Source organism: Weissella confusa, from assembly GCA_041871065.1.
In the GTDB taxonomy this organism is placed as follows: domain Bacteria; phylum Bacillota; class Bacilli; order Lactobacillales; family Lactobacillaceae; genus Weissella; species Weissella confusa_A.
Genome location: CP168942.1, coordinates 968,528 through 1,024,848, shown reverse-complemented (window position 1 = coordinate 1,024,848; position 56,321 = coordinate 968,528). Strand labels below are relative to the sequence as shown.

68 protein-coding genes (2 of these 68 running past the window's edge) are annotated in these 56,321 nt (G+C 43.7%); 15 read left to right on the top strand and 53 right to left on the bottom strand.

The genetic code is table 11. The features are described from left to right. The 16 genes from ACAW68_04625 to ACAW68_04550 form a co-directional block, all read right to left on the bottom strand. A protein-coding gene (locus ACAW68_04625; GenBank protein ID XGA16852.1) for an SAM-dependent methyltransferase crosses the window boundary here: on the bottom strand, positions 1–316 show its 5' portion. It extends 161 nt beyond the left edge of the window; only the first 316 of its 477 coding nucleotides appear in the window; it begins with the start codon at positions 314–316; the stop codon falls past the left edge of the window. Next, entirely contained in the window at positions 316–885 is a 570-nt protein-coding gene (locus tag ACAW68_04620) for a hypothetical protein (protein XGA16851.1), read from the bottom strand. Before ACAW68_04620 ends, ACAW68_04625 begins: the two co-directional genes overlap by 1 nt. Continuing rightward, entirely contained in the window at positions 885–1,031 is a 147-nt protein-coding gene (locus ACAW68_04615; GenBank protein XGA16850.1) for a hypothetical protein, read from the bottom strand. The genes ACAW68_04620 and ACAW68_04615 overlap by 1 nt, the downstream gene beginning before the upstream one ends. 51 nt (positions 1,032–1,082) lie before the next feature. Next, positions 1,083–1,595: a hypothetical protein gene (locus ACAW68_04610; protein ID XGA16849.1), complete on the bottom strand. Its 513-nt coding sequence runs from the start codon at positions 1,593–1,595 to the stop codon at positions 1,083–1,085. A 15-nt stretch (positions 1,596–1,610) separates the two neighbouring features. Next, positions 1,611–2,135 carry a hypothetical protein gene (locus ACAW68_04605; protein ID XGA16848.1) on the bottom strand — a complete coding sequence of 175 codons (525 nt, stop codon included), beginning with the start codon at positions 2,133–2,135 and terminating at the stop codon, positions 1,611–1,613. A gap of 163 nt (positions 2,136–2,298) precedes the next feature. Continuing rightward, complete coding sequence (locus ACAW68_04600; GenBank protein XGA16847.1) at positions 2,299–2,607, bottom strand: helix-turn-helix domain-containing protein; 309 nt, start codon at positions 2,605–2,607, stop codon at positions 2,299–2,301. 10 nt (positions 2,608–2,617) lie between these two features. After that, positions 2,618–3,109: a single-stranded DNA-binding protein gene (ssb, locus tag ACAW68_04595; protein XGA16846.1), complete on the bottom strand. Its 492-nt coding sequence runs from the start codon at positions 3,107–3,109 to the stop codon at positions 2,618–2,620. Continuing rightward, positions 3,075–3,785, bottom strand: coding sequence for a putative HNHc nuclease (locus ACAW68_04590; GenBank protein ID XGA16845.1), 711 nt, complete (start codon positions 3,783–3,785; stop codon positions 3,075–3,077). Before ACAW68_04590 ends, ssb begins: the two co-directional genes overlap by 35 nt. Beyond that, positions 3,785–4,408 carry an ERF family protein gene (locus ACAW68_04585; protein XGA16844.1) on the bottom strand — a complete coding sequence of 208 codons (624 nt, stop codon included), beginning with the start codon at positions 4,406–4,408 and terminating at the stop codon, positions 3,785–3,787. Before ACAW68_04585 ends, ACAW68_04590 begins: the two co-directional genes overlap by 1 nt. An 8-nt stretch (positions 4,409–4,416) precedes the next feature. Further along, positions 4,417–4,818: a hypothetical protein gene (locus ACAW68_04580; protein XGA16843.1), complete on the bottom strand. Its 402-nt coding sequence runs from the start codon at positions 4,816–4,818 to the stop codon at positions 4,417–4,419. 81 nt (positions 4,819–4,899) lie between these two features. After that, positions 4,900–5,046 (bottom strand): hypothetical protein, encoded by a 147-nt coding sequence (locus tag ACAW68_04575; GenBank protein XGA16842.1) that lies wholly within the window; start codon positions 5,044–5,046, stop codon positions 4,900–4,902. A gap of 81 nt (positions 5,047–5,127) precedes the next feature. Continuing rightward, positions 5,128–5,442, bottom strand: coding sequence for a hypothetical protein (locus ACAW68_04570; GenBank protein XGA16841.1), 315 nt, complete (start codon positions 5,440–5,442; stop codon positions 5,128–5,130). Beyond that, a complete protein-coding gene (locus tag ACAW68_04565; GenBank protein ID XGA16840.1) occupies positions 5,429–5,695 on the bottom strand; it encodes a hypothetical protein in 267 nt (88 codons plus the stop codon). The genes ACAW68_04570 and ACAW68_04565 overlap by 14 nt, the downstream gene beginning before the upstream one ends. Positions 5,696–5,826: 131 nt before the next feature. Next, positions 5,827–5,994, bottom strand: coding sequence for a hypothetical protein (locus ACAW68_04560; protein ID XGA16839.1), 168 nt, complete (start codon positions 5,992–5,994; stop codon positions 5,827–5,829). A 137-nt stretch (positions 5,995–6,131) separates the two neighbouring features. Next, the gene (locus ACAW68_04555) at positions 6,132–6,335 is read right to left on the bottom strand and encodes a hypothetical protein (protein XGA16838.1); all 204 of its coding nucleotides are present in this window, start codon (positions 6,333–6,335) and stop codon (positions 6,132–6,134) included. Further along, on the bottom strand, positions 6,325–6,564 hold the full coding sequence (locus ACAW68_04550) for a hypothetical protein (GenBank protein ID XGA16837.1): 240 nt from the start codon (positions 6,562–6,564) through the stop codon (positions 6,325–6,327). The genes ACAW68_04555 and ACAW68_04550 overlap by 11 nt, the downstream gene beginning before the upstream one ends. Positions 6,565–6,686: 122 nt before the next feature. Between ACAW68_04550 and ACAW68_04545 the strand changes: the two genes are divergently transcribed. After that, positions 6,687–6,965: a hypothetical protein gene (locus ACAW68_04545; protein ID XGA16836.1), complete on the top strand. Its 279-nt coding sequence runs from the start codon at positions 6,687–6,689 to the stop codon at positions 6,963–6,965. On the opposite strand, the gene ACAW68_04540 is transcribed toward ACAW68_04545, so the two are convergent. Genes ACAW68_04540 through ACAW68_04530 form a run of 3 tightly spaced genes read right to left on the bottom strand, consistent with a single transcriptional unit; the run spans position 6,949 to position 8,184 of the window. Further along, positions 6,949–7,188, bottom strand: a complete 240-nt coding sequence (locus tag ACAW68_04540; GenBank protein ID XGA16835.1) for a hypothetical protein — start codon at positions 7,186–7,188, stop codon at positions 6,949–6,951. The two genes, ACAW68_04545 and ACAW68_04540, sit on opposite strands and share 17 nt — an antisense overlap. A 3-nt stretch (positions 7,189–7,191) precedes the next feature. Next, on the bottom strand, positions 7,192–7,944 hold the full coding sequence (locus ACAW68_04535; GenBank protein XGA16834.1) for a phage antirepressor KilAC domain-containing protein: 753 nt from the start codon (positions 7,942–7,944) through the stop codon (positions 7,192–7,194). Between the two features lie 12 nt (positions 7,945–7,956). Then, positions 7,957–8,184 carry a hypothetical protein gene (locus ACAW68_04530; GenBank protein ID XGA16833.1) on the bottom strand — a complete coding sequence of 76 codons (228 nt, stop codon included), beginning with the start codon at positions 8,182–8,184 and terminating at the stop codon, positions 7,957–7,959. A gap of 64 nt (positions 8,185–8,248) precedes the next feature. Here ACAW68_04530 and ACAW68_04525 point away from each other — a divergent pair, with 64 nt between their 5' ends. The 7 genes from ACAW68_04525 (at position 8,249) to ACAW68_04495 (ending at position 13,962) form a co-directional block, all read left to right on the top strand. Further along, complete coding sequence (locus ACAW68_04525) at positions 8,249–8,602, top strand: hypothetical protein (GenBank protein ID XGA16832.1); 354 nt, start codon at positions 8,249–8,251, stop codon at positions 8,600–8,602. 657 nt (positions 8,603–9,259) lie between these two features. Then, positions 9,260–9,607: a helix-turn-helix domain-containing protein gene (locus ACAW68_04520; GenBank protein XGA16831.1), complete on the top strand. Its 348-nt coding sequence runs from the start codon at positions 9,260–9,262 to the stop codon at positions 9,605–9,607. Beyond that, entirely contained in the window at positions 9,604–10,011 is a 408-nt protein-coding gene (locus tag ACAW68_04515) for an ImmA/IrrE family metallo-endopeptidase (protein XGA16830.1), read from the top strand. The genes ACAW68_04520 and ACAW68_04515 overlap by 4 nt, the downstream gene beginning before the upstream one ends. Positions 10,012–10,255: 244 nt before the next feature. After that, entirely contained in the window at positions 10,256–10,597 is a 342-nt protein-coding gene (locus ACAW68_04510) for a TIGR02328 family protein (protein ID XGA17001.1), read from the top strand. Positions 10,598–10,670: 73 nt separating this feature from the next. Then, positions 10,671–11,348, top strand: a complete 678-nt coding sequence (locus ACAW68_04505; protein ID XGA16829.1) for an SHOCT domain-containing protein — start codon at positions 10,671–10,673, stop codon at positions 11,346–11,348. Between the two features lie 398 nt (positions 11,349–11,746). Further along, complete coding sequence (locus ACAW68_04500) at positions 11,747–12,721, top strand: Abi family protein (GenBank protein XGA16828.1); 975 nt, start codon at positions 11,747–11,749, stop codon at positions 12,719–12,721. A gap of 149 nt (positions 12,722–12,870) precedes the next feature. Next, positions 12,871–13,962, top strand: coding sequence for a tyrosine-type recombinase/integrase (locus tag ACAW68_04495; GenBank protein XGA16827.1), 1,092 nt, complete (start codon positions 12,871–12,873; stop codon positions 13,960–13,962). 173 nt (positions 13,963–14,135) lie between these two features. Here ACAW68_04495 and asnS read toward each other — a convergent pair whose 3' ends face one another. The 3 genes from asnS to ACAW68_04480 form a co-directional block, all read right to left on the bottom strand. After that, on the bottom strand, positions 14,136–15,431 hold the full coding sequence (gene asnS, locus ACAW68_04490; GenBank protein XGA16826.1) for an asparagine--tRNA ligase: 1,296 nt from the start codon (positions 15,429–15,431) through the stop codon (positions 14,136–14,138). Positions 15,432–15,460: 29 nt separating this feature from the next. Next, positions 15,461–15,973, bottom strand: coding sequence for a DUF5590 domain-containing protein (locus tag ACAW68_04485; GenBank protein XGA16825.1), 513 nt, complete (start codon positions 15,971–15,973; stop codon positions 15,461–15,463). A 91-nt stretch (positions 15,974–16,064) separates the two neighbouring features. Further along, positions 16,065–18,884, bottom strand: coding sequence for a helicase C-terminal domain-containing protein (locus tag ACAW68_04480; protein ID XGA16824.1), 2,820 nt, complete (start codon positions 18,882–18,884; stop codon positions 16,065–16,067). A gap of 138 nt (positions 18,885–19,022) precedes the next feature. On the opposite strand from ACAW68_04480, the gene mvk reads away from it, so the two are divergent. From mvk to ACAW68_04455, 5 genes are all read left to right on the top strand, one after another. Continuing rightward, complete coding sequence (gene mvk, locus ACAW68_04475; protein ID XGA16823.1) at positions 19,023–19,958, top strand: mevalonate kinase; 936 nt, start codon at positions 19,023–19,025, stop codon at positions 19,956–19,958. Between the two features lie 10 nt (positions 19,959–19,968). Then, a complete protein-coding gene (gene mvaD, locus ACAW68_04470) occupies positions 19,969–20,955 on the top strand; it encodes a diphosphomevalonate decarboxylase (protein ID XGA16822.1) in 987 nt (328 codons plus the stop codon). Next, positions 20,955–22,019: a phosphomevalonate kinase gene (locus tag ACAW68_04465; GenBank protein XGA16821.1), complete on the top strand. Its 1,065-nt coding sequence runs from the start codon at positions 20,955–20,957 to the stop codon at positions 22,017–22,019. The genes mvaD and ACAW68_04465 overlap by 1 nt, the downstream gene beginning before the upstream one ends. Positions 22,020–22,031: 12 nt before the next feature. Next, positions 22,032–23,069 carry a type 2 isopentenyl-diphosphate Delta-isomerase gene (gene fni, locus ACAW68_04460; GenBank protein XGA16820.1) on the top strand — a complete coding sequence of 346 codons (1,038 nt, stop codon included), beginning with the start codon at positions 22,032–22,034 and terminating at the stop codon, positions 23,067–23,069. Between the two features lie 163 nt (positions 23,070–23,232). Beyond that, positions 23,233–23,784 (top strand): TetR/AcrR family transcriptional regulator, encoded by a 552-nt coding sequence (locus ACAW68_04455; protein ID XGA16819.1) that lies wholly within the window; start codon positions 23,233–23,235, stop codon positions 23,782–23,784. Between the two features lie 45 nt (positions 23,785–23,829). Here the strand turns inward: ACAW68_04455 and ACAW68_04450 are convergent, their stop codons facing one another. From ACAW68_04450 to ACAW68_04440, 3 genes are all read right to left on the bottom strand, one after another. Beyond that, positions 23,830–24,378, bottom strand: coding sequence for a helix-turn-helix domain-containing protein (locus ACAW68_04450; GenBank protein XGA16818.1), 549 nt, complete (start codon positions 24,376–24,378; stop codon positions 23,830–23,832). Positions 24,379–24,533: 155 nt separating this feature from the next. Continuing rightward, positions 24,534–24,902: a VOC family protein gene (locus ACAW68_04445; protein XGA16817.1), complete on the bottom strand. Its 369-nt coding sequence runs from the start codon at positions 24,900–24,902 to the stop codon at positions 24,534–24,536. A gap of 59 nt (positions 24,903–24,961) precedes the next feature. After that, positions 24,962–25,513, bottom strand: a complete 552-nt coding sequence (locus ACAW68_04440; protein XGA16816.1) for a helix-turn-helix transcriptional regulator — start codon at positions 25,511–25,513, stop codon at positions 24,962–24,964. A 198-nt stretch (positions 25,514–25,711) separates the two neighbouring features. Here ACAW68_04440 and ACAW68_04435 point away from each other — a divergent pair, with 198 nt between their 5' ends. Next, complete coding sequence (locus tag ACAW68_04435) at positions 25,712–26,026, top strand: PadR family transcriptional regulator (protein XGA16815.1); 315 nt, start codon at positions 25,712–25,714, stop codon at positions 26,024–26,026. 34 nt (positions 26,027–26,060) lie between these two features. After that, positions 26,061–26,891, top strand: coding sequence for a hypothetical protein (locus tag ACAW68_04430; protein XGA16814.1), 831 nt, complete (start codon positions 26,061–26,063; stop codon positions 26,889–26,891). A gap of 32 nt (positions 26,892–26,923) precedes the next feature. On the opposite strand, the gene ACAW68_04425 is transcribed toward ACAW68_04430, so the two are convergent. The 28 genes from ACAW68_04425 to ACAW68_04290 form a co-directional block, all read right to left on the bottom strand. Next, positions 26,924–27,847: a beta-galactosidase small subunit gene (locus ACAW68_04425; protein ID XGA17000.1), complete on the bottom strand. Its 924-nt coding sequence runs from the start codon at positions 27,845–27,847 to the stop codon at positions 26,924–26,926. Beyond that, positions 27,834–29,732 (bottom strand): glycoside hydrolase family 2 protein, encoded by a 1,899-nt coding sequence (locus ACAW68_04420; protein XGA16813.1) that lies wholly within the window; start codon positions 29,730–29,732, stop codon positions 27,834–27,836. Before ACAW68_04420 ends, ACAW68_04425 begins: the two co-directional genes overlap by 14 nt. Before the next feature lie 80 nt (positions 29,733–29,812). Further along, positions 29,813–31,315: a UDP-glucose--hexose-1-phosphate uridylyltransferase gene (locus ACAW68_04415; GenBank protein XGA16812.1), complete on the bottom strand. Its 1,503-nt coding sequence runs from the start codon at positions 31,313–31,315 to the stop codon at positions 29,813–29,815. Positions 31,316–31,326: 11 nt separating this feature from the next. After that, the gene (locus ACAW68_04410; protein XGA16811.1) at positions 31,327–32,508 is read right to left on the bottom strand and encodes a galactokinase; all 1,182 of its coding nucleotides are present in this window, start codon (positions 32,506–32,508) and stop codon (positions 31,327–31,329) included. Between the two features lies 1 nt (position 32,509). Continuing rightward, positions 32,510–33,916, bottom strand: coding sequence for a glycoside-pentoside-hexuronide (GPH):cation symporter (locus ACAW68_04405; GenBank protein XGA16810.1), 1,407 nt, complete (start codon positions 33,914–33,916; stop codon positions 32,510–32,512). Between the two features lie 161 nt (positions 33,917–34,077). Then, positions 34,078–34,890, bottom strand: coding sequence for an AraC family transcriptional regulator (locus ACAW68_04400; GenBank protein ID XGA16809.1), 813 nt, complete (start codon positions 34,888–34,890; stop codon positions 34,078–34,080). 443 nt (positions 34,891–35,333) lie between these two features. Next, entirely contained in the window at positions 35,334–37,163 is a 1,830-nt protein-coding gene (gene spxB, locus ACAW68_04395; GenBank protein XGA16808.1) for a pyruvate oxidase, read from the bottom strand. Positions 37,164–37,411: 248 nt separating this feature from the next. After that, positions 37,412–37,651 (bottom strand): hypothetical protein, encoded by a 240-nt coding sequence (locus tag ACAW68_04390; GenBank protein ID XGA16807.1) that lies wholly within the window; start codon positions 37,649–37,651, stop codon positions 37,412–37,414. Positions 37,652–38,108: 457 nt separating this feature from the next. Beyond that, positions 38,109–38,378, bottom strand: a complete 270-nt coding sequence (gene rpsN / locus ACAW68_04385; protein ID XGA16806.1) for a 30S ribosomal protein S14 — start codon at positions 38,376–38,378, stop codon at positions 38,109–38,111. 2 nt (positions 38,379–38,380) lie between these two features. Next, positions 38,381–38,530, bottom strand: coding sequence for a 50S ribosomal protein L33 (gene rpmG, locus ACAW68_04380; GenBank protein XGA16805.1), 150 nt, complete (start codon positions 38,528–38,530; stop codon positions 38,381–38,383). Positions 38,531–38,758: 228 nt separating this feature from the next. After that, positions 38,759–39,439, bottom strand: coding sequence for a GTP pyrophosphokinase family protein (locus ACAW68_04375; protein XGA16804.1), 681 nt, complete (start codon positions 39,437–39,439; stop codon positions 38,759–38,761). Between the two features lie 89 nt (positions 39,440–39,528). After that, positions 39,529–40,131, bottom strand: coding sequence for an NAD-dependent epimerase/dehydratase family protein (locus ACAW68_04370; GenBank protein ID XGA16803.1), 603 nt, complete (start codon positions 40,129–40,131; stop codon positions 39,529–39,531). Between the two features lie 135 nt (positions 40,132–40,266). Beyond that, positions 40,267–40,632 (bottom strand): iron-sulfur cluster biosynthesis family protein, encoded by a 366-nt coding sequence (locus tag ACAW68_04365; GenBank protein ID XGA16802.1) that lies wholly within the window; start codon positions 40,630–40,632, stop codon positions 40,267–40,269. Between the two features lie 175 nt (positions 40,633–40,807). Continuing rightward, on the bottom strand, positions 40,808–42,016 hold the full coding sequence (locus ACAW68_04360) for an RNA-guided endonuclease InsQ/TnpB family protein (protein ID XGA16801.1): 1,209 nt from the start codon (positions 42,014–42,016) through the stop codon (positions 40,808–40,810). A 237-nt stretch (positions 42,017–42,253) separates the two neighbouring features. Further along, a complete protein-coding gene (locus ACAW68_04355; GenBank protein XGA16800.1) occupies positions 42,254–42,886 on the bottom strand; it encodes a hypothetical protein in 633 nt (210 codons plus the stop codon). A gap of 79 nt (positions 42,887–42,965) precedes the next feature. Further along, positions 42,966–43,289: a hypothetical protein gene (locus ACAW68_04350; GenBank protein ID XGA16799.1), complete on the bottom strand. Its 324-nt coding sequence runs from the start codon at positions 43,287–43,289 to the stop codon at positions 42,966–42,968. An 87-nt stretch (positions 43,290–43,376) separates the two neighbouring features. Next, a complete protein-coding gene (locus tag ACAW68_04345) occupies positions 43,377–46,814 on the bottom strand; it encodes a pyruvate carboxylase (GenBank protein XGA16798.1) in 3,438 nt (1,145 codons plus the stop codon). 152 nt (positions 46,815–46,966) lie between these two features. Continuing rightward, positions 46,967–47,146, bottom strand: a complete 180-nt coding sequence (locus ACAW68_04340) for a hypothetical protein (GenBank protein ID XGA16797.1) — start codon at positions 47,144–47,146, stop codon at positions 46,967–46,969. A gap of 57 nt (positions 47,147–47,203) precedes the next feature. After that, positions 47,204–48,397, bottom strand: coding sequence for an acetate/propionate family kinase (locus ACAW68_04335; GenBank protein XGA16796.1), 1,194 nt, complete (start codon positions 48,395–48,397; stop codon positions 47,204–47,206). Between the two features lie 137 nt (positions 48,398–48,534). After that, a complete protein-coding gene (pepT, locus tag ACAW68_04330; protein ID XGA16795.1) occupies positions 48,535–49,770 on the bottom strand; it encodes a peptidase T in 1,236 nt (411 codons plus the stop codon). 18 nt (positions 49,771–49,788) lie between these two features. After that, positions 49,789–50,586 carry a Nif3-like dinuclear metal center hexameric protein gene (locus tag ACAW68_04325; protein XGA16794.1) on the bottom strand — a complete coding sequence of 266 codons (798 nt, stop codon included), beginning with the start codon at positions 50,584–50,586 and terminating at the stop codon, positions 49,789–49,791. Beyond that, positions 50,583–51,275, bottom strand: a complete 693-nt coding sequence (locus ACAW68_04320; GenBank protein ID XGA16793.1) for a tRNA (adenine(22)-N(1))-methyltransferase TrmK — start codon at positions 51,273–51,275, stop codon at positions 50,583–50,585. The genes ACAW68_04325 and ACAW68_04320 overlap by 4 nt, the downstream gene beginning before the upstream one ends. 91 nt (positions 51,276–51,366) lie before the next feature. Next, a complete protein-coding gene (locus ACAW68_04315; protein ID XGA16792.1) occupies positions 51,367–51,783 on the bottom strand; it encodes an Hsp20/alpha crystallin family protein in 417 nt (138 codons plus the stop codon). A gap of 489 nt (positions 51,784–52,272) precedes the next feature. Next, on the bottom strand, positions 52,273–53,556 hold the full coding sequence (locus ACAW68_04310; GenBank protein XGA16791.1) for a tetratricopeptide repeat protein: 1,284 nt from the start codon (positions 53,554–53,556) through the stop codon (positions 52,273–52,275). Between the two features lie 92 nt (positions 53,557–53,648). Then, positions 53,649–53,798 carry a hypothetical protein gene (locus tag ACAW68_04305; protein XGA16790.1) on the bottom strand — a complete coding sequence of 50 codons (150 nt, stop codon included), beginning with the start codon at positions 53,796–53,798 and terminating at the stop codon, positions 53,649–53,651. 52 nt (positions 53,799–53,850) lie between these two features. After that, a complete protein-coding gene (locus tag ACAW68_04300; GenBank protein ID XGA16789.1) occupies positions 53,851–55,554 on the bottom strand; it encodes a hypothetical protein in 1,704 nt (567 codons plus the stop codon). A gap of 102 nt (positions 55,555–55,656) precedes the next feature. Further along, positions 55,657–56,292 (bottom strand): hypothetical protein, encoded by a 636-nt coding sequence (locus ACAW68_04295; protein XGA16788.1) that lies wholly within the window; start codon positions 56,290–56,292, stop codon positions 55,657–55,659. A gap of 15 nt (positions 56,293–56,307) precedes the next feature. Continuing rightward, positions 56,308–56,321 carry the end of a hypothetical protein gene (locus ACAW68_04290; GenBank protein ID XGA16787.1) on the bottom strand. Its footprint extends 373 nt past the window's final position, so the window shows 14 of its 387 coding nt (coding positions 374–387); the start codon falls outside the window, past its right edge — the gene reads right to left on this strand; its stop codon occupies positions 56,308–56,310.

The window sequence follows — 56,321 nt, the reverse complement described above, 5'->3', positions numbered from 1 at the left end:
CTTCGTAAAATCCATCTCGAATTATGAATGGCCAAGACACTTCATCAAGTACACCATACTTTTTAGCAAGCCAACTGTTGGCGCCAGCATGAATTAAATGTGGCGGATCGAATACCACCAGATGAAAAGACTCATCTGGAAATGGCAAGCCTTCAGACCAATCAGTAATCACGTCTGGTGCAACATCAATCACATGTCCGCTTGGTAATTCTTCAAACATTTGGCGCTTATCAGAAAATAGAGCATTTGGATTATCCTTGTCGAACCACATCATGCGGCTCCCTGATGTCATGTCTAGAATTGGTGGTAATGCCATTATTCTTCTACCTTTACCTTTCGTGGTTGTAAGAATCCGTTTTCGCCGCCGAGGCGTTCGATGACTTTGTCTGCTTCTGATTTTGAATACGTAATAGCTATTCCCTCATTGATGATGAGAATATCCCTATCATCAAGATCCATGTTGACGAATTGGTTGCCATTAATTGAGCAACCGGTAATTAACACTTTGTATCTCGGCTCTTTCTTCGGTACGAACTCGACGTGTTCTAACCACCATTCACCAAGAAGCGCATCGGTAGGCATTCCTGAAAAATTAATTTCTTCAACATCTTGCCGAAGTTCGTCATCGTCATTTACATCATTCATAAATCCTTGAAGATTGTCGTCGCCATTGTCTTCCTTAATCATTTTCAAGACATCAATCACATCAGCCGGCAACTCAATTACACGTTTCTCAACAGTTGCGTTTTCTGCAGCGCTTGGTTCAACATACATTTCAAGTTGACTAACCGGAATTCGCATCACATCGGTTTCATTTAGAAAATACGGCTTCTTAGCTACAACCGCTGTAGTTCCATCTGGCAAATCAATTACATACTTAGTCATTACTTCCCCTCCAACTCAATCCATGCATTAATCCCTTCGCTACGCTTACTGTTACGCAGTTGATTGGCCAGTTGCATGTTCACAACGTGTTGGTGAATATCCTTCTTCTTGCCATTGATCACTTCTTGCCACTTAACGATAATCATCTTATTTCCTCCATACGGGCTCGCAGTCTTTTCACCCTTGGCTGTTTACGTTTACTCGACTTCTTCTACTACGTCGTTCTTGAGAACAATCAGTTGATTCAATCCCTCGATATATTTAATTGACTCATCTGCCTTATGCCCCAAGTCTTGAATGCGTTCAACCGTCATTTTGTAGAAGTTGTCTGCATCTTCTTCGCTAGTGTTATAGGCTAGGTATGCAAATTTTGCACTATCGCGGTAGATGTCATGCGAAAACGCACTGATGTGATCCATTTTTAGACGTTGTGCAGCCTCTGCAAGGTCGGTTTTGAGTTCATCTGGAAAATCATTCGAGAAGACGTGATACACAGTCACGATAACCTTACTATGTGGGTTAATAACCATACCCACCTCGCCGCTTTGCCAAACTTGCGTGCCGTCCTTTTGCGTCCTAATCAATTCCGCATCCATGTTGAATTGATTAAGCCAATTCCTCCAATTGTTCTTCAACGTCTTGAAACGTTCTTTCATTTGATCCTCTGCGTGAATTGACAATTCATACTGTTCAATCTTCTTAATCCCCATCTTTTCCTCCTAATTTTAGAAACGCTGTAAAACACGCCTGCCGTTAGCTGTACGCCCATTTGCGGACTGGGCAGCTAATCGGTCAGCTCGTGTACTTCTAAGCTCTGACAGCTTCTCTGCTGTCCCCTTAGCCATATCTTCAACTAATGTATAGCCAAGCTCTTTAGCCATGCGTTGATTTTGTTGATCAATCTGTTCTGCAGTCGGTTTACTTGGTCCGGTTTCACGTTGAATCGGCTGGTTCCCGTACCGTGTTTGCTGAATCTTTTGAGCTTCACTTTCATATTCACCAACAGCCGTTGCATTAGTAGCGCCAGCATTTAGCCACTTATTTAAGTTATTCTCAACAGCCATCGCTGTCTTACCACCATTTTTTGCAGCTGCTCGAATTGCTAAGATGATTAGCTTATTTGCTTCTTCATCAGAATCAGCATTATGAACAGCTAGTTCATACAAGTTCGTGATGTCTTGAAACATAAAGCCGTTTTCTTTTAACCCAGCTTTTTGCCATTCAATAATGATTTGTTTTTGATTTAACATAGTTACTCCATTGGCTGGCTGGTTGCTATATATCGTTACGTATACTATGAAAGCGGCTAGCCAGCGGGCCACACTGTGTTATTAACTTGTGTTATTAATATGTGTTCTTCTCCTAGACTTTTTGTCCGGTAGGGTACCGACTTTTTGTCCGGTAGGGTATAGACTATTTATCCGGTAGGGGGTTCACCTTAATACTGCGTTTAATAACTTGCTTAGTGCCTTCCTTGTAATGCAATTCAATCGTGATGTATCCATATTTCACCAATTGACTGATGAGCCTAGAAGCAGCATCAACCGTTAATTCGTATCGTTGTGCAAGTGCTGCATTACTGATATAAACGTCACCGTACACATTAGCCAGTGAGTAAATTTCACCAAAGAATAGTTTTGCGTTTGGTTTCAATCGGTTGTCATGAGCTACTACTGCTGGCGTGTTTAGATAGTAATTAACACCTTTAAAATCTTCCGCCATATCTCACCGCCTAGAATGGTAGATCATCTTCGTTAAACGAAGTTGCATCGTTACCGTACATTTGATTAGGTGTGAATCCACCTTGCTGTGGTTTTTGACTGTTGAAGTTGTTTTGTTGAGCCGGTGAAGAATTGAAACCGCCATTGCCTTGTTGCATTGATTGCCTCTTGCGTTGCTCTGTCTGCTCTTTTGTTTCAACTAAAGTAAAGTTACTTACTGCTAGTTCAGAAACGTATACACGCTGTCCTTGTTGGTTCTCATAGCTTCGTGTTTGCCACGAGCCTTCCAAGCCAGCCTGTGACCCCTTAGCCGTCATATTGACAAAATTCTCGGCAGCCTTGCGCCAAATCACAAAGTTGATGAAGTCACTCTCACGCTCTCCGCTTGCATTAGTGAAATCTCGATTTACTGCGATGGTTCCTGACGCAACTGCTGTACCCGACGTTGTGTACTTAATTTCAGGCTCCTTAGTAAGCCGTCCGATTAGTGCGACGTGATTCATTGTCTATTTCCTCCATTCGCTTGAACGTCATAATTCTAAGACGTTGCAATGTTTCAGGGTCTAACTTGATACCCTTAACGTGATATTTCTGTTCAAATGCTGGCCACCCAATGTTGTGTGCTTCATTGTGGTGAACTCGGCATAATGCAATCAGGTTCTTTTCTCTGTGGTCTACCAGATTTCTGTCGTTACCCATTCCAACGGTGTCAATGTGGTGGACATCAGCAGGGCGTCCACACACCACACAGCTTCGGTGGCTCAATGATGAATACATATAGGCTTCTACATCGTCCATATACGCCAAACCACTCTTAGACATCGGTATGTGGTTCTTAACTGCGTAATCAAGCAGGTATGAAATAAATTTCCGTGCTGTCGTCATATCTGTATCAGCAAACGAAAAATGTTGATCACCTGTTTCTGCTTCATAATAGAATTTCATCCACCACTTAGTTTCTTCTGGTGTATATCCTGACCACTTCGCTATCTCACCGATAATTGCATATGCTTTTTTTCGTTGTACACGACTAATACTGCGTTCATCAGCAATGCTAATAACTGCCTGTGGTCGTTCTTCTGAGGTGTAGAGTGACAACATAGCCAGCTCTTGCGCATCTTCCACCGACATTGTTACTTTATTGCCGCTGATGTTAGTGATACGCCCCCAAATATCCATTAATTAATCCCCTGATTTAGCCAATCGATTATTTGATTCTTCTGCGTATCATTTAGCTTGTTGAATGCGTAGAAGTTAGCAATGTTTGTTTGGAACGCATTACTGATTTGTGAATAAATCTCTTCTTCAGTGAGTGAGTGCTTATTTTGGTATTGCTTTGCCACTGCACCAAACTTCGAGTTAAGCGGGTTCTTCGCTTGCGTTTGTTGCTGGTTATTACCTTGTTGCTTAGCTCCAGTTTGCCTGTTATCCATGCTGTCAGCGTCCTTAGTATCATCAATACCAAACAACCCGCCCAAAGCGTATTTATGCGCATACGATTCTGCACTACCCGTAATCTGGGAAGGATCCATACCTTTCTTTGCATCCGGTTCACGACTGAATGCCGTGACTGACTCGATTTCACCATTCTCGTTCCTAATGGTAGAGGTTGCTTTGATGTAGTACCTATCACCAATCAAAACAACATCGTATGTAGTCGTGACAGATACGTTATGCTTCTTCTTAAGTGGTTTCAGCGCCGCCTCAATGTCTTCTGCATTGCGATACGAATACTTACTGAAGTCGTTATACTGCCCTTTTCCGACTTCTAATTCACTTTGAATTTCAATAAGTTCTTTCATCAATAAGCCTACTTCCACATTAATGTCTTGGTTGGTGTCTGGATTGTGTGTCCATCAAGCAACTCATCAACAACTTCGCCATACTTAGCCTTTAGCTTGTTCGGCGTCTTCAAGCTCACAGCGTCCCAGCCAAAGCGCTCCACGAACTCACGCTTCAATGCATTGTCATTATCTGAAATTTCCGTCCTCATACCCTCGCGATATTGTGCATGACTGAATGTGACGCCCTCGTCAAGACGACGCTTAACTTCTGCATCAATCGCTTTGACAGCTGGTGCAGCGACCATCTTTGATGTGTACTTCAATTCTTCCAATGTGTCGTTATCAACTTGCTCCAACAACTTTGGGTTTGTAAGTTGCTCCATCGTTGCAATCTCGCCAGTCGAGATAATCATTCCCATTTCACTCATAAGTCTGTATCCTCGTATTCATCCATGTAATCGTTAAGTGCTTCTTCTTCATCTTTTGGGTCATTAAATGGATCAATTAATTCATCGAACATATTCAGCCACCCAGTTCAAAACGTCAGCAACACCCGTTTCAAACTCCGAAACAGTTCCGTCATTGTTATCCCGTTGTTCTGCTTTGAAGGCTCGATTCATACGGTTTTGAGCTTCTAATCGCAATTCGTGTTTCATTTCATACCTCCTTGTGGTACTCTGGAGGAGTAAATCGTCCTAAACAGATTTACCCCTTTTTGCGCTTAACGGTTGCAGCCGTTAGGCGTTTTCTTTTTGGTAACGTCCACGATAACGAATCGATGACAGCGTCACCTTAGACACTCCAATAGCTGATGCAATTTCACTTGATGATTCACCTGCGTCTCGCATCTTCTTGAACACTTGGTACCGACTTTCGTACTCATCTCTCTTCACCTGATTTTCACCAGGCGCTACCCAAGTAGTACGGTGTTCCAAACGACCGTTATGTTGCAGAATGCGCTTACGCTCTGCTTCGATGTCAAACTCCTTATCTGGTGCAAAGCTGTAATGCAACTTCGCAACACCTGTTGATCCAATATCATAATCCGCCATGATCGTCCTCCAATATTTGTTTTGTGGCTTCAATAAGATGGTGCTTTTCTGACAAAAGACGATGTACATTCAACGCCAACCAAGGCGGCATTAAGATGCCAGAAAACTTTGCTTCACGCATCATGTTCAACGAATTCTCGCTAGTTCCTAATTGTTCAGCCAACTCTTCGTCGAACAAGTTTTCGACACCTTGAACGATGAAGATTGAAAACAATTGTTTCGGTGAAATCATCACCGGAGTAAACTCATCCATTTCCATTCCTTTCTGGGTCGCACACCCCAAGACACACACCAACATGTTGTTAAGAGACAAACAGTAAGAGAAAAAATATTACATGTAAGTGGTTGATGTGCATCTGGCGATGCGCGACCCATATTCAATTGTTATTGATGTGAGTTGTTGTACTCAACAAAGCCATTCCAATATTCATCTGGATCCCAGCCAACATCGGCGGCTGCCTTTTTGGAACGCTTCTCAAATTGACTATCAAGTCCAATGAGTGCAATCGCATCGAATGCGTTAGCCAATGCCTTAACAATCGTCTTGATCATCAGTTGCCTCCTTTATCTTCTTCTCCCAATGTGGTCGCAAGTGGAATCCATGTGCATCTAGGAAATCAAAGAGCCACGCCATTAACCCACGCTGCCAACAGCAATTGCGATTGCATACCCTACCGATCGCATCTCATTCACCACCAATCATTCAATTCTTTAAAGCGTTCGACATCGTGACGTAAATATGTTGGTCGAATCGCATTAGGTGTCTTGTTTGGCACGTTTTGCATGAACTTCTTAGTGAAACGCAGATTGTTCTTGAACCAATTCACCGAGTGACCAAACAGTTCAGCAACATCCTTTTGACCAAGTACGTCTTTTTGAACTTCATTCGTCATGCTTATCTCCTTGTTCTTGATTGTCCCAATCAATCTTCTTTAATTCGTTCAAATCTAAATCTAACGCAATGGCCACTTTAACCATCGCCGGTAAAGTTAACCTATTTCGTTTTCCGTTCGATACGTCATATAACGCTGCGATAGATACACCCGTTACATGGGCCAACCAATATCGGGTCTTATTACCCTTTAATTGCAAGCCATTATTAATCATTTCTGCTAGTGACATATACCTACCTCTCCGCTTTCTTATCTCCGTTTAGTGGTATAATTAAATATGGAAACGTTTTTGAATTCGATTTTCCAAAGGTTCATTTGCTTTCCAAAAATTTTTCAAAAAGGGGAAAACTAATGAACGATATTATGTTTACTTTAGAATTTTCCGACCTAAATGCTAATGCTCAAGCCAATGAAAAGTTAGCCGAAGGATGGAAATTGCTACATGTCGGAACAATAAATACAGCTGATGTAGATGAAAATGGGAACCCATTCTTGTACACCATCTATGTTGTCGGTGCCAACCAAGAACAGTATGATAATTATTTACAAGAGAAAGCCGCATTAGAACACTTCGACTTGAATAAAGAAATAAAAATCATTCTTTTAGACAACTCTAGCCACGACGAGTAGTCACTAATTTTGTAAAGAGCAACTCATTAGCCAATTTGAGTGCTCTTTCTTTTTTTGCATAACTGGCCGGTTCTTGCTTTAAAAATCCAACTATCTGCAATGTCATTTCTCGTAATTCTTCATCTTCACTCAATTCCTTACTAATCGCTACCTCAGATTGTCTTTGAGCTGCTTTTTGACTTTTGTACATAGCTACATCCGTATCCTTCTTTAAATTCTTCATTTCCTACACCTCCAATAAAGCCTTAGTTTCACCAAGAAACTTGTTAATGAAATATTGTTGACCCTTGCCGGTCACCTTTGGCGTCTTAGTAGTCACGTTCACACCATTAGAGTTGATGTGGTTGTGTTCCTTAATCTCAAACAAGCCAAGCTCCATGCTCTTCTGTGTTGGCATGTTCCGGTCTGAACCTTGTCGCTTAACCAGATAACCGTTTTCACGGAGATAACCGAACAAACGGTTCTGTCCCATATCTACGCCGTTTTGCTTAAGCAACTTTGCCAACTCACCAATAAGAATTGATGACTGACTAGCTGATACCGCGTCAGCAAACAACGCCTTGGGCGTCATCTCTGCGATGATCTTGTCCTTGTGGTCTAACATCAGTTGAGCTGACTTCAAGCCCATTGCCATTTGAATACGCGGGTCTGCCATCAACGCCTTGTGTTCTTTTTCAACTGCGATGAAGTAGTCTCGAATTTCTTGGCTCTTAGCTGTCTTAGACATCATCGCTACATTCTTAGCCATATCTGTTGTTAAGGAATAATCTTGCAAGGTTTGCACCTTGTCAGATCCTTCTCGGTAGGGTGTAGTTACAACTACACCCTCAAAATCTGTTCCTTCAACAAACATCTTGAAGTTTTGATCCACCCAAAGGCTGAAACGAGTTTTAACCCCCAACTCCTTATACAATTCACGAGCGCTAACCCGTTGCTCACCTTCTTGGTTCGTTTGAACCTTAATCAATTCGTTTGTCATGTTTATTTCTCCTTATAAGTCTGTGATGTTAAACAACGTGAAAATCTTCTTACGAATATCCTTTGATCGAGGTGAGTTGTCACCGTTGATTGCACGATTCGTTTGTGAAACCCCCTCACCAATCATCTCTGCGAGTTCAAATTGCTTCATGCCGTTTCGATCCCACATCTCGTCATTGATGCGCTTCTTAATCTTGCGCTTTAGCGCTTCTTGTTGTTCTTCAATTGTTGTTGCTGTCATGTCGCAACCTCCCTTGTTTTTTTGTGATAATATTTACTTATATATAAGAAAGCAGGTAACACTAATGAAATCATTTATTTCTGGAGCATATGCTTCGCCTGATAAACATAATTTGGCGAGTTCTAATGTTTTTAATGAAATCAATTTATATATTGTTTTAGCCATTCAAAACGGCGGAGACTATCACCTTGGTATCTCTGAAAAAGTAACTGAATTTGATTATTTTGAACCATTAACCATTAAAAACGGCGTCCCTGTTAATGACTTAGATCTGTGGGAAATCCAAAGAAAACTTTGCATTAACCTATCAAAGCTAGAAGGAACACAGATATTAGAGTTTGTCATCCAACTATCTGATAATTCAAAAGAAGTTATAGATAGCACCGTCGTCAAAGTTTTACATCAAAAATTGGATTAGTGGTGACGGTATATGAAAGACAAATATAGTTATACCCAAGAGGATTTCACTCGAGAAACGATGGAAAAACATTACGCTACAAAATTAGATTTATCTGAACTTGATAAGAGATTAACCACCAAGATAAACGACGAGGTTAAAGAATTGAACTCACGTATTACCTCTGAAACAAAGTGGTATACCAAGATACCAATGATTACACTTATGGTGACAATCCTGTTGGCTGTTATACGAACTTACCTACCTAAATAAAAACGCATTTGAGTAAAACTATTGGCGTCAAAATTGCAGATATATATGCCAGAACAATTTTCAACTTCCAATACCATTCTTTTTCTATAAAGTACCCACCTTTATCGTTATAGGTGAGTGCTTTTATTTTTTTACGTAATTTCCTAGCCATGCGCACTCCTTTCTGTTTTTTTATTATCAAGTTGTTGCGTTTTAGTACACTGTTGTGTACAATAAAGGCATACGAAAAAGCACAATAAACGCCTGTATATCAACATTCGCTCGCCAAAGCATTGATTATCTTAGGTCTGTTTTTTGTTGCTAAATTACTTGATGAATTAAATATAACACAGTTGTGTTCTTTTGCAAACTATTTTGTGTGCTTTTGTGTGCTTTAATTCGTCACATCTTGGAGAAATCATTGATATGACTACGTTTGAAAGAATTAAAAAAGTTGCGAATGAACGGGGATATAGCCTTAAAAAGTTAGCTATTGACGCAGGATTCAGCGAAAACGCTCTTTATAGATACAATCAAGGGGTTGAACCAAAGTATTCAACTGTGGCTGCTCTCGCAAAAGTCCTCGGCGTATCAGTAGACTACCTATTAGGTAACACTGATGAGATGCACAGTAATAAGAAGGACGATATGCCTGTGGATCTTGAAGAAGTCTTAGCCAAGTTAGGCCCTACCCTTCGCTTTGAAGGTAAAGAACTAACTGATGAACAAAAAATCAAGTTGTACGAAATGGCTAAGTTGATGCTTGGTGAATGATGAAAGAATTAAGAGAATATCTTCTCAACTTGGCAAGGCGGAATGATATAACTGTTTCTAATGTTGAGACAAAAGACGATGGTCCAGATATGGCAATACCATTTTTATCTATGATCATCATGAATCCGAATTCAAGTACGCAGTATGCATATGAGTTCAGATTAGCTCATGAACTAGCTCACCTGCTTTATGGTGACACGGAATCGGATGCAGTTTATAACTTTTCGCCTTACATAATGAGAGTTTCAGAACGTGCAGCCAATGTACAAGCAATACGCATGATTGCTTCATTTTGGTTTGATGATGTCCCGGTAGAAAGTAGAAATTGGCTGGACTTTATGAACTATCTTGGCTTGCAATCGCACTTTGAAGATATGGCCCGTGAAGCGGTTATGCAAGCATGAAAGCGAGGCATTCGTTTGCTACGTACAATTTTAATCATTGTCAACACATTACTATTGCTAATCTCTATATCTCTATATGCTTACTTTAAGTTGAAAGAAGCTTATTTTAAACACGTAGCTGCTGCATTGATAGTTAGTTTCGCAATAGTTGATTTTATCTATCTTTACTTCTTTAAAAATTGGACGTACTAACCACGTTACCTAGAAAGGAGTTATTAATATGAGATTGTGACACGAATCTTTAATCTCAAAACTCCCTCGTCAGCAATTACTGGGGCAACATAGAGAGTGTTGTGCACTTCGTGGCGGTGGTTGGGGTAAGAAGCATGCAACTGTAAATTACGTCTTTGACCACTCACCATACAAATTATTTCAATACCACCAACTAGTAATGAATGAGATGTTAAGTCGCGGGTATAAACCTAACGCATTGTGGTTAGACCCCTTGTACCGTGGAGCTAATGAAGCTGCTTATACTTCACTATCAAGTGAAGTTCTGACTTCGCCGATTTACCCCGAGCATGACAACGCCTATTTAAAAGAGTGTATTGAAAACTTAAAAGAAAAAGGCATTGAGATAGATTAAAAAAGCCACTCTTAAAGTGGCATACATACGTCCAGCAAAGGAATGACGTTAAAAGCTTGGGGGGTATGAACTTATGGGACTATTTTCTAAGAAAACAGAAGCTGAAAAGCAAGAGCTGTTAGCCAAACGCGCTGAAGCAACTCAGAAGCGCAAAGAAGATAAAGCATACATCAAGGATTTTCCAAAGATTGCAACTACACGCGTTAGTGACTACCTTCTTTGGAGTGAGTCAACTGACGAAGTTGTTATCAATCGTGGCATCATGAATATGGGTACAACACAAATGTTCAAGCGTGCCGATATTCGTTCTTTTGAAGTCAGTAAAGATGGTGAAAAGTCTGAACGATTTGGACTAGGTGGCGCGGCAGTTGGTGGTCTTATCCTTGGACCTATTGGTCTTCTAGGTGGGTTCTTGCTTAAAAAGAAGAAAAATGAAATCAGAGATTTACGTGTACGTATCTACACAACCGGTGAACAAGCAATGCACGATATTCCCTTGATCAGCCAAAAGACCAAGGCAGATGGATGGATTGCTAAGGTAGCCAACACCTCTCTTGACCAAATCGTTGAGTTCCTTCAAAAGGCTATCATTGAGCTTGAAGAATCAAAGTCAATTCAAGAAACAGCACCAGCACCACAAGATAACGGCTCTTCAGTAGCGGACGAACTAGCAAAGTTAAAGTCACTTCTAGACGCCGGTATTCTTACTCAAGACGAATTTGATGCCCAAAAAGCCAAGGTACTTGGTTAGCGATATATACACTATTAAAAAACGGAAACTAACCAAACCGGCTATTCATTTCAATCGATCAGCATTTATGTCAACGTTTCAGAAAGAAAAACTGAAAATGTAATATATAACGCTCCGTTGTAAATGTTCGCTTTTCTAGTTTTAAATAGAAATTATCAATTTTATTTTTCGCTATTAATGCGCTCATGTTCGATTTTAAAGGAATAAAGTTCAGCCAAGTATTCGTTTCACGGTCTATTTACGAACATTTATATTGACAAAAAAACAGTCTAGCTATATATTAATCACATAGATCAAGTTCGGAGGGCCCTTGGAGTTAGGTGCCGAACTAACAAAGCCCCGGTTTATGTGTTTACACATTATACCGGGGCTTTTGTTTTTCATAGGAGAATTGATACATGACTAATTCCAAACCATTCAAAACGCTAAATCAGCAACTTAAGATTTTACGAGACCGAGGCCTGAATGTCCCAAGCAACGCCAAAAGAAGTTTGGAGCAAAATGGGTATTACGCAATCATAAACGGCTACAAATGGTCTTTTCTACAACGTGATTCAAAAGGAACTGTAATTTCTCCAGAGCAATTTGTTAATGGAGCTAATTTTTCTGAAATACAATCTTTATACGATTTCGACAGAGAATTAAGATCAATATTATTTGAATCACTACTGAAGTACGAAAACACCCTTAACGCCACTGTTTCATATCGATTTTCCGAGGCGCATCCAGAAGAACATTCATACCTTGCTATCGACAACTTCACAAGAGACCCTCAAAAGGTACAAAGCGTAGTTAGAACCATCAGTTCACTTTCAAATGTTGTTAAAAATAAGTCCGGTCAAGACAACGCAATTAAGCATTACGTTAACAAACACCGTCATGTTCCGCTCTGGGTTCTAGTCAACTTTTTGACGTTTGGTGACATCAATTTCTTTCACCAAATAATGACCAACGACTTGCGCATCACCGTCGCAAAAGATTTTACGCATTTTCAGCGTCGCTCGTACCCCGGTCAATTTATTGCCGGTATTCAGCCTGAGGCTATAGATTCTGTTAACCAACTTGTAAATCATTTCAGAAACGCAGTAGCTCATGGCGAAATAACTTTCTCAAAAAAGATTTTCAAGACTCCAAACTTGCGTCCTTTTAAGGCTGCACTTGGAAACCCTAATATTCCATTGAACAGTCAAGCTGGCGTTTTTGAATTATTAATCGGACTCAAGGTTGTATTGCCTAAAAAAGACTTTAAAAAACTTGCTCATCGCATTGATGAATTGATACGTGACTATCAGAACGATTTCAAATCAATTACATTTAATTCCGTCTTAAATGATATGAATTTTCCTCAAAACTATAAAGACTTTATTCTTTAAACAAAAAGCACACTCCCCGTCGCCAAACAAGTAGTGTGCGTATCGAACAAAACAGAACATCACTGCCCTATTTACGTATTCAATTGTACCAGACCTAGGCATGTCTTTAAACTGCCTAAATTTTTTATGTAAAGGTTAGGTTTAAACTAATGGCAGTATACAGAACCGACACCGGTTGGCGTGTTGAAATATCATTCAAAGACACAACCGGAAAATATCGCAAAAAAGGTAAGCGTGGTTTCAAGACTAAAAAGGAAGCTGAAGCTTGGGTGGCTGAATACTCAGTTGCTAATAGCAAGCCAACACTTCAAAAAGGCACCCTTACCCTTTTCAGCGATTATTTCGACGAGTATCAACAATTACGGTTCGATGCTGGTCTCAAGGAAACAACAAAAGAATCATGGCATGCAGTTCGCAAATACGTTGTTGATGTGTATTTTAAGAATGTAACACTAGATCAGATTACTCGCCAAATGTATCAAGCATTCTTGAACGATTATTCAAGTGACAAGAAACGTAAATCTGTACTTAAGCGTCACCAGATTATGAAACAAGTAATCGAACAAGCATTTCACGATGGTTTAATAACAGCTGACCCCACCTATGGCGTTGTTATACCAGGCGCTGATTCTAAGTCTGCGGATGAAAAATTCCTTCAAGTTGATGAGTTTAACCAGCTACTTAAATACATCGAAACTAACGACAAGCTAATTAAGTGGAACACGTCATTCATGATTTATTTGATTGCATTGTCAGGTCTGCGTGCGGGTGAAGCATTAGCACTTACTCGTGATGATGTTGATATTGATGCGCAAAATATCAGCGTAACAAAGACCAAGCAACGTTCCGGCGAATCAACCACGCCAAAAACAAAATCATCTATTCGCACTATTGCTATGCCAGATCGTTTCTTTGATAACTACGAAACGTTTATTAGTGCAAAGTCTGAATGGAACGATGCCAATGAATTATTCGATGGCCGCCGTTGGGCTACTATCAATAACCACTGGCTTGAACGAATTGAACGTGAACTTGGTTTTGAAAATATAGTTTCCGTTCATGGCTTGCGTCACTCGCACGTTTCTTGCTTACTATCGAAAGGCGTCGACATTAATTATGCATCTAAGCGTTTAGGCCATTCAAACGTTACAATTACGCAACAAGTATATGCCCACCTACTACGTGACAAGCAACAAAGCGAAGAAGCAAAGACGCTTAATATTCTTGATAAAATCGACTGATTTTTGGCGCAAATATGGCGCAAATTTTTTTAAAAACCCCCATTTTGGCGCAAATTGGCGCAAATTTTTTGATACTTTTGCACACTTTCAGACATTTAAAAATAGATATGAAAAACCGCCAGAAACCAGTCATATCAACGGTTTCCAGCGGTGTACCAACGTTTATTTTTAGCTTATGGCCACAAACGGTTCATCGTACGTGGGAATGGAATTGCCTCACGGATGTGCTCCTCACCTGTAATCCAAGTAACGGCACGCTCCAACCCAAGACCGAATCCTGAGTGAGGTACTGAACCATACTTACGCAAGTCCAAGTACCATGAGTATTCCTTCAAATCCAAACCTTGTTCCTTGATACGTTGCTCAAGGTAGTCGTAGTCTGTATCACGCTCTGAACCACCAATGATTTCACCGTATCCCTCAGGTGCCAACAAGTCAGCTGAGATAACGACATCATCGCGGTCTGGGTGGCGCTTCATGTAGAAGGCCTTAATTTCCTTAGGGAAGTTCGTGATGAAGACTGGCTTAGCAAAGTGGTTTGCCAAGAACGTCTCTTCAGGTGAACCGAAATCAGCACCCCATTCAACATCAAAGTCGTTTTCTTGCAACAACTTGATAGCATCATCATATGAGAAACGTGGGTATGGCAATTGCGTGTATGACTTCAACAATTCCTTGTCACGTCCCAACAAGTCCAATTCGTACTCGTTACGATCCAAAACAGCTTGAATCAAGTAAGCGATGTAACGCTCTTGCACTTCAAGTGATTGCTCTTGGTGCATCCAAGCCATTTCTGGCTCGATCATCCAGAACTCAGTCAAGTGACGACGCGTCTTTGACTTTTCAGCACGGAACGTTGGTCCGAACGTGAAGACACGTCCAAAGGCCATTGCCCCAGCCTCAGCGTACAATTGTCCAGTTTGTGACATGTAAGCATCAGTATCGAAGTATTCCGTGTGGAACAATTCAGTCGTTCCTTCAGGTGCTGAACCCGTCAAAATTGGTGAATCAATCTTAACGAACCCTTCCTTGTTAAAGAACTCATACGTTGCTGCGATAATCGTGTTACGAATACGCAAAACAGCAAATGGTTGGATGTGGCGCAAGTACAAGTGACGGTGATCCATCAAGAAATCAGTACCGTGCTCCTTTGGTGTAATTGGGTAACCTTCTGACTCCCCAACAACCGTCAAATCCTTAACTTGCATTTCGTATCCGAATGGTGAACGCTCGTCTTCACGAATCGTACCAATCAAGTACATGCTCGTTTCTTGCGTCAAAGCCTTGGCCTTGGCAAAGATTTCTTCACCAACAGCTTCCTTTGAAACAACCCCTTGGAAAAAGGCCGTACCGTCACGCAATTGCAAGAATTGCATCTTTCCTGAACCACGCTTGTTACGCAACCAAGCGCCCAATCGAACCTCTTGGCCGACGTAGTTCTTCGCGTCTTCAATGCGAATTGTATCCATCTTCTAAACTCCCTTAGATGTGTAATCTCTTATAAATGTTGGATGGTCCGAACTGCCTTACCATCCGCAAATTGATAGGTGATAAAGTTCAAATTGCCTTGTCGATCTATAAACGTTACTTCCCACACAGGAACTTGCTTATAGATAGCCAACCCAAGGCTTGTAATCCGCTTAGGGTTGTACTTTGACTTCACAAGTTGTCGCACCTCAGCAGCCGAAACGCCATCAGCCATTTTAACGGTGACGAGTTTCTTTGACTTTCCTTTTACGATGACACCGATTTTTTGGTGCTTCTTATTCTCGCCGACCACACTGTAGTAAGTGTCATTGCGAGAAACTGCGTAAAATTGGGTTGCTGAGGTGATCTTATTTCGCTTAACCGCCAATTCAGTCACTCGTTCACGCGCCGCAGTAACCGGGTGCATTGCAACCGACACAATCGTAGCACCACCAATAAGGAGTACTAACACAACGATTAAGCCAATTAGCCAGCGCCATCCGTGCCGGCGACGTCTTGAACGAGCGGTTGATCGCATTTCCATGTGTCGTGGCTCCTTCTGGTTAGTTCTGCGTGAACAGAACAAAATCAATTATTACTGTATCAAATTTTACAGCAATATTAAAGACCTTGCGTTAATGCGCATCAAAAAATCGCTTCACCTTTGGGACAACTTCATTGTCAGCCAACGTATATTGTGGCATTTCCTCCGGCAGCATGTTACGCAACGTCTTACCGTAAGACTTGGTCAAGATACGCGGGTCATAAATCACCACAGCACCAAAATCATCCGGCTTGCGAATCAAACGACCGACACCTTGGCGCAAACGTAGCACCGCCTTTGGCAACGTACTTTGATAGAACGGCTGTTTACCATGTGCCATTAAGACCGCTTCCTCAGCGCGAGCTAGCACGCTATTCGGTTGGTCAAATGGTAGTCGCGCAATCACGACCATTCGGAGTTGATCACCAGGCAAGTCGACACCTTCCCAGAAACTATTGGCACCCAAAACCACCATATGTGATTCGTTTTGCAGGCGCTTCATAATTTTGCTACGTGTCCCGGTCACACCTTGTGCCAGCAACGTCATATTCCCTTGCTGCCAAGTTTGATTTGACTGCATGTGATTGTAGACTTGCTGAATGGTGTCCAACGAATTAAACAGTACCAGTGTGTTTTCTTGGACCGTTGTCGTCAATTGCACCAATTGCTTGGCCAAATAACTAACGTAACCTGAATCAGTTGGTGACGGTGCATTCTCAACCATCACCAATTCAGCTTGATTCTTGAAATCAAACACTTCAGGGTAACGACGAGCAAAGACCGTATCACGATCAATATTCAAGCGGTCATATAGATAACCCGACTTTGTTGATGTAAACAACGTTGCCCCGACAATTGTTGGTGGCATAAAGTGCGGATAAACCTTGTCCTTGAAGAAATCCAAGGTGTGCAGCAACCCACCACTTAAGCGCAAGTTACTGCTGTCGTGGTTTTGATTTTCCGTTAGCCAGAAGACACTCGCATCTGGGAAATCAACCAAATCTTGTTGGAACGTCGTCAAGCGTTGCTCATACTTCGCAATACTCTCTAGCAAGCGACGGAAATCCGCCAAGTGTTGACGTTCATTCAATGAGAATGCGTCTTTGGTATTGCTGAATTGTTCCAACAAATAATCCAGTGACTCACCCAAATCACGAACTGCACGACGCATGCTTGTTAGATGATGACCTTGGTCAACCCAGAACTGGGCCAACTCAGAAATTGGTAATTCAACTTCATAGTGACCTTCAGTGGCCGGCGTATGACCGTTTAACAAGAAGCGACGATAGAATGCCACTTGCAACTTTGGCAGCTCACTTGAGAGCACTTCTAATTGTTGTAAGAAACGTGACTTTAGTTGCTGTCCACCAACCAAGCGATTCAAAATCACCCCGATTGATGGGTCGTTATCACGCAAAATCAAGTTCGTCGCGTTTTGAACACGCGTTAACCAAACTTGGAATGGCAATTGATGACGACTTTGTTCCAAAACGGCATTTGGCAAGTTCTGGGCCTCGTCAATCACCAAGTATGGTGAATCATCGGTCGTTCCCAATTCTTGGGCGTATTCAGCCAAGTAAGCGTGGTTAACAACTAAGAATTGTGCATTCTCAGCTAACACATGCTGACGTTCGCTGAATTCGTGGCCGTAATAAGGCGAACCAGCTGGATTATTAGCCGGTTGTGACAACTTAGCCATAAAGTCAGGTTGTGGATTAATCAAATTCAATTCGTCAAAGTCACCGCTCAAAGTTTCAGTTAACCAAACCAAGATTTGTGCCTTGATGAATTGCAATGACGTTGATCCTTCGTCGACACGCAATGCCCGCTTGAAACTTTGCAAATTCAAATAGTGGGTACGTCCCTTCAGACTTGCCCCACGTACTTCAAATGGCAAAATGTCCTTCAACGTCGTGTTGATTGTGTCAGTCACTTGTTGTTGCAATGTAATCGTTGGCACGGCAACGACTACCTGTTTCTGCTTTTCATCAGCTAGATAAGCATATGGCAACAAGTAAGCCAACGTCTTTCCCATCCCCGTTGGTGCTTCAGCAACAAATGCCGTCTTACCAGGTTCAGTTGATAGCTCAGCTTCCGTATAATGCGTGTAAATCGCATTCATCAACTTCGCTTGTTGCTCACGGTAAGCGAGGCTCTTGCCGTATAGCTGTTCTTTAGCAGCTTTTTTAGCCGGGAATGCCGGTGCGTGCCCTGTAACCAGCGGTGCTGGATCAGAGAAGCGACGCAATGCCAATCCATCAATCACTTGCAAATGCGCTGGTAATGGTTGTGGCTGGGCTTGATTCTTTGCCAACGCCTTTTCAAACACCGTCTTCGTGTCACGTGGCAAAACAAGTGGCAAATCAGCCAACGTTTGTAGCGTCAACATCGGCAAGCCTTCTGCGCGATTCAAAATCGCAATTAGCAAATCAGCAGTCGCCAACGCATCACTATCCGCCTGGTGCGGATGACTGTGTTCCAACGCGAGGTAGTTGGTCATATCAACCAAACGATACCCAGGTGCAGTTGGCCACAAGATTTGGCTCAATGGCACCGTATCCAAAGCGGTGCTCTTCAATCCTGTTAACCCAACACGCTCAAATTCAGCGTTCAAAAACGGCAAATCAAAGTTAACGTTGTGGGCCACAAAAATTGTGCCTTGTAGCATGGCATGTAGTGTCATGGCGACGTCCTCAAAAAAAGGCGCCCCCTTCACCATGCTTTGGGTGATACCCGTTAGCTGGGTAATATTACGTGGAATTTGCTCGCCAGGATTAACCAACGTTGAAAATTGGTTAATGACTTTTTTATTTTGTACGAATGCGACCGCAATCTGAATGATTCGGCCCGATTCGCTCGTTGTACGGGTTGTCTCTAGATCGACAACCGCATAGATGTCTCGATTTAGCATCAGAGCGTACCACGACCTTCTTTTAGTAGTAATTAAATTATAGCATGAAAGTTCACAGATATTTCCCTAATATAATGGGTTTTGGTATGATAATAGCAGTTTGAAAAAACAATTAGAGAATGGATTGGTGATTTTACAGTGGAAAAGCTAGCAACTGGTACTAGCCACGCCAAGGTGATTTTACTTGGTGAACACGCGGTCGTTTACGGCCAACCTGCCATCGCTTTACCCCTACCGGATTTGGCGATGACAGCTACAATCGAGGCTCGTGAAGAAGGACAAATTGTAATCGCTCAAGGGTATCAAGGCCCTCTAGCGACCATGGCAGAAGTATATGAAGGCGTGCGTCAGTTAATCGTGCGCTTGCTACGTCACTTCAACGCTATCAAGACGCCTTTTACCTTGCGTATCCAGTCAAGCATTCCACAAGAACGTGGCATGGGGTCTTCTGCGGCCTCAGCCATTGCCATTGTGCGTGCTTTCTTCGCGTTCTTCGATGCTGAATTAAGCGATGCTGAACTACAACGCTGGGCAAACATTGAAGAAGCCATTACACATGGCACGCCCTCTGGCATTGACGCTGCCACGACGGCGCATGATGTGCCAGTCTGGTTTGTGAAGGGCGAACAACCTGAACCAATGTCAATGGCACTTCACGGTACGCTAATCATTGCTGACACCGGTGTGCACGGCCAAACCGGTCTTGCTGTTTCGGTTGTCCGTGAGCAACTAGATAACGAACCTGAAACAACCCGCCCACACATTGAAGCACTCGGTCAAATTGCGCGTGAAACCCGCGAAGATTTGGCTAATGACGATATCGAATCATTGGGCCGTCATATGAATGACGCCCAATCTCACCTCGCTGCTTTAGGTGTTTCTCATCCAAAGCTTGACGAATTAATCAATGCTGCCAACCAAGCTGGTGCCCTTGGCGCTAAGTTAACTGGTGGTGGCGTTGGTGGTGCCATGCTCGCCCTTGCGCAAAACGATGACGACGTACAACGTATCATCCAAGCGTTAGAAGCTGCTGGCGCACAAGAAGTTTGGGCCCAACGTTACCCACAATTGTAGGAGATAACTCATGATGCATGTAACTGCCCGCGCGCACACGAACATTGCGTTGCTAAAGTACTGGGGTAAGCAAAACGAAAAACTAATTATGCCAACTACGACCTCTGTGTCGCTCACGTTGGATGAATTTTATACTGATACAACGGTTTGGTTTGACGATGCCTTAACTGCCGATGAACTAACATTGGATGGTGCACCATTGACTGGTAAGGGTGCGACGAAAGTTATCCGTTTCCTCGATATGGTCCGTGAGCAGGCCGGTGAAAGCCGTTTTGCCCATGTTCACTCAATCAACCACGTCCCAACTGCCGCTGGCCTAGCTTCTTCAGCTTCAGCATTTGCGGCACTAGCCGGTGCTGCCAGCAAAGCAGCTGGTCTAACGCTGTCAGATTCAGACCTGTCACGCCTTGCTCGTCAAGGTTCAGGTTCAGCATCACGGTCTATCTTTGGTGGTTTTGCCATCTGGGAACGTGGTACTGATAGTGAAACGTCGGTTGCCCACGCATTCCAAGAAAACGTTGATTGGCCAATCCAATTGTTGACGGTGATTGTTAGTGATCAACCCAAGAAGGTTGACTCACGTGGTGGGATGCAACATGCCCTCACGACATCGCCAATGTATCAAACGTGGGTTGACTACACGAACAATCACGTTGACACCATGACGACTGCGATTAAGGAACATGACTTAACCACCATTGGTGAGATTGCTGAAACAGATGCACTGATGATGCATGCAACCAATGCGACAGCCGTCCCTCCTTTTAACTACCTAACGGATACGTCTTGGACAATCATCACCATCGCGCAAAAGCTACGCGAACAAGGTGTGCCCGTCTATGCAACCATGGATGCCGGTCCAAATGTTAAGTTGATTTCACAACCTTCGGACACTGAAACAATTCTTGCTGCACTTTCTGCTGAGTTACCTGGTGTTCAAATTAAGGTTGCGACGCCAGGACCTGGTATCAAAATCGTTGAAGGAGATGAAATTTAATGACAACTGCTAAAGCACCCGGCAAGCTCTACCTTGCTGGTGAATATGCGGTCACACTTAGTGGTCAACCTAGTGTTGTCATCGCTGTTGATCGATTTGTTACTGCTGACGTAACGCGTCGTTCAGATGACCAATTGGTCGTTAACAGCGATCAACTAGGCTCACAAACTTGGTCAGTAGCCGAATTACCAAATTTGGCTCTCAACGATGACTGGCGCCTTGTGATCCGCACATTGCAGGTATTAAATGATTATCTACTCGACAACGGTCAACCTGTCACAGGGTTGACCGTTTCCATTACGAGTCATTTAAATGCTGACAATGGTCAAAAACTCGGTCTTGGATCATCGGCTGCTGTCGTGGTTGCCCTCATTAAGGCCGTCATTGATAACTACGAGTTACCAATGACACCCGAGCAACGTTTTAAGTTAGCTGCGTTAATTACGTTAACAACGCCTAACTTTAAAGCAGGTTCAATGGGTGACATCGCTGCTGCAAGCCTCGGTGGTGTTGTTTTGTACAGCAAATTTGATACTGACGTCATAACTGAATGGATTGACAGTAATCGCTATTTCTCAGAAATCATTGCTCGCGACTGGCCGATGCTTCGCCTTGAGCGACTTGGTTTCCCTGCCGACTGGCAACTTCTTGTTGGTTGGACCGGTGCACCGGCAGATACGCAGCAAATGTTGGCGCAAGGTGCAACGTCGGTCGATAAGCAACACGCGAAGCAATTACTGGCCCAAAACACAGCGCCACTCGTTAACATGCTGGTTGAAGGTCTGCGCCGGATGGACTACGATAAGGTCGCTACAGCGCTTCGTTTGAATCAAGAACAACTATTCACTTATACCAGTCAAGTTGGGGTATCCTACATGACGCCACAACTATTAACACTCCTTTCAACTGCGAGTGAACTTGGTGCAAGTGCTAAAATATCAGGAGCTGGTGGTGGTGATAATGGTATCGCCATTACAAACAATCCTTTGGTTGCTAAAGCGCTCATGCAAGCCTGGCTTGCAGCCGGCATCCAACCGCTACCACTCTCAATTGCAACTTTATAGGAGAAAATGATTATGGAATCTGCCCACGCACACCGCAAAGATGAGCACCTTGCTCTAGCGGAAGCCGAATTCCGTCGTAATGCCCCAACGTCATCATTGCATGACGTTCGCATTATTCACCAAGGGTTGCCAGAAACACGCGTCGCAGACGTTGATTTAAGTGTGATGGACCCTTACTTTAACTTTACAACCCCCTTTTACATCGAAGCGATGACGGGTGGTAGCCAAAAGACCGGTAAAGTGAATGCCCAATTGGCAACCGCTGCTAAGGAAACTGGTTTGGCCATGGCTGTTGGCTCACAAAGTGTCGCTTTGAAGGATCCCGAAGCGATTGCAACATTTAAGTCTGTTCGTGAAATTAACCCAGATGGTTTCGTGATGGCCAACATCGGTGCTGGCCACACAGCTGAACACGCCCAACAAGTTGTGGACATGATTCAAGCTAACGCGCTTGAAGTTCACATCAACGTTGCCCAAGAAGTCGTGATGCCTGAAGGTGATCGTGAATACATTTGGGCTGAAGAGCTACAACGCATTATCGAAACGGTATCTGTTCCTGTCATCATTAAGGAAGTCGGTTTCGGCATGTCACAAGAAACGATTGCACAAATTCGTGACTTGGGTGCCCAATACGTTAACTTGGGTGGTCGTTCAGGGACGAACTTCGCCGTGATTGAAGATCGCCGCAATCGTGAAATGACGGCTGCTCACGGCTACCTTTACGACTGGGGTCAAACCACTGCTGAAAGCTTGTTGGAAGCCCAATTGGTTGAAAACGCGCCTACTGTATTTGCTACTGGTGGTATCCAAGACCCATTGGATGTCATGAAGGCTCAAGTTCTTGGCACCAAAGCTGTTGGTGTTGCTGGTCACTTCTTGCACACTGTGCTAAATGAAGGCACTGATGGTTTGATTACTGAAATCACCCGTTGGCAAAACCACTTGGCTAAGCTCTACGCAATGGTTGGTGCGACGAACCAAGCCGACTTGGCCAAGGTTAAGACAGTTCTGTCTCCTGAATTGAAAAACTATATCGATCAACGCCGTTAATGCGGACGATTTGATTAACGAATCATTAAGACAAGGTTACGTTTGTAGCCTTGTTTTTTTAGTTTTCATGGCATTTTCAAAGGATTAGTAAAGCGAGTAAAGGTCACCTTGCGATTGCCGGTTATCACTGACAGCTGTACGTTTTACTCGGTATATTAGAAGCATGAAGAACATGTTAACGGAGAGTATTCGTCAGCAGACTGACGATCAAATTATTGATGCAACGCTGACTTTGTTGCAAAGCCAGTCCTATGACCAACTTGCGGTTACTGAAATTACCCGCATGGCAGGCGTGTCACGGATGGCTTTCTATCGCCACTTTGGTACAAAGGAAGCAGTCATCAAGACGATTGTAGAACAACTTACAGATGACTTTGCGAAGGAAGCCGCTGCCCTACCGTTGGAAAGCGAAATCATTGCACGCGAATTCTTTGGATTCGTGCAAGCTAATGGTATGGCAATTGCAGTTTTGCTAAATGCCGGCCTTCGCGAACAATTCTACCCACCTTTGCGTGATATCATGCACGGCTTGTACGCGGAATTGTTCCGTAGCCAAGCTAGTCACTCAATGTCAATTGACTATGTGTCTGACTTTACCGCTTCTGGTATGTTGGCTTTGGCCATCCGCTGGATTGCAACGGGGATGCACGAATCAGTTGATGAAATGGCCAAGATTGCCACTGAAATGACTGACGCACAACACGCGAACCTATAAAATAAAGGACTTGGTAAAATACCAAGTCCTTTATTTTTTTGTGCATCAATACTGCTTCACACTTCCCAAAAAACCATCTAAAAACCCTCTAAAGAAATCGACCATATCTGGTGTAAATACTAACAATACCCAAACCAATACCACAAAAAAGAACCACTTATTCTGGCGGAGTAACTCATTAATGCGTTGCCATGGTGCCATGATAAGCACAGTTATAAAAGCAACCAATTGTATAGTATAGAACGCCATATTTACCAAGTAAGGCCAATTCGCTAATTTGGCATCGAAATTTCTTAAGATGAATACCACCACACTGGCTACAATCAGCGTAAATAGAATGATTTCAACCGGCGTATAATGACCAGCACTATGATCCTCAAATTTTTCAACCAACCGTTCATCCCCACGAATCAGTTCATCCAAGGAAACATCATACAACGCTCCAATTGCCAGCACGTTCTTAAAACTCGGCAAGGAAGTATCGTTTTCCCACTTTGAAACAGATTGCCGCGTAACCCCCAGAATATCTGCAAGTTCTTGTTGTGACATATTGTGATTTTCACGTTGCAATTGAATGTTCTCACCAAATTTCATGATAGTTCCTCCGCTCATTTACTACAGTAAAAATCTACCGGAAAAACTATTAAATTACTAGCAACTATAGGTTGCACTTTGGAAAACAGCTTCGCAACCAGCGGGATTTCCGGTAAAAAAAAAAAAGCCAGCAAATGCGCTGACTTTGTCTCCTATTAGATACCTGAAACACCGAAGTATAGACCGTCCGGGTTCGCGAAGTTGAAGACCTTTTGTAGCCCCATCTCAACTAGTTCACCCTTTTCGACATTCAATTCTGTCATCTTGTTGTACAACGCTTCAACGTCATCCGAGTGGAACATAATCGAAGGAACGTTATCAACAACTTCAGGTGAGTTCTCCTTGATGAACTCACGGTCGAAAATATTCAAGGCAAATGCGCCATCTTCTGAAGGTGCTACTTGCACCATTTCAGTCTCGCCCATATCTTGACGATCACGCTCAACAAACCCCAATGATACCCAAAAATCAGCTTCACGGTTCACGTCACTTACATACAACATTACTTCAACGTCATTATTCATGCTTATTCTCACTTTCAGATTGTACGTTAATGGTAACATTTGACTACTGGTCACGCAATTTAACGTGACTGATATTCACGAGTACCTTGAATATATCCCGCAATAGTAGACTGCGTGGCGGACACAATGTATGGCGTTGCGGCCAGAAGAACCCATACTAGCAATAGCCAAAACAACTTTCGATTACGTAATAACTTATTAACATCTCGCCAAGGCACATTCTTCATCAACGCGACAAATGCGACTAGTTGTGCAAATTCAAATAGCCCCTGCTGCCAATCTCCTCGAAAAAGGCCGGGCCACGCACTAACCAATACAAATGCCAGTATGCTGATGCCGATAATTGAAAAAACAACTTTTTCTGTCGGCGAAAGTTTGAATCCCTTATCCTTTTGATACTCCTCAATTAACCGATCATCCCCACGCACTAATTCATCCAATGAAAGATTAAACACATCCCCAATCATCAATACGCTCTTGAAACTTGGCAGTGCTGTGTCATTCTCCCACTTTGAAATCGATTGCCGAGTAACGCCCAACTTATCCGCTAGTTCCTGTTGTGACATACCGTGTTGCTCACGGTGCAATTGAATATTTTCACCAATCTTCATGTTGTATCCTCCTCATTCCTACCCCTTAAACTTTACAAGAATGCCGGTATATCTCCAAGCAACTGACGGTTGCACTTACAAAGTCTATGAAAATTAACGTGTCTCAAAAACATAAATACTATTATTTTCACTAGTAGTCTTTACAAGGTACTCACAAACAACTAGTATGTAAAACATAATAGTAAGTGGAGAAAACAGATGAACAATTCACAAATGTTGAAAGGCATTTTAAGTGGTGTCGTGCTACACGTAATCGCTGAAGGTCCTATTTACGGATATGAATTGGTGACACGTTTGCGCGAACTGGGCTTTACTGATATTACCGGGGGTACCGTCTATCCGATCGTTCAAAAGATGGAAAAAGCTGGTCAACTAACAAGCAAACAACTACCATCACCCGATGGCCCAAATCGCAAATACCTTTTCATTTCACCCGCCGGCGAGAAATTTCTAGCCAAGTTTGATCAAGATTGGTCAGCCTTAACTGGCATCGTTAATAACATCATTAAGTAACCGTCATTACGACTATATCGGGGGAGTATTCATTATGACAAAAGCAACTGACGCATACATTCATAAAATTAATCAACTAACTAACCAATTGACGTCAGACAATCAAGCATACGTGGAAGATTTAATCGTCTACGTTCGAAGTCGCACACTCTTTAAGAACGAGGAACAAGTGAATGCATCACTGTATGAGATTGTATCCGATATTCTTGTCGCGCAAGAAAACGGAGAGTCTGCCAGCGCATTTTTTGGAAAAACACCAAAAGATGCCGGCAACGACTTGATTGCAACGTTTGATGCTGAATCACCTTGGTCATTAATCGGGCTGTTCTTATTAATCTTTTTGCTAATAAACGCCTACATGTTGGTCGGTGATTTTCTCGACCCTATCCTAAAAATCAATCTCATCAACGCAATTTTAAACGCCGGTATCACTAGCCTTTTGATTATGACGATCTTCCGACTCATCAGTAATAGTGTGTATGCTCGTAAGTCGTGGCGATACTACATTGGGATTGGTGTCATTTGGATTGGTACCATCGCTGCATTAATCTGGGTTAATCAAACTTTTGCCCAGCGGTTTACGCTAACTGTGCAACAACCTTATGACTTAATTTTCATCACCAGCATTGGCACGATATTATTGTTGCTCTTCGTACTGGGAAAGTTTGGCCAAGAGTCTTGGATTTTCGGCGTATACATTCTCGTACTGACAGTCCTGGGTATTCTAGTCCGAGTCACCTCACTCGGTGAACTCTTACGTGAAAAGAATCCTGTCGCCATGTTTGGCATTTTATTCATCCTAATCGTGGTTGGTATTGGCATGCCCACTTTTCAAACATTCAAAAACAGAAAAACCAATGCATAAGCAAAAGGCGTACCAGTTGGTACGCCTTTTCTTTAATTACCTGAAATCGTCACACTAACCGTGTAATCCTGATCACTTAGCAATCGATATGCCGGTTGTACATCACTACCCCAACTATCAATACCACCAACGCCACGAACAGCGCCGTAGACCGTCAATACCGTCCGCCGAGCCGGTGGCAATTCATTTTGATGTGTTGCCGATTCTAATTCAATGGCCGTGTACGGTAATGCTGAAAAGGGAAATTGATCTTCTGTCTTATCAACACGCAAATGAGACCCAGTATTATGGGTTAATGTTACCCAATCCGTTTTCATATGCATCCCCATCTCTTGCGGCACCAAATATGGTGTAACCGGTAAACCTTCAACATGATGAATACCAGGTTCACCGCCTTGCCAACGATCAGGATACGTTTCACCAGACAACCCCTGATACGTGAAACCAACAACCGGTTCAGGCATCACGAATCGCAACCCGAAAGCTGGCAACTCCGGCAATCCCAGTTGGCCCAAATAGGTTGCGGTAATCGTTAATTCACCACTAGCAGTCACCTCATAACTCACTAATGTAGTCGCTTGTGGACTAGTTGCCGTCTGATATACGAATGTAAGCTTTACTTGGTCGGCTGCTTGCTGATTGTCATACCGATTGTTCTCAGGTGACACAGGTTTGGCAATCTCGGTCCCGTCAACCACAACGTTGAAATCGACTACTGCACTGAACTGGTCAGCGCCAAACCATTGTGCACTCTTGGTTGAAAAACCATTACCACGGTCATTATCCGTCGTTGCACGCCAGAAGGCTGGCTTTGGTACACGGTACAACCACTCAACATCTTTTACGCGTAATGATTCCAAGCCACCTTTTTCATAACTAAATAGGTAATGCGTGTCGGCAGTATGCACACCAAGAACACCGTCACCAAACACAAGCTTTAATTTATTTGTTTTCATATCGCTCATAGAAATATTTCACCTCTTGCATCGCTGGCTTCAACTGACGGTCGGCGAAGACAATGCCGTTACCCGAAAATTCATAATCAGAATGACGGTCATTAAAATCACCACCATAGGCTAAGAATCGTTGTCCTGTAATTGAATCCTCCTGCCACAACGCTTGATCTTTGAAATCCCACATGAAACCACCACCATAGGCAGGGAACTCATCGTACAAGGCCATATATTCGTCAAAGCCGCCAACCGAATTACCCATACTATGCATGAACTCACAGTTCAGATAAGGCTTCTTAGGGTGTTCAGTCAAATACGTCCTAATATCAGCCGGTGACGCGTACATGCGACTTTCCACGTCAGAAATTTGGTCGTCATAGGCTCGGTTATGGAAGACCCCTTCATAGTGCGTTAAGCGCGTTGGATCAACCTGCTTAAAGTACGCATTCATATCGGCAATGTTGTCCCCCGCGTATGACTCATTTCCGAGTGACCAAAATAGAATCGATGCGTGATTCTTAAATTGCTCATAGTTACTCTGGGCGCGATCCATCACAACATCATGCCAAGCTGCATGTGACGCGGGGACATTAACAGATGGTTCCACTTGTCCCATCTTCTGCCAGGTACCGTGGGATTCCAAATTCGTTTCCGCCATCAAGTAAATACCCGCTTCGTCAGCCATGAAATACCATGGCACTTGGTTTGGGTAATGCGATGTTCGGACCGCATTGATATGATTTTCCTGAATGACACGCATATCCTGGCGCATATCTCCTTCGTTAAGCGCACGCCCTGTTTCAGGTGACCATTCATGGCGGTTTACCCCATTTAGGTACAAACGTTGGCCATTCAGTTGCAACTGATTATCAGCGCCTATCGCAATCGTTCGAAAGCCAAATGGATAATTCACAAAGGCAACCTCGTCACCGGCTGCATTGGTCACCGTCACTTGCAAATGATACAAGTTTGGCTGTTGGTGAGACCACAATGCAATGTCTGGCACAATCAAGTCTGCCAGACGCACCTGCTCATCAGCACTAATCTGCGTTTCTAATAGCGATTGCTGATTATGGTCTAAAATCGCAATCTGAACGTTACCCGTCACTGGTGTTTTTGATGATAGCTGCAACGTGACATCAACCATACCATTCTGACCATGCACCATTGGCTTGATATCAACATCCGTCACGTCAATCTCAGGCAATGCGCGTAAACGTACACTTCTAAAAATACCCGAGAAACGGAACATATCCTGATCTTCAATAAACGCTGCGGTACTCATTTTATATACAGCCACCGCAATCATGTTTTGTCCGGCATGCAGTTGCTCAGTGATATCAAACTCAGCTCGACTAAAACTGTCTTCTGAATAACCCACAAAGTATCCATTCACCCACAAATACATCGCCTGTTCCACACCGTCAAACATGATATGCACCCGGCGCTTTTCAAAATGCATTGGTAAATCAAATACTTTAACATATTCACCAACTGGATTATCCGGTGCGTCACTAAAAATGCCTGGCATTCCCTTTAAATCACCATCCATAAATGGCGGACGACGGTATTGTTGTCCGTCCCAAGGATACAGTGTATTAATGTACTGAATTTGACCATAGCCTTGTAATTGGATGTGACCAGGTACCGAAATTTTATCAAATTGCGCTCGCGCAGAAACTAACTGTGGGTCATAAAACATTTCTGTCCGTTCACGTGGTGATTCGCCATAGTGAAAATCCCACTCGCCATCTAGTGACACCGTATCGGCCTGATTACCTGTTTTGTACTCTTTCGCACTACGGTAAACATTATGATCACTATGTGCCGACAGTTTGCCAACACGGAATACGCGTGGATCATCTAGCCATTCAAGTTTCGCTTCCATGTCACCCTCCTCTTTTGTATGCGCTTACATAACGTTTTTGAAAAATGGCACCTCCAACACTGCTGGAAGTGCCATCGTTTTTATTTACCCGCTGCTGTCAGATGTGCGATAAAGCGCTTCAAGCCTTCACGACCGCTGGCGTCATACTTATAAACACCAGCGTGTGTTAGGACTTCAGCAAACACCTGCCCAACTGCTTGTTGCACAATCTCATGGACATTTTTGGTCGTGACCTCATGTTCGCTAGCCAACATTTCAGCCCATGGTCGGTGCCCTTCAGCGACCTGATTGATGTCCGCCTCTCCAAGCAAGAATGCTTCGACATCACTAAGTTCATCCTTCAAACGCGCTGGCAAGATTGCCAACCCCATCACTTCGATCAAGCCGATATTTTCACGCTTGATATGTTGGACGTCTGGGTGGGGATGGAAAATCCCCTCTGGGTATTCAGCTGATGTGCCATTGTCGCGCAAAACCAAATACATAACGTACAACCCTGGACGCTTCATGGCAATCGGCGTAACTGTGTGTTGTTGTTCACCACTTTCGCTCGTCGCATGAATATCCAAACGGTCGTCTGAATAGCCTTGCCAAGCTTCACGAATGAATTCACTAGCTGCCACGAGCTTCTCTTTATCAGTTGCAGTTAAACGAATTGTCGTCATTGGCCAACGTACCACATCAGCATGAATATCGGGAAATGCCGGCATTGGAATTTCGCATTCTGCCGGCGCCTTCATCAATGGAAAGACGTGACGCCCACCTTGGAAGTGCTCTTGTGAAAGAATTGAGCCACCAACGATTGGCAAGTCTGCATTTGAACCAACAAAGTACATTGGATAGCGTTCAACAATCGTCAACAGATTTTCAAACGTCGCTTTGTTGATAGACATCGTTTCGCGTTCGAAATCAACAAAAATGGCGTGCTCATCAAAGTATGCATATGGCGAATAATGCCAACCCCACGTTTGCCCTTGTAGAACTTCTCGAATAAAGCGATGCGTGGCGCGCGGTGCTTGTGTCATCGAACCGGCATACCCTTCATTCGTATAATCCAATGCTGTTGGTGGATAAGAGGCTTTAGGCGCCGACGCGGCCGCCTTAATTTCGGCAGTCGTCTTCTCTGGCTTCGACAAATTAATCGTAATCTCTAAATCACCAAAATCAGAGGCAGCTTCGTATGCGATATTCTTCTTTATATCGGCCACTTTCACATTCTCGATTGCCCGACTTAAGTCATAATAATAAGTTACCGCCGCCTCACGACTTTGCGCATATAACTTTTCAAAATTACTTTGGAGTCGATCAGGTGTTGGTGTCACAATGTTCAGTAAGCGGGCCCGCATCACGTCTAACTGCCAACGTTCGCTTGGCGTCTTATCAGAAATATCAAGCAACAGTGTCGTTAATTCACTTAGCGACCGATCAGTATTCCCTTTTTGACCATCAACAACCCCATCTAACCCAAGTTCAGCCAGGACCAAGTTGGTGCGGTAGACCGTCTCCATTTCTGAATAGGCGTGCAGTTTGACACCCCATGCCACGAAATCCAAGACCAATTGACTACTGTGTGAATCTAACATAACGACTTCCTCTACTTAATTTCATGCGTACCAGCAACAATTTCAGCAACGAAAAATGATGGTTGGTAGCCAATTTTGGTGGTGTACGCTTCACCAACAGCGGCCGTGATTTCAGGTACACGGGTTTCTTCAACTAGCGCGATGGCTGAGCCACCAAATCCAGCACCAGTCATACGAGCACCCAGCACCCCATTTTGGGCCAACGCTGCGTCGACCAGTGTATCTAGCTCGATTCCAGTCACTTCATAATCATCACGCAATGAATTGTGCGATGCGGTTAACAATTGTCCAAACGTTTCCAAATCGTGGTCCTGCAATGCTGCCTTCGCTTCAACTGTACGTTGGTTCTCAGTCACAGCATGATGAGCACGACGCATAATGACGTCATTGCCAGCCATTAATGACGCTGACGCAGCCAAGAATTGATCTGTTGTCAAATCTCCCAATGTCTGAATATCAACCGTCGCTTGTAACAAAGCCAACGCTGCTTCCGTTTCTGCACGACGCTCATTGTACTTTGAATCAACTAATTCGCGCTTCTTATTCGTCGTCATGACTAGCAAACGATAGTCACCAAACTCAGCTGGCACCATCTCATATTCAAGGGTGTTGGTATCCAAGAAAATTGCTTGTTCATCTTCACCAAAAGCGACCGCGAATTGATCCATGATACCGGTTTTTAGCCCCAAATAATCATTTTCAACGGCTTGCCCCATCTTCACAATGGTCAACTTATCAATCTCGTATCCCATCAAATCAGCTAACATATTAATGAGCAGCATTTCCAATGAGGCTGATGATGACAAACCTGATGCTGTTGGCATGTCACCAACAATTGCCAAATCAAATCCTTTTGTAACTGGGTAGCCAAACTTAGCCATTTCAGTAATCACACCACGCAAATACTTAATCCATGTATCATATTGACGCAATGCGATATCATCCAATGCAATTAATTGAATCCCAGCCTCTGGGAAGTTCGCTGAATACGTGCGAATCTCTTGATCATCACGCGGTGCAATTGCACCGTACGTTCCAACACTAATTGCGGCTGGAAAGACGTGGCCACCATTATAGTCAGTGTGTTCGCCAATCAAATTCACGCGACCTGGTGAAAAGTACAACTTCGCTGGTTCGTAACCAAAACGCTTCTCAAATGATTGTGCTAACTCATGATTTAATTCATAAACCATTTTAATTCTCCTTCAAACGTGCTTCCAATTCCGCCACAATTTCTGCGTGACGTGCTTCTGTCAACGTCACCTTACGCCAGTAAATCAACACTGACACGATAATCAAGACCATTGGGCCGTAAAACATAAACATCTTAAACATGCTGAGGCCATGTTCCGTGATGTCGGATGGCTTTGCGCTACCAGTCATACCGGCAACAACCGCTGCGAACCCAACAACACCATTAGCGAATGCCCCCGCCAACTTATCCAACAATGGTCGGATGGCCAACGTCACTGATTCGTGACGCGTGCCAAGCTTCCATTGACCATATTCCACCGAGTCGGTAATGGTCATCAACACAACCAAGAACATGATTGGGTATGGCATAAAGAACATTGTGACAGCTGTCAAAACGATGGCCAAGTTATTCCCAGCTACCATAAATAATAGGTAACCAGCCAACATCACAACCGCACCACTAAAGAAAATGGTACGACGGGCCAAAAACTTCGTTAACGTTGGGAAGATGGCAACCGAAATCATACCTTCAATTGCTGTGAAAATCCCAACCAAGTAAAACTCATTGTCGGCACCCATGACGTACTTGAAATAGTACAACAATAGCGAGTTTGTGACAACATACGCAAGCGCAAACATAATGTAAGAGACGGCTTGCCACATCAATTGATCGTTCTTCGCAACAACCTTAAAGACTTCGAGTACACCAACCTTTTCTGTGTTTTGACGGACGACATTGTCCTCTTCTTTTGTGCCCGCTGCTGTCAGCAACGCACCAAGATAAGCGATGACCGCAATGACAACGGCGAACCAGAACCAACCAGTCTTTGTTTCAGTGTGAGCCCCTGCAAAGGCCATTGAGAAGAACATAACCAATGGCACAACCACGATTTGCACACCTTGCTGACCTAGTGTTGAACCAAAACGCGCCACCGTACCAAACTTTTCTCGCGTACTGCTATTCAATGACAAAGCTGGCAACATTGACCAGAAGGCAATGTCCTTAAATGAGTAAAATGCATCCAGCGTAACAAACACAATCCCAAACAGTACTAAGTAAAGCATTGGGTGTGATGTTGCTAGCCCACCAAAGTCCGTAAAGATGACTACCAACAAGAATGAACTGATAAACCCAGCCACGATTAGCCATGGCTTAAACTTTCCCCATCGCGTTCGTGTGTTATCAACAATTCCCCCAATAATTGGATCAAACACAATTTCAATCAAACGAATAGCAACAATCATTGTTGTCACCCAACCAATCATTTGATTATTAAAAGCTTTATCTGGCGAATCAAATAATTGACCCGTCACAAAAATCATAAAATACGTACTAAGCGTTGCATAAAACGCATCGTGTCCGAACGCACCTGCCGCATAAGACAGATACTGCTTCACCTTGTTCATGCTTATATCCCCCGATATTTTGGTTTCATAATTAACCTACTCACTAATAATAAAGCGCTTTCATTAGCCAAAAAGGCACTTTTATAACCAAATATCATGATTAATTGAAACTGTGTGAACGAAGACACAAAAAAACCAGCAGAAACTGCTGGTTCAGCATCTCATGTTTGCCACTGACGATAGTTCAATGGACTAACGCCGGTTTGCTTTTTAAATACTTTGCCAAAATAGGTCGCATCTTGATAGCCACTTAGGCTAGCGACTGCTTCAACCCGTAAATGACGTTGCGAAATCAACAACTTTTTGGCATTACTAATTCTGATTTGTGTCAAATACTCATTAGGCGTTTGCTGGACGAGACGCTTGAATACCCGATTCAAATACTGTGTCGACACCGATAAAGCTTGTGCTACCTCAGCAATCGACATATTTTCTGCAAAATGATTCTGCATATACGCAATCGCTGGTCCGACATAGTGCTGATAATCCGGCTGATGTTGATCGATGGTTTGTTTTTGTTGGCGTGTTAAGCCCAGTAAAAGCCGATAAGCCGTCGTTGATACGGCCAAATCATCCACCGGTTCAGCCGCCAATTCCTGCATTAATTGCTCATGTAAAGCTGTATACAGTTTTGCTTCTGTTGCTTCAACTAAAACAAACTCACTATTCACCATTTGCTTAAGCAAGTCATCGACTAATTGTCCCTGGAATGTTGCAAAACGCACTTGCCAAGGATGCTTGCCTAACGGTTCATACCGATGTGGCACACCCGGTGCAATCAAGATTCCCATCCCCGGTGATAATTCGTAGCGTTTATCTCGTACCCAAAAGGCTCCCATCCCTGATTGCGTCTGTAACCAATGGAAGTGTGGGAAGCCTTGGTGACGTATAATAACCCCCTGATTCCATTCAGCCCCAAGATGTTCGGCCATCACCGGCAAACTCAAATCTGCAATGTTATAAAAAGTACGCATAAAAGCCCCCCCTCTACTCACTATAACAAAGAGAACACCGAGCATCACTCATTTTTGGAAATATTTTCCGTTTTCGATAATTCGTATGTTCGCGAACTTGTTTCGTTGTGTACTCTCACTCGACGAAACACTAGTCCTTCGTAGCTCAGTCCTATACTGATGTTGAATCAAGCCAAAATCAGAGAGTTCCGTTGTGCAAATCACAAGCATAATCATAATTCCCAACACTGCAATTTTAAAATTAGCCACCTTCATTTGTATTACTTCCGCCTTTCCAAAAGGTATTACGTTCTCTCGTGATATGAAATTATACATATCTTTATATAGGCATGATGTCAGTGTTCACATATTGAGACTTTCCTATTGGCATCAACGCAAAAAAGCACTCGATTTTTACAACCGAGTGCTTTTTTCTAGCTGGCAATTATCTTACCAGTATTTAATTAGAAGTTATACTTTGTGTCTTCGTCGTTAACCTTAACAACTTGTGACTTAAGTCCTTCTTCTTCAAGGAACTTGCGGAATGGCACAAGTTCTTGTGCGTCATAACGCTCCTTGAAGGCCTTAATTTCTTCTTCAGATGCAAGAGCTGGATCAAGCTTCAATCCTTCAACAGGAATTGGACGCTCCTTCGTAATCTTAGCATCAACCACCACAACACGACCTTGCTTGTAGTAGTCAACGGCTTCTTGCATCACCTTATCGATGTCTGCAATGCTGTTAACCGTCAAACCAACAGCACCTTGTGCTTCAGCAATCTTGGCGTAGTCAACATCACCGAAGTCAACGATTTCATCGTTACGGTAAGTGTTCGTATCCTCATACTTATCCTTGATGAATCCGTATTGCGTGTTCGTCATAACAACGTTAATAACAGGCATGTTGTAACGAACTGCCGTCACGATATCTGAATCAGTCATCGCAAAGGCACCGTCACCGGCGATGTTAAATACTTGACGATCTGGGAAGACGTTCTTAGCACCAATTCCACCAGGGATGGCGATACCCATCGTAGCGAACAATGGTGACGTACGCCACATGTTCTTTGGTGTCATGTGCAAGTGACGAATTGACATTTGCGTTGTGTCACCAACATCGATTGAGAAGATAGCATCTTCATCAGCATACTTGTTGATGGCGTTGTAGACTTGGTAAGCCTCCAAAGGACCTTCCGTCTTCGTCTCAATCTTGTGCATGTAGTCACGCCAGTTTTGGGCATCCTTCAAAGCAGCGTTCCACCATGCTGACTCAGCAACTGGCTCAACCTTCTCCAACAATGCTTCAACTGCCAAACCTGCATCAGCCAACATCGCAACATCAGCCTTGTGACGACGTCCTAGACGAGCTGGGTTGCTGTCGATTTGGATAAAGTGCTTAACACCAGCCATAAAGTTCTCAACTTGTGAGAATGGGTAGTTGTTACCAATGAACAAAACAGTATCTGCTTCGAAGATGACATCGTTACCTGACTTCCAAGCGACACGTCCAGCAGAACCCATCAAACCTTCAAAGTCGTAATCGAAGGCTTCGTAGCTCTTGGCAGTCGTCAAAACAGGTGCCTTCAACTTACGAGACAATTCTTGGACTAGCTCACCGTGACCGATTGTTCCGAAACCAGCGTAGATTACTGGACGCTTAGCATTCTTCAAAATTTCAACAGCGGCATCAACGTCAGCTGCCTTAGGTGCAACCGGGTCGTATTCCTTGTAAACGTCACCAGAAGAGTAAATTGGGTTAGCGTAGTTCATTTCAGCGTCAATTTCAGCAAATCCGAAATCAGCAGGCACTTCAAGAACAGCAACACCCTTCTTTGAAATGGCGTTGCGGATGGCATCGTCAATCATGTATGGCAATTGCTCAGGAACGGCAACACGCTTATTGTAAACAGCGATATTGTTGTACATTGGGTTTTGGTTCAACTCTTGGAATGAATCCATTCCCAATTCACGAGATGGCTTTGAACCCAATATTGCCAAAACTGGCGTTGCGTCCATGGCAGCATCGTACAAACCGTTAATCAAGTGAGTCGCACCAGGTCCACCAGATCCGACAGCAACGGCCATCTTACCACTGAACTTGTATTGCATAGCAGCTGCCATACTTCCAACTTCTTCGTGCTTAACTTGAATGAACTTGATGTTGTTCTCAGGATTACTCATCGCGTTCATCAATCCACTCAAAGTTCCAGAAGGAATACCGTACATTGTGTCGATACCCCAACCTTCCATAACCTTCAATGCAGCCAAACCGGCTGTAATCTTCTTATCTGACATGAGATAAGCCTCCTGTTTAGAAAAAACAATTATTCTCCGTCACCCTAGCCAAAACGACTAGCTTGATGAAGATGATTACTTAAATAATTACTTACGTTTAGTATGACGCTTTCAAACACTTAAAACAAATAAAAAGGTTTATTTTTCAGCATTTAATTGTAAGCGCCTTCCAACACAATTATATTAACGCTTTTCCAAATTGATGGGTCAAAAAAAGGCCATTTCGGCCTTATTAATTTCATGCAATATTAAGGCAAGAAAATTAAGAGCATTGAGCCATATACAAACCATTTGAGTGACGATTCTTTAAACCGCTTGCTCTTTTGAATATCAAATCCGACAATTAACACACCTAAATCGAGTATAAAACCTAGGATGCCATAGACCAAATTCGCTGGTATCAGCCCTCGGTACCGTAATATATGTAGCAAAAGAATCGCAACATCGACTGCTGCCATTACAATCATTTTATTTTTAATCTGTGTCATGTTACTCACCCCTAAGATTATTTTGGAAACTTGTGATCAATAATGCTTCTGAACGTTAACATCCCGGTCGCCAACGCAAAGAGCGATAACCAATCTTGCCAGTGACTCAACGTTCCCGTCCAAATCACAGAAAAGATGCTAAACAACACCACATAAACCATAGTATTTAAAATAAATCGCTTAACCTTATCATCCCATTCAGAAAAGTGTCCGTATCTAACCCTTGGAATAATCCAAATTATCAGTAACAGAACTACCACAATTGATAACCACGTTAATAATGGCATTAACATCACACCACCCCCAAAAAATAGTCCCCATTGCTTTTAAAAGTACCACCAACACTGTATCTACTTCGAGAAATCCCTTAAAAAGGACGGCTATATCGGTTAGATATAAAAAAAGAGCACCTACTCGAAAGTAGATGCTCTCTTTAAGACTTAAGGTAAAATGCAGATTACCAAGAAGCCTTCTTAACACCAGGGATCAAGCCCTTGTGTGCCAATTGACGGAAGTTCAAACGTGACATTCCGAACTCACGCATGTAAGCGTGAGGACGTCCATCAATCTTATCACGGTTGTGCATACGTACAGGTGATGCGTTGCGAGGCAACTTTGACAACCCTACGTAGTCACCAGCAGCCTTCAAGGCAGCACGCTTTGCAGCGTACTTCTCTACAGTTGCTTCAATCTTCTTAGCCTTAGCGATCTTTGACTTCTTAGCCATGATTACTTAACCTCCTTGAACACAGTGACACGACGCAACTTTGGAGAATACTTCTTCAACTCCAAACGGTCTGGCGTGTTACGACGGTTCTTAGAAGTCAAGTAGATACGCTCACCAGTTTCGGCGGCTTCCAACAAAATGTTAATGCGCATTAACATAACTCCTTGAATTTAATTTGTGAGGTGCCCCTCACCACTAATTTGAACGACAGGATTAGCTGCATTGGGCTAATCCCCAAGCTTGCGCCGTTACAATATAGCTAGTAAATTACAAATAATTATATTACACAGTTTATTGAGAAAATTCAAGTGTTTTCCCTAAAAAAGTGACAAGTAATTTTACTTGACGCTTCTAAACCCCGATTTATCAACAAAAATTCGTTATAATTCGCGATGAATATTCTGGAAGTTTTGCTCAATTTGATTCAACTCGTTTGCATAACCAATCAGGTTATCGGCGAACTCTTCAGCGCGTTCTGCGTCAGTTTTATAGCGCAACTTGTGTTCGAGACTGGCCCACATGTCCATACCGATTGTTCTAATTTGAATCTCAACCGGTACACGTTCCACACCCGTCGACCTAAAGACAGGAATTTCAACAACTAAGTGCAAACTGCGATAGCCACTTGGCTTAGGATTTTCGACATAATCCTTGCGCTTTAACAATGTGACATCATCTTGGGCGACTAGCAGACGTTCAACCGTGTAAATGTCATCAATATAATTCGTGATGACGCGAATACCCGCGATATCAAAGATGTTATCTGGAATAATATCCACAGTCATTGGCAGATTTTTCCGTTGCAACTTGCCAAACAGACTTTGCGGATCCTTCATACGTCCCTCCAGATGATGGATCGGGTTGTGGTTATAGTTCATTTGAAACTCAGCATCAAGATTTTCCAATTTCGTTGCAATCTCATGTTGCGCAGACTCGTATGTTTGATACATGCGGGCAAATTTCGTAAGTTCTTCGACTTCTACCCCGAGATTTAAGCCCGACGTACTTAGCATGTCACGCATTTGGTTGACGTTTATCGTTGAAGATCGTTGATTAATCATTGCTTACACTCCGTTTCAATGTCTTTCTATACATTATATTGAAACAGGCCAACCTTATACCAGACTATAGATTTATAAGTTCAAAATAATTAGCGTCGTTTTTCTAAATCACTCTCATGCCCATCTAGAATGCGTGTCACTTCCTCCGCCAAGTCAGTCAACTTAATTGGCCGAAGTCGCTTAGCATGAATCTTAGCCAATATATGGCCAACGTAATAGCTAATCTGGCGTTGCCGATCATAAATAATACCCGGATACAATGTCGTTGCACGCTGTGGCAAACGTAATGCCATGTAATTCTCTACTTCTTGCTTTGCACGCATGTATGGTGCCATGAAGAAAGGTGCGTAATTAGCCGACACGAACATGAACTTAGCCTCTGGGCAGGCGCGTACAGCGTCAATTAAAAATTTCGCCGGTAAAACGCTGCTATTGGCATACGTTTGATGCTTAATCGGATTTGGCAGTAGAATGCCAATCACATCAATCACCCAATCCGCATCCCCAATCACTGCTAACACCTGTTCAGTTACGTGATAATCAACGTGGTGATACGTTACTGACTCGGTATCAGTTGTTACGTTCCGACGCGTCAGTACATGAATGTCATATTTTTCTGGTAATAACGCATTGGTAATCCCTTGACCAACAAAGCCAGTGCCCCCCGCAATCACAATTTTCCTTTTTGCCAAATGACCATCCCCCTCTTACAATGTGTCCTAGTACTTCAAGTTTACACATTGTAAGCCACGAACCCAAATCAAACTTTCATCACAGGTAATAAAAAAGCACCCCGTAAACACGAGATGCTTAATTAAAATCATTGATTAGTCGGTTGCCTTTGTTTCGTCACGAATTTCTGGCGTATCATCGATCACACCAGCGTCACCACGCAACACAACACCACCGAACTTCTTAACGTCCAAAACCATGTTTGGCACCATGTAGTCCTTTGAGTAACCCTTGATTGGCAATGGGCCGATGTTTGAATCGATTGTCTCATCAAACCATGGCTCCAAAGGTTGATCACCGCGAATAACGGCGAAAACGAATGAAACTTGCATGGCAACTTCACCGTGGTGTGAGTAAGGTGAAACCCCGTCTTCATACATCATAATCAAACGACGACCTGGCTCAGCCTTCAAAATTGGGTTAATCTTTTCCATTGCAGCGTCAGTAATTGTCAAATACATTTTTCCATCCTGCTACATAAAACGTGGAGAAATGAATAAACACCAGTAAGGATTCATGTATTTCCTTTCTGTCATATCATTCCTTGTTCTATTCACGCCCATCAAACAACAGTATTCCGACTTTGATAATTATCTCAGCCACATTGACCATCTCTGGACGCACCTAAACTATTAGTTACCCAATAGTCGGGACAATAGCCTGCCCCCAAACTGAATTAATTGCATATTGCTTCAAATTTTCAACGGCATTCTCATCACGATCCGCTTCAAAACCGCATTCATAACAAACGTACTCATGATGCTTTGTCCCGTGTTTTCGATTGCCATTCAGCGTAATTTTATCCACACCGGTCTTAATATGCCCGCAGTTTGAACAACGTTGTGTACTTGGAAAAAATCGATCCGCACATACCAACGTCACACTCTGCCACGTCGCTTTGTACTGCATCATTAGTTGGAATTTACCAAACATCGACCGATGCAGATTCTTCGCCAAGTGCTTGTCCATCTTCATGCGCTGACAATCCAAGTTCTCGATGCCAATCACCCCATAGTTCGCCACCAACTTGCTCGTAAACTTGTTCAGAATGTCCCCTTGAATGCGTGCAATTCGTTGGTAGCACCGTTTCAACTTGGCTCTCGTTGTCTGGTACTGCTTCGAATTGTAGTTCTTGGGATTCTCAACCCGTTTACGAGCAAGTTGGCGTTGATACACCGTCACACGCTCATACAGTTTTAGTAAGCCGTTCGGCAATGTTGCCTGCGTTTGATATCCGTCATCGTCTTGATAAACGAAGCGCCCAATATTGGCATCGACTCCCGTTGCTTTCGAGTTATTGTGTGCTACTGCAGCCTTCGGCATTTCGATGGTCAGCGATGCGTAATAGCCGTCTGCTTCTAACTTAACAGTCACCTGCTTCAACTCACCATGCCATCGTGGCATCTCAGCTAGACGGATGTCAAACCACTTCGAAATACCTTCTCGAGGCTTATCCAAGCGTAACTTACCAGCAATAATCTTAGCCCGGTCCGTCGTGAAGGATTTAGCTGATCTTTTCTTGGATTTAAACCGCGGTCGCTGATGATTTGGCATATTCGGATTAAAGAAATAGTGCCATGCTTTCGCCAAGTCTTTAACCGCCAGCTGCAAGACACGTGCGGACAACTGATATTGCCAGTCTGCTTTATCACGAACTAACTCATCACGTACCTTACGTTCATTTGGCTTAAGGTGTTTGTCGGACATCATTTGTGACGCTTCGTACATTTCTTGCCAAACTTCCAACCCTTTATTCCAAACAAAGCATCGATAATCAAAAAGCTTTTCTAACTCCTTAATCATTGTGGCGTTAGGATAAATTTTAACTTTATGCGTCTTAATCATTTTTCTCACCACTTTCGTTAGGAATAACTTAATTATACCTAGTTTTAGTTAGCGTGAAAAGTAATTTTCCAGTTTGTTTAATCAATCAGCATTCTCCACTTAGTTACTGTACTGATTTTCTACGTTTTAGGGAACTGTTCGCTACCTCCTTCAGAGTTAGTCTGAATTTAGTCACTTCATATCCCCTTCAACTCTTACAGTTTAGCACTGTGTTAAACGGATAGTGGAAAAAAGGGGTTATTCAGCTAGACGCATAAAGTACCAACTGATATATCCCATGGCGACTGCCAAGACGTCAATTGCTAATACATCAAAGAATCCTGACAATTGCCAGCCAATTAATGTCACTGCAAACTCCAAAAAGTTAAATAGCACATACAAAATTGCAAACAGCTTTAACCCATTGGCCAACGTCATCATATCATGCGTTTGTGCAGCGCTTCCCACGCGCCAGATTGTCCAGCCAAGCAGGATGATCAACAGGCCGAACACGATATTGCGGGCTGATACAGCCGGACGCAACACAGCCTCCACAATGCTGTTCAATGGCCAAATAAAGTTTAGTAAGACACCAACCAGCCAAATCAGAATCAATTGTTGCACCGTTTTCACCAAATCTGTGTAGTCCTTATAGCGTGAATAACGCCAAAGCGCTGCTAGACTCACCGCAATCAGCAAACCAGCAATCAGTTGTAGCCCCTTAAACGCCGACGCATACTGTGAATCTGGCGCCGTCAGAATGGCTAATGGATAGGCTGCCATCCGATACGCTGGCCAAATAATCGTCGCAATAACGCTCTGCAAGATGTACAGCAACATCCCCACCATGCCAACGCCTAAAATGTATTTACTTTGCCACCATTGTCGCATGTCTTCACCTCATCATTTTTCAGTACTTCCATTTTACGAAAAAACGCAGTCAACAACTAGTAGCTGACTGCGTTTTATGTCATTTCATTAACTTTTCGATTTGTGTCTGCACATGATACCAGTCACGGTAACGTACGATATCGTTAAACAAGACCGCGCGCATCAGCAACCTGATGGCAAGTAGCAGTATTGCCAACACAAGTGCGCCTAAGGCAATGCCACTGTACGGCCACATTTCCCCATAAAATAGCCCAGCTGTTAGAAAAAACAGCACCACATTCACTGCAATTAAAGCTTTTTCATGGATGTTATATGTCGTTTTAAGCTCATTTTCAACGTCATCAGGCTGCAAACCAGTCGTCCACCAATTTCGAAATAGGCGTTCACGTCTCTTGAAAATCATGTTCTTCCCTCTGTTCCCCAAAGTATGTCATATCGCTTACTTTAGGTACATTCTAGCCGAAGATTATGATTTTTATGTGAACTCTCCCTATCCCGGTTCAACTTCGATCAACAAGTCGCCACCCGCAACCGCTTCACCAGCTGCAACGTGTACAAACTTAACTGTCCCATCAAATGGCGCTTGCACAGTCGTCTCCATCTTCATAGCTTCCGTCACAATCATGACATCGCCTTGCTTCACTGCTTGACCATTCTCCACGTGAACTGACAACACATTACCAGCCATTGTTGCGCCAATCTCATTTGGATTCGTTGGCTCTGCTTTACGACGGGCAACCGTTGTAACTTGGACAGATTCGTCTAGCACGTCAATCTCAATTGGCGTTCCGTTCACATCAAAGTACAACGTACGCATACCCTCTGGATCAACTTCACCAATTTCTTGCAGTTGGAAAATGACAACCTTTCCAGGTCCCATTTCGATATCCACACGCTCACCAACACGCATTCCTTGGAAGAAGGTTGGTGTATCCAAGAACGTCATTGGGCCAAACTTTTCTTGGTTGGCCACATAGTCCTTAAACACTTGTGGGTACAAGATGTACGAAATAATCTCTTCTGGCGTTGCCTTACGCTTCAAAATCGCTTCGATTTCAGCCGTCATCGCCTCAAAATCAGCCGCTGGCGTCAATGAACCAGGACGTACCGTCAATGGCTTGCGACCCTTCAACACGACCTGTTGTAGGTCTTCTGGGAAGCCACCAACTGGTTGTCCAAGATCACCCGCAAAGAAATCAACCACTGATTGTGGGAAGTCCAACGTTTGACCTTCCGCCAACACCTTTTCTGGCGTCAAATCATTTTGGACCATAAACAACGCCATGTCCCCAACAACCTTTGATGATGGCGTCACCTTGATAATGTCACCAAACATTTGGTTAACGGTTGCGTACATCGTCTTCACGTCATCCCAACGATCCCCCAAACGCAATGCTTGCGCTTGTTGTTGCAAGTTAGAATATTGTCCACCTGGCATTTCGACTTCGAAAATGTCCGTTTGGGCACCAACCATCTTGCTCATAAACTGACCGTAGTATGGTCGAACTTGTGCCCAATAGCTGTTAATGTGCTCAACGGCCGGCATGTTCAACTCTGGTTGACGGGCATTACCACTCAACGCGTAATAGGTCGCCCCCATTGATGGTTGTGATGTCGTGCCTGACAAGGCTGACATTGCCACGTCGATAACATCAACCCCTGCATCAACCGCACGTGCATACGTGTATACACCGTTACCAGTTGTATCGTGCGTGTGAAGATGAATCGGCACATCAACCGCATCCTTCAACGCGCTAACCAACTCATAAGCGGCTTCAGGCTTCAACAAGCCCGCCATGTCCTTAATCGCAATCATGTGCGCACCGGCACTCTGCAACTCCTTGGCGAAGTTTACATAGTAATCACGTGTGTACTTCTTACGCGTTGAATCCAAAATATCACCCGTGTAAGCCATCGCAACTTCGGCAATCTTGTTGTTGTCGCGCACATATTGGATTGACTTCTCCATTTGTGGCAACCAATTCAAACTATCGAAGATACGGAACACGTCCATGCCGTTCGTCGCTGCTAAGCGAATAAACTCTTCAAGTACGTTATCTGGGTAATTCTGATAACCAACAGCGTTTGAACCACGGAACAGCATCTGCATCAACGTACGTGGCATCTTCTCACGCAACGCACGGAGACGCTCCCACGGATCTTCACCCAAGAAGCGGTAGGCCGTATCAAATGTGGCACCACCCCACATCTCGTTTGAGAAGAGGTTCGGCATCGCCAATTGCGTTTCATCCGCAATTGCTAACATATCCTTCGTACGCATACGTGTGGCGAACAATGATTGGTGTGCGTCACGCATCGTCGTGTCCGTCAACAAAACCTTATCTTGGTTCTTCACCCATTGTGCCACCGCATCTGGTCCTTGGGCGTCCAAGATATCCTTGGCCGTTACCAAATCAGAAGGCAACACCAAATCAGTGTTGGCTTGATAATGCAATGGCTCATAAAGCTTCTGGTAATCATGATCAATGCCTGGGAAGCCGTTAACTGTCGTTTCACTGACATAACGCAACAACTTACGGTCCGGTTCCTTTTCTGGCGCAATTTCAAACAACTCTGGGTGCTTGTCCACAAACGTTGTTGGTGCATCAGCTGCGCGGAACGTTGGGTGTGCGTAAACATTCTTCAAGAATGGAATGTTCGTCTTAACCCCACGAATGGCAAATTCGTTCAAGGCGCGTTGCATCTTATCAACCGCTTCAGTGAAGTCCGTCCCGTGTGCCACAACCTTAACCAACAACGAGTCAAAGAACGGTGTCACAGTAGCCCCGGCATAAACATTACCGGCATCTAGACGAATCCCCGTTCCACCTGGTGATCGGTACCAATCAATCTTACCGGTATCAGGCATGAAGTTATTGGCTGGGTCTTCCGTTGTAATACGTGATTGAATCGCCACTCCGACTGCCAACAGCTTGTCTTGGGCTGGAATATTTAATGGTGCTTCATGCAAGCCGTAACCTTGGGCAATCAACAATTGTGACTTTACAATGTCCACGCCAGTAATTTCTTCAGTTACCGTGTGCTCAACTTGCACACGTGGGTTAACTTCGATGAAGTAAAAATCGTCCCCATCAACCAAAAACTCAACAGTTCCAGCACTTTGATAATCGACACTTTGCATCAACTTAACAGCTGCATCTTGAATGCGACGACGCATAGCAACAGATACAGAAACTGCTGGTGCAAACTCGATAATCTTTTGGTGACGTCGTTGAATTGATGAGTCACGCTCAAACAAGTGCATCACTTCGCCTTGTTCATCCGCCAAAATTTGAATTTCAACGTGCTTAGGGTCTTGTAGATACTTTTCAAGATAAATTTCAGCCTTACCAAAACTTTGTTGTGCTTCAGAAGCTGCACGTTCAAAGGCTTCACGTAGTTCATCATCGTGTTCAATAACACGCATCCCACGACCACCACCACCAGCAGCCGACTTAACAAACAACGGGTAACCGTGTTCAGCACCGAAAGCCAATGCCTCTTCAATTGATTCGACCGGGTGATCAGTTCCCGGCACTGTTGGCACACCCGCCTTAATTGCGGCTTGCTTAGCCGTAATCTTGTCACCAAACATCTTCAAGTGTTCAACGCGTGGCCCAACAAACTTAATGCCGGCTGCTTCAACCGCAGCTGCGAACTCGTCATTTTCTGACAAGAACCCATAACCTGGGTGAATGGCATCGGCGCCAGTTTCCTTAGCAATACGAATAATATCGTCAATATCCAAATAAGCGGCAATTGGTGCCTTACCTTCACCAACTAGATAAGATTCATCCGCCTTGAAACGGTGCACAGCAAACTCATCTTCCTTGGCAAAAATAGCCACCGTCTTAATCCCTAATTCTTTACCAGCTCGAATTAAACGAACGGCAATTTCCCCACGGTTAGCAATCAACAATTTCTTCATGAAGTGTCCCCTTATATCGTTTTGGCCGTTCTCTGACGACCGCTTAAAACGTCCCATACGCGCAGATTCATCTAATTTTCATCTACATCAGAACTTTCTAACCATTATAGCAAAAATAATACGCCATAACGAGTACGTTATGGCGTATTTGCTTACTTAATTTTCGTAGTTTTAATTTCTTCGAATTGTCCTTCGAACGCATCACGGCGTGCACCGTTCATGCTTTGATCAGAAAATGGCATTTGTTGCTCAACGTGGGCCACCGCACGCTTGATGCGGTGCTTGCCGTAGAACCAGAGGCCAATGACTGCGATGATAATCAACGTAAACATCTTAGACTCCCCCTTTTCGGTTTCAATGACATTAGTTTAGCATGCGAACCTTAACGATTACTTACCTGCTTGCGCCTTCAAACGTTCAACATCACGAGCAATTTCAAGCTCTTCATTCGTTGGCACCAACAAAACCTTAGTTGTTGAGTCGTCAGTTGAAATAACACGTTCAACACCACGGACATTGTTCGCTTCCTTGTCCAACTTAATGCCCAAGAAGTCCAAACGATCGATGATATCTTCACGAACGTTTGCGGCGTTCTCACCAATACCAGCTGTGAAGACGATGGCATCAACGCCACCCATTTCAAACGTGTATTGACCCAAGTAACGGATGACACGGTTCAAGAACATGTCCAATGCCAACTTAGCGTGTTCGTTGGTATCAGCCACTTCTTCCAAGTCACGCATGTCAGATGACAACGTTGAGACCCCAAGCAAGCCTGACTTGTTGTTCAAAATCTTCAACATTTCACCGTTTGACAAGCCTTCACGCTCTTGAATGTAGTAAATCAATGATGGATCCACATCCCCCGCACGCGTTGCCATCATCAAACCAGCCAATGGTGTGAAGCCCATTGAGGTGTCGAATGACTTACCATCCTTGATGGCCGTGATTGAGGCACCAGCTCCCAAGTGAAGTGTGATAATCTTCAATTCTTCAAGTGGCTTACCCAAAATGTCCGCCGTACGTTCAGCAACGTAGCGGTGTGATGTTCCATGGGCACCATACTTACGAGCACCGTACTTCGTGTAGTACTCGTATGGTAGTGGGTACAAGTAGTTCTCACGTGGCAACGTTTGGTGGAAAGCCGTGTCGAAGACTGCTACTGAAATAGCATCTGGCAACAACTCTTGGAATACTTCAATTCCAGTTGCATTGGCTGGATTGTGCAAAGGTGCATAGTCAGCCAAACGGTGAATCTTGTGCAACACTTCTTCATCCACAATAACCGACTTGTTGAACCATTCACCACCAGCCACAACACGGTGCCCAACACCAGTGATTTCACTCTTGTCAGCCACGTGTTGTGCGCGGAACTGCTCAAGCATCTCTTCAATTGCTTCCTTGTGGTCAGCGATGTCTCGGACGATTTCAGTCTTTTCCCCGTTAAACTTCATCGTGAATACACTTTCAGGCAAACCGATACGCTCGATTTGTCCCTTGGCAATCACTGTTTCAGCCGGCATTTCCAATAGTTGGAACTTCAATGATGAAGATCCGGCGTTAATTGCTAATGTCTTAGCCATAATTCATGCTCCCTAATACGCTGGAAATAAATCCAGTTAATAGGATTAGTGTAACATGTAAGCGTTACCATTGCCATACTTCTAGTAACAAAAAGGCTAACTAGATTACCTAGTTAGCCTTTTGAAAATATTTAAAATTACTTTGCTGCGTTCAATTCAACAATCTTCAAAATTGTATCAACCGCTTGGTGCATAACGGTCGTTGAAACGTACTCGAAACGACCGTGCATGTTTTCACCACCAGCAAACAAGTTTGGCGTTGGCAATCCCAAGAACGTAATCTTTGAACCGTCAGTACCACCACGAACTGGTTCGATAACTGACTCGATGTCCAAAGCCTTCATAGCGGCTTCGGCCAAATCAACAGACGTCATGTCGTCCTTCAAGACTTCACCCATGTTGTAGTATTGGTCGTACATATCCAACTTGATACGCTCAACGCCCAATTCACCGTTCATCTTTTCAACGATGTCACGCAATGCTTGCTTACGCTCTTCAAAGATGATGCGATCGTGGTCACGGATAATGTATGACATCTCAGCTTCTTCAGGCGTACCGTTCAACTTCAAGATGTGGAAGAATCCTTGACGGCCTTCCGTCAATTCTGGACGATCACCGGCTGGCAAAGCAGCGTGCAAGTCCATTGCAACTTGCAAGGCGTTAACCATCGTGTCCTTGGCAGAACCAGGGTGCACGTTACGTCCTTGAATCTTGATGTTAGCTGCTGCAGCTGAGAACGTCTCCCACTCCAACTCACCCAACGGACCACCATCGACCGTGTAAGCAAAGTCAGCGCCGAATTCATTAACGTGGAAGTTGTCGGCACCAATACCGATTTCTTCGTCAGGACCGAATCCAAAGACAACCTTACCGTGCTTTACTTCAGGGTGAGCAATCAAGTATTCAGCAGCTGAAATGATTTCGGCAACACCAGACTTGTCATCGGCACCAAGCAAAGTCGTTCCGTCAGTCGTAATCAACGTGTGACCCTTGTACTTCTTCAATGAAGGGAAATCAGCTGGTGACAATGTGTAATCGTCGTTCAACTTGATATCAGACTCACCATCGTAGTTTTCGACAAATTGTGGGTTAACACCTTCAGCGTTAAAGTCAGCTGTATCAACGTGTGAAATGAAACCAACTGCAGGTACATCAGCGTCAATGTTAGAAGCCAATTCGGCAAAAACATAACCGTCATCCATCGTACGCACGTTTTCTAGGCCAAGGCTCTTCAATTCTTCAGCCAAATCAGCCAAGAAAGCAACTTCCTTAGGATCTGATGGCACCGTTGTTGACTCTTCGTTTGAACGCGTGTTGACCTTCACGTAACGGATAAAACGGTCAACCAAGTTTGGATATAGTCCTTCAGACATAATAGTAATTCCCCTTAATTAAATATACGTATATGGATCCGTGTTTTCAGTTGAGGCGAAGACACGGTCTAGGTCCCAATTGTTTTCGGTTTGCCAAGCATTAACCAGTTCAACTAGCTTATCCTTGGCAATGGCCTCCATGTGGTGATCCGGATCAATCACCACAAAATCATCAGTCAAGACGTCATGCGCCGTGTGATAGTAAAAATCCGCTGTGACATAAGCGTCAGCACCAGCTGCCAAGGCATCTGGGTATTCACTACCACCATCCCCACCAAGCACCGCAATGCGTTGGATTTGACGGTTCATGTCGTTCGCAATGACACGCACGTGCGCTACATTAAACAAATCGCGCACAAATGTCGCGTAATCTGTCACCGTTTGTGGCGCCACAAGCGATCCGATGCGGCCGAGGCCTGTCTTGCCATCAGCATTAGGAATTAATGGCGTCACATCAGTTAGCTGAAGTGCTTCTGCCAACCAATCATTCATGCCACCTGCAGCCGCATCCAAATTTGTGTGCGCCGCATAAACGACAATGTCATGCTTAATCAAATCCGCATACATCTTGTTTTGTGGCACCGACAAATCCAAATTCTTCGCTGGGCGGAAAATCATTGGGTGGTGTGCAAAAATAAAATCAACGTTATTCGCAATCGCTTCTGCCACAACTTCTGGACGCACATCTAATGCCGTCATTACTGTATGAATCTCTTGATTTGGATCACCAAGTTGGAGCCCGATTGGATCACGTTCCCAAGCTATATCACGTGGTGCATAAGCTTCAATCTTGGCGATTAACTCAGTTGCTTTCATAGACCCAACGCCTCACTAATTTCAGTTACTTGTTGTTGATACTCACGGTATGCATCTGAATCTTGCTTGTTAGCTGATTCCAACTTAGCCATGATTGTCTTCACACGGTCATATTCACGTTGCCACTTGGTTTGCCAAGCTTCCGGACGCTTTTCCAAGTTAAACGGTCCGAACTTCAACTCAGTTTCGGTGTAACTGGCATGACCAGGAACTGCAATCAAGACTTCGTAGAAATGACCATCATCTTCAACAACCGTTTCGTCTTCAAGTTGATAATCATTGTCCATCAACCAAGTACGAACCACATCGATATCGATGTTTGGTTGCAAAATCAAACGTTGGTAACGTTGACCATCTGTGTGACCGTCCGCCAAAATTTGTGCAATCAAGCGACCGCCCATACCGGCAATCGTAACCGTATCAATCAAATCTTCTGGTGTAACGGCAGCCAAGCCATTCGCCAATCGGGGCACCAAAACATCCCCAAGACGGTGACGGTTAATTTCAGTTTGGACATTGTCCAGTGGTCCTTGTGCCACCTCACCCGCAATCGCGAATGAAATGTGCTTGTTCAACAACAAGTTTGCTGGCAAATAAGCGTGGTCAGAACCAATATCTGCTAAACGCGCACCATCGCGAACATATGACGCTACAGTCGCCAATCGTCGTGATAATTGCAATGCATCCATGGCAGTGTCCTCATTTCCTAATATGATAATATTCTAATTTTAGCACAAAAAACGCCGGTCTGCTAAACAAACCGACGTTTTCCATATGGTTTTAGTCTTCAATTTTGATCGCTGACTTCTTAGCGACTTCAGCCTTAGGCAACGTGATGTGCAACACCCCGTTCTTGTACTTGGCAGAAACCTTCTCACGGTCTACGTTAGGTAGGTAGTATGAACGGCCGACTGAACCAAAGCTACGTTCTGATTGTAGGATGTTGCCATCCTTGTCAGAGTGATCCTTGATTTCATGACGCGTTGCTGAAATTTGCAATGTGCCATCTTCATAATCAACCTTGATGTCATCCTTATCGACACCTGGGATGTCGGCAACCACTTCATAGTGATCATCCTTTTCAACAACGTCTGACTTTACATCAGCTCCAAATGCTGGTGCTTGCATCAATGACGCGTTCATCTTATCCAACAAATCCCCAAAGGCGTCGTGTCGACGTAGCAAATCATGTGACATAGTTATGTATCCTCCCGTACATACAAAATATTTTTCTCTATACGTCTTTTTTATCACGCCCTATTAGTGAATTTAAAATGATAACCCCCAAGTTCACAAACTGTTCAGGAGGATGAATTTTCAGCGAAAAATTCTTTGCAAATAACTATGTACTTGAATCGCAATCACCGTCGATATACCCAATGCAAAGATTATGATAAACAACTGAATTGCCGGATGAATGATGACATCGTAAATACCGGCCATTAAATGTAGTGCCAAACAAAATATCGCCATAACGACAATGAAACTACCAATCGTCACGACACAACATATCCCCGACCTTAAGTGTACTGATTTTTTTACTTTTCCGAACATTTTACTCTTTCTGATACGCCATTATGTTTTAATACAGAATCAATTTAAAGAGTTTAACAAAACAAAATGGGTATCGTTACTCGAAAAGAAGTAACAATACCCACTAAAACATTATTATTAATAATTCGAAAATTATAGTCCCTTTTCTTCCTTAAGTTGGTCGTATAGTTCAGCCGTCTCAAGGTCGTTAGGTGCTAATTGCGTGTAATTGAACAAAGCTTCTTCAGCCAAGGCCGTTTCACCCTCTTCACGGAAGTAGAAGTATGCAGGCTTCAAGAAGTTAATGTTGTCCAAGAAGAATGGCAAAGCCGCATTCCAGTACTTTGTTGCCATCTCGAAATCTTCCAAAGCCGTGTAGCTTTGTGCCAAGTTCCAGTACAATTGTGGATCAGCTTCGGCATCATCATCAGCCAAGAACTCGTTCAACAAGTTGATGTTCCCAACGTGGTCTCCCATGGCAACCAACAAGTTTGAGTAACCAATCGTCAAAGTCAAATCTTCTGGGTTGTTCTCCAAGGCCTCACGGTAGATACGGTCAGCTTCTTCGTCTTCACCTTGTGCTTGCGCAACTGCAGCAGCACGCGTGTACAATTGCGTGTTAAATGAATCAACCGCAATACCGGCTTGGTACGTAATCAACGCTTGTTCCAAATCGTTCTTGTCTTCGTACAATTGTCCCAAAGGCTCGTACAAACCAGCGTATGATGGATCGAGTTCTTGCAACTCTTCCAACGTATCGATGGCCTTGTCGACCTTTTCAGGATCAACGGCGTACGTCATTCCCAATTGGAAGCGCACGTCTGGCGTCAAATCGGCATCCTTGATTTGTTCCAAGTAACCCAATGCATTCGCAAAGTTACCCGTCAAAGCGTAGGCAACACCGATACGTGACGCGATATCCAAACCTGAGAAGCGACGCTCACCGGCCTTCAACAAGTCACGGTAGAACGGAATAGCCGTCTCATATCGACCCGTGGCAAAGTAGAACTCAGCCAACGCAAATTGAATAATCGTTTCTTCAGGCGCTAGGTCAAAGGCTTCACGCAACTTGGCTTCAGCGGCTTCGTTTAGTCCTTCAGATTGGTACAAGTCAGCCAACACCAACAATGATTCAATGTAAGCCGTTGAATCAGGTGAAATCTCGGCTAGATAAGTAATTGCTTCATCCGTCTTATCTTCATCAATCGCAATGTCAGCCAAGGCCGTGCGCAATTGATCTTCGTCAGGATACTTCTCCAACAACTTTTGATATGCACGCTTGGCTTGCGTTGAGAACCCCAAACCATACAATTCTTCTGCTAATGAATAAATCGTGTCATCATCATCATAACGTAGTGATGAGGCGAATGACTTCTTCGCATCTTCCAATTGTCCACCAGACAATTCATCAAGCATTCGTTCTGCAAATGTTGCCATATGTACCACTCTTCCTTCTTTGATAAAGTCAATAATATATCATACATAAAAAGCGCTAGGAATGCCAATAAAAAGGTACCTAGCGCTCGATGCTACTTATTTTCAGATGCAGCCTTGGCCTTAGCGCGTGCTTTGGCCAACAAAGCCTCACGTGCAGAAAGCTTTTGATCACGGGTAACAGCGCCCTTTGACGCCGCACCACGTGCAAAATCATTTGACTTGATTGTTCCCTTGCCCATCATGTCTACCTCTTTTTTCAATCTCGTTACTTACATTATACCCGAGATTGACGTACTACTTCAAAGAGTTGTTCGTCAAATTGATGACGTTCGCGACTGATGCACCCTTAACTGTCTTCACCTTCAATGTGACATCATCACCTGCTTGCATCAACAAGGCGTTTTGCATCTTAGACGGATCAAGCGTGTACATCGTCTCATCATTTTCAAGCTTGAAAATCACGACTTGCTTATCATCCAATGTGGCGTTGGCGTTAACACGGGCAACCTTACCTGTAATCGTTTGCGTCTTAATCGAGGCATCGTTAGCGCTCGCTGTTTGCACGCTACCAGCCAAGGCGTTACGGTAGGCAGCCAAGGCGTCAGAAGCATTTGCTCCTTCACCAATGACGTTTTGATCAGCTCCCTTAATGTAGGCGTACTCGCGGAAACGCTCATTTTGGTCCATCATTGAGACGACCCAAGTTGGTGTGCCGTCAATGTTCATGATAACTGGGTTTGAACCGTGCCACTTGTTTTGGGGATGCAATTGCTTAGCAACCTTAATCGCCCCATCAGAATCCATGATACCGACGTTCTTACCTGTGTAGAATGACAGCTTACCCGTACGCGTACTGATCAATGAGTATCCCTTGTCAGAGTCCGCATTTGACGTCACCGTTGTGAAATCATCAAAGTATGAAATTGAACGGTCGTTGTTAAAGACCGGCGTCACACCACTTTCTGAACCGTTTTCAGTTGGCTTGATTTGGTTCTTGTGACGGAAGTTAAAGGCATATGGATTACCGTAAGCACGGTTCATACGCGTTGCTGCTTCTGGTGACACACCCGCATCAACCCAGGCTGGCAAATCCTTTGTGCTGTAGACCGTCGTCTTACCCGTGTCTGCATTCGTCAATGACACATGGATATCATCGTACATCAATTGACCGGCCCAACGCACATTAAGCAACGTTTGCACCCAGTAAGCTTGGTCATTGTTGTCGATTTCCAAAATTGGTTCACCAACTTGGGCGTACTTTGGATTACGCATGTAAATCTTGCGCGCAATGTTGTGTGAGAACCAGCTGGTCTCTGAATAATCCAACTTTTCTTTCACGAAGTGCGCCGTGTCATTAATATCAGTGGCCGAAATAATAAAGTATCCCGGCAACGTGCGGTTCATCAACCATGACATAAAGCCGTTAAACTCAACTGGCGCCACGTAGTATGGCTTACCGTTGATATATTGGGCTGACAAATCTCCCAATCGGTACATTGAAGAATCAGGCACTTGTGAAAAGGCCTTCTTCATCATGTTTTGTGAAGCTTGCGCTGACAAGGCGATTGGTTGATCATCCTTGGTCAAGGGGGCTTCTTTCTTAACCGTTGCTTGCACAGAGTTGTACATTGGACGCACTGTCAATGCTTGTGACACACCTGCCCCCAACGAGATTAGAAACGCGATAATTGGAATGATGAACGGCCAAATCGTCAACCCTTCAAGGCTGATGTGTGTGCCACGCTTCGTTACGCGTTGCACAACTTGCGCTGAAGCACCTGTAATTAATGCCCACACCACGACAATTGCCGATTCAACCGCAACCGGCATCACCAATTGTGACAACGTTGGCACTGGCATCAACCAGTACACATAACCAGCGTTTAAGATTGTCACAATCAACATCGTCACCCATGTTAATTTTGTAATCTTAAACTTCAAAGCCCAAATCAATGAGATCAGGGCGGTAATTTCTAGAACCAAAAATGAGGTTAGCATAAGAACTCCTGTAATTCGTTTGTGATAACCTTCATTTTAGCTTAAACCGCTCCGAGTTGCTAGACGAAAAAACGGACACCACCTGGGATGTCCGTTTCATTACTATTCAGAATCGTGCTTTGACTTCAATTTAAACGTTGGCACGTCGTCATGTGAATGTGTGTGACCAAAATTAATTTCTGGAATACCGTGTTCTAACATGTGGTGATTACGGTGTTCAAATTGATCATCTTCCCATGCTGCGTCAACTTCTTGCCATGAACCGGTACGAGCCAAAATTTCGCGATACTTCGCTGGCATTTGCTTTGACCCAATCGCAATCAAAGCATCCGCATGGGCTTGAAGAGCCTCGCTAAAGTCAGCGTGTGGCTCAGCAATCCAGGCAAACAAGCCAATCGTTTCCAATTCAAGTTCTTCATAATCAGTTGGCGCAACATCAACAAATCTATCTGGTGCAATGTCCATTGCCTTAGGCGCCACTAACATCTTAGGTGCGACTTCCCATTCGTAAAAACCAGGGACATCACGTGACTTTGACACGCGATTAATCGTGACGATACCAAGTTGGTAACCCATTGCCAAACCAAGTGAATATTCTTCTGGTAGTGGCTCTTTACCAGATACCATTAAAAATTCTGTTACCCCTTCATCAGGTGCATACGGAAAGGCAATTAGTGCTTGTTGACCAAGCATCACGTCATTTGCAATTGGTTGGGGCACAATCAGTGCTTTCATCATGTTGTCCTCGTTCTATTAGTCAGCTAGCA

Bases quoted from the DNA above. Each gene is read 5' to 3' on its own strand.
- ACAW68_04455 (XGA16819.1), top strand. From the start codon at position 23,233: ATGAAGAACATGTTAACGGAGAGTATTCGTCAGCAGACTGACGATCAA.
- ACAW68_04520 (XGA16831.1), top strand. From the start codon at position 9,260: ATGACTACGTTTGAAAGAATTAAAAAAGTTGCGAATGAACGGGGATAT.
- ACAW68_04295 (XGA16788.1), bottom strand. From the start codon at position 56,292: ATGATGAAAGCACTGATTGTGCCCCAACCAATTGCAAATGACGTGATG.
- ACAW68_04365 (XGA16802.1), bottom strand. From the start codon at position 40,632: ATGTATTTGACAATTACTGACGCTGCAATGGAAAAGATTAACCCAATT.
- ACAW68_04310 (XGA16791.1), bottom strand. From the start codon at position 53,556: ATGGCAACATTTGCAGAACGAATGCTTGATGAATTGTCTGGTGGACAA.
- ACAW68_04325 (XGA16794.1), bottom strand. From the start codon at position 50,586: ATGAAAGCAACTGAGTTAATCGCCAAGATTGAAGCTTATGCACCACGT.
- ACAW68_04465 (XGA16821.1), top strand. From the start codon at position 20,955: ATGACAACTGCTAAAGCACCCGGCAAGCTCTACCTTGCTGGTGAATAT.
- ACAW68_04335 (XGA16796.1), bottom strand. From the start codon at position 48,397: ATGGCTAAGACATTAGCAATTAACGCCGGATCTTCATCATTGAAGTTC.
- ACAW68_04450 (XGA16818.1), bottom strand. From the start codon at position 24,378: ATGAAATTTGGTGAGAACATTCAATTGCAACGTGAAAATCACAATATG.
- ACAW68_04305 (XGA16790.1), bottom strand. From the start codon at position 53,798: ATGATGGGCAAGGGAACAATCAAGTCAAATGATTTTGCACGTGGTGCG.
- ACAW68_04355 (XGA16800.1), bottom strand. From the start codon at position 42,886: ATGCGACAATGGTGGCAAAGTAAATACATTTTAGGCGTTGGCATGGTG.
- asnS (XGA16826.1), bottom strand. From the start codon at position 15,431: ATGGATACAATTCGCATTGAAGACGCGAAGAACTACGTCGGCCAAGAG.
- ACAW68_04420 (XGA16813.1), bottom strand. From the start codon at position 29,732: ATGGAAGCGAAACTTGAATGGCTAGATGATCCACGCGTATTCCGTGTT.
- ACAW68_04415 (XGA16812.1), bottom strand. From the start codon at position 31,315: ATGTTAGATTCACACAGTAGTCAATTGGTCTTGGATTTCGTGGCATGG.
- ACAW68_04620 (XGA16851.1), bottom strand. From the start codon at position 885: ATGACTAAGTATGTAATTGATTTGCCAGATGGAACTACAGCGGTTGTA.
- ACAW68_04605 (XGA16848.1), bottom strand. From the start codon at position 2,135: ATGTTAAATCAAAAACAAATCATTATTGAATGGCAAAAAGCTGGGTTA.
- ACAW68_04535 (XGA16834.1), bottom strand. From the start codon at position 7,944: ATGACAAACGAATTGATTAAGGTTCAAACGAACCAAGAAGGTGAGCAA.
- ACAW68_04560 (XGA16839.1), bottom strand. From the start codon at position 5,994: ATGATCAAGACGATTGTTAAGGCATTGGCTAACGCATTCGATGCGATT.
- ACAW68_04320 (XGA16793.1), bottom strand. From the start codon at position 51,275: ATGGATGCATTGCAATTATCACGACGATTGGCGACTGTAGCGTCATAT.
- ACAW68_04525 (XGA16832.1), top strand. From the start codon at position 8,249: ATGAAATCATTTATTTCTGGAGCATATGCTTCGCCTGATAAACATAAT.
- ACAW68_04485 (XGA16825.1), bottom strand. From the start codon at position 15,973: ATGGAAATGCGATCAACCGCTCGTTCAAGACGTCGCCGGCACGGATGG.
- ACAW68_04405 (XGA16810.1), bottom strand. From the start codon at position 33,916: ATGAACAAGGTGAAGCAGTATCTGTCTTATGCGGCAGGTGCGTTCGGA.
- ACAW68_04300 (XGA16789.1), bottom strand. From the start codon at position 55,554: ATGCTAACCTCATTTTTGGTTCTAGAAATTACCGCCCTGATCTCATTG.
- ACAW68_04615 (XGA16850.1), bottom strand. From the start codon at position 1,031: ATGATTATCGTTAAGTGGCAAGAAGTGATCAATGGCAAGAAGAAGGAT.
- ACAW68_04515 (XGA16830.1), top strand. From the start codon at position 9,604: ATGATGAAAGAATTAAGAGAATATCTTCTCAACTTGGCAAGGCGGAAT.
- ACAW68_04435 (XGA16815.1), top strand. From the start codon at position 25,712: ATGAACAATTCACAAATGTTGAAAGGCATTTTAAGTGGTGTCGTGCTA.
- ACAW68_04445 (XGA16817.1), bottom strand. From the start codon at position 24,902: ATGAATAATGACGTTGAAGTAATGTTGTATGTAAGTGACGTGAACCGT.
- mvaD (XGA16822.1), top strand. From the start codon at position 19,969: ATGATGCATGTAACTGCCCGCGCGCACACGAACATTGCGTTGCTAAAG.
- pepT (XGA16795.1), bottom strand. From the start codon at position 49,770: ATGTCTGAAGGACTATATCCAAACTTGGTTGACCGTTTTATCCGTTAC.
- ACAW68_04570 (XGA16841.1), bottom strand. From the start codon at position 5,442: ATGGCGGATTATGATATTGGATCAACAGGTGTTGCGAAGTTGCATTAC.
- ACAW68_04575 (XGA16842.1), bottom strand. From the start codon at position 5,046: ATGAAACACGAATTGCGATTAGAAGCTCAAAACCGTATGAATCGAGCC.
- ACAW68_04390 (XGA16807.1), bottom strand. From the start codon at position 37,651: ATGACACAGATTAAAAATAAAATGATTGTAATGGCAGCAGTCGATGTT.
- ssb (XGA16846.1), bottom strand. From the start codon at position 3,109: ATGAATCACGTCGCACTAATCGGACGGCTTACTAAGGAGCCTGAAATT.
- ACAW68_04580 (XGA16843.1), bottom strand. From the start codon at position 4,818: ATGAGTGAAATGGGAATGATTATCTCGACTGGCGAGATTGCAACGATG.
- ACAW68_04340 (XGA16797.1), bottom strand. From the start codon at position 47,146: ATGTTTACGTTGATTATCATCGCAGTCATTGGCCTCTGGTTCTACGGC.
- ACAW68_04540 (XGA16835.1), bottom strand. From the start codon at position 7,188: ATGAAGAATTTAAAGAAGGATACGGATGTAGCTATGTACAAAAGTCAA.
- ACAW68_04585 (XGA16844.1), bottom strand. From the start codon at position 4,408: ATGAAAGAACTTATTGAAATTCAAAGTGAATTAGAAGTCGGAAAAGGG.
- ACAW68_04500 (XGA16828.1), top strand. From the start codon at position 11,747: ATGACTAATTCCAAACCATTCAAAACGCTAAATCAGCAACTTAAGATT.
- ACAW68_04550 (XGA16837.1), bottom strand. From the start codon at position 6,564: ATGTCACTAGCAGAAATGATTAATAATGGCTTGCAATTAAAGGGTAAT.
- rpmG (XGA16805.1), bottom strand. From the start codon at position 38,530: ATGCGCATTAACATTTTGTTGGAAGCCGCCGAAACTGGTGAGCGTATC.
- ACAW68_04600 (XGA16847.1), bottom strand. From the start codon at position 2,607: ATGGCGGAAGATTTTAAAGGTGTTAATTACTATCTAAACACGCCAGCA.
- ACAW68_04400 (XGA16809.1), bottom strand. From the start codon at position 34,890: ATGCGTACTTTTTATAACATTGCAGATTTGAGTTTGCCGGTGATGGCC.
- ACAW68_04345 (XGA16798.1), bottom strand. From the start codon at position 46,814: ATGAAGAAATTGTTGATTGCTAACCGTGGGGAAATTGCCGTTCGTTTA.
- ACAW68_04505 (XGA16829.1), top strand. From the start codon at position 10,671: ATGGGACTATTTTCTAAGAAAACAGAAGCTGAAAAGCAAGAGCTGTTA.
- ACAW68_04410 (XGA16811.1), bottom strand. From the start codon at position 32,508: ATGGTTTATGAATTAAATCATGAGTTAGCACAATCATTTGAGAAGCGT.
- spxB (XGA16808.1), bottom strand. From the start codon at position 37,163: ATGTCAGATAAGAAGATTACAGCCGGTTTGGCTGCATTGAAGGTTATG.
- ACAW68_04440 (XGA16816.1), bottom strand. From the start codon at position 25,513: ATGAAGATTGGTGAAAATATTCAATTGCACCGTGAGCAACACGGTATG.
- ACAW68_04480 (XGA16824.1), bottom strand. From the start codon at position 18,884: ATGCTAAATCGAGACATCTATGCGGTTGTCGATCTAGAGACAACCCGT.
- ACAW68_04360 (XGA16801.1), bottom strand. From the start codon at position 42,016: ATGATTAAGACGCATAAAGTTAAAATTTATCCTAACGCCACAATGATT.
- ACAW68_04590 (XGA16845.1), bottom strand. From the start codon at position 3,785: ATGGATATTTGGGGGCGTATCACTAACATCAGCGGCAATAAAGTAACA.
- ACAW68_04425 (XGA17000.1), bottom strand. From the start codon at position 27,847: ATGAAAACAAATAAATTAAAGCTTGTGTTTGGTGACGGTGTTCTTGGT.
- rpsN (XGA16806.1), bottom strand. From the start codon at position 38,378: ATGGCTAAGAAGTCAAAGATCGCTAAGGCTAAGAAGATTGAAGCAACT.
- ACAW68_04495 (XGA16827.1), top strand. From the start codon at position 12,871: ATGGCAGTATACAGAACCGACACCGGTTGGCGTGTTGAAATATCATTC.
- ACAW68_04565 (XGA16840.1), bottom strand. From the start codon at position 5,695: ATGGATGAGTTTACTCCGGTGATGATTTCACCGAAACAATTGTTTTCA.
- ACAW68_04430 (XGA16814.1), top strand. From the start codon at position 26,061: ATGACAAAAGCAACTGACGCATACATTCATAAAATTAATCAACTAACT.
- fni (XGA16820.1), top strand. From the start codon at position 22,032: ATGGAATCTGCCCACGCACACCGCAAAGATGAGCACCTTGCTCTAGCG.
- ACAW68_04375 (XGA16804.1), bottom strand. From the start codon at position 39,439: ATGATTAATCAACGATCTTCAACGATAAACGTCAACCAAATGCGTGAC.
- ACAW68_04530 (XGA16833.1), bottom strand. From the start codon at position 8,184: ATGACAGCAACAACAATTGAAGAACAACAAGAAGCGCTAAAGCGCAAG.
- ACAW68_04610 (XGA16849.1), bottom strand. From the start codon at position 1,595: ATGGGGATTAAGAAGATTGAACAGTATGAATTGTCAATTCACGCAGAG.
- ACAW68_04545 (XGA16836.1), top strand. From the start codon at position 6,687: ATGAACGATATTATGTTTACTTTAGAATTTTCCGACCTAAATGCTAAT.
- ACAW68_04555 (XGA16838.1), bottom strand. From the start codon at position 6,335: ATGACGAATGAAGTTCAAAAAGACGTACTTGGTCAAAAGGATGTTGCT.
- ACAW68_04350 (XGA16799.1), bottom strand. From the start codon at position 43,289: ATGATTTTCAAGAGACGTGAACGCCTATTTCGAAATTGGTGGACGACT.
- ACAW68_04315 (XGA16792.1), bottom strand. From the start codon at position 51,783: ATGTCACATGATTTGCTACGTCGACACGACGCCTTTGGGGATTTGTTG.